Source organism: Bacteroides caecicola (assembly GCF_023337095.1).
Lineage (GTDB): Bacteria > Bacteroidota > Bacteroidia > Bacteroidales > Bacteroidaceae > Phocaeicola > Phocaeicola gallinarum.
Genome location: NZ_JAMBLM010000008.1, coordinates 1 through 57,671 on the forward strand (window position 1 = coordinate 1; position 57,671 = coordinate 57,671).

64 protein-coding genes (1 of these 64 running past the window's edge) are annotated in these 57,671 nt (G+C 43.7%); 14 read left to right on the plus strand and 50 right to left on the minus strand.

Features of this window, described 5'->3' with window-relative positions; genetic code table 11:
* Window positions 1-367: 367 nt before the first annotated feature.
* Genes sppA through thiL form a run of 4 tightly spaced genes read left to right on the plus strand, consistent with a single transcriptional unit; the run spans window position 368 to window position 5,062 of the window.
* Window positions 368-2,134 (plus strand): signal peptide peptidase SppA, encoded by a 1,767-nt coding sequence (gene sppA / locus M3085_RS09030; RefSeq protein WP_249052859.1) that lies wholly within the window; start codon window positions 368-370, stop codon window positions 2,132-2,134.
* A gap of 14 nt (window positions 2,135-2,148) precedes the next feature.
* Window positions 2,149-3,255 carry a tetraacyldisaccharide 4'-kinase gene (gene lpxK, locus M3085_RS09035; RefSeq protein WP_204499484.1) on the plus strand — a complete coding sequence of 369 codons (1,107 nt, stop codon included), beginning with the start codon at window positions 2,149-2,151 and terminating at the stop codon, window positions 3,253-3,255.
* Complete coding sequence (locus tag M3085_RS09040; RefSeq protein ID WP_178256849.1) at window positions 3,212-4,021, plus strand: purine-nucleoside phosphorylase; 810 nt, start codon at window positions 3,212-3,214, stop codon at window positions 4,019-4,021. The genes lpxK and M3085_RS09040 overlap by 44 nt, the downstream gene beginning before the upstream one ends.
* Before the next feature lie 3 nt (window positions 4,022-4,024).
* On the plus strand, window positions 4,025-5,062 hold the full coding sequence (thiL, locus tag M3085_RS09045) for a thiamine-phosphate kinase (RefSeq protein WP_178256850.1): 1,038 nt from the start codon (window positions 4,025-4,027) through the stop codon (window positions 5,060-5,062).
* 52 nt (window positions 5,063-5,114) lie between these two features.
* Here the strand turns inward: thiL and M3085_RS09050 are convergent, their stop codons facing one another.
* From M3085_RS09050 to purB, 4 genes are all read right to left on the minus strand, one after another.
* A complete protein-coding gene (locus M3085_RS09050) occupies window positions 5,115-5,606 on the minus strand; it encodes a DUF4488 domain-containing protein (RefSeq protein ID WP_178256851.1) in 492 nt (163 codons plus the stop codon).
* Window positions 5,607-5,888: 282 nt separating this feature from the next.
* Entirely contained in the window at window positions 5,889-7,292 is a 1,404-nt protein-coding gene (asnS, locus tag M3085_RS09055; protein WP_178256852.1) for an asparagine--tRNA ligase, read from the minus strand.
* Window positions 7,293-7,312: 20 nt separating this feature from the next.
* Entirely contained in the window at window positions 7,313-8,566 is a 1,254-nt protein-coding gene (locus M3085_RS09060) for a pseudouridine synthase (protein WP_249052909.1), read from the minus strand.
* Window positions 8,567-8,620: 54 nt separating this feature from the next.
* Entirely contained in the window at window positions 8,621-9,967 is a 1,347-nt protein-coding gene (purB, locus tag M3085_RS09065) for an adenylosuccinate lyase (protein ID WP_178256869.1), read from the minus strand.
* Between the two features lie 227 nt (window positions 9,968-10,194).
* On the opposite strand from purB, the gene M3085_RS09070 reads away from it, so the two are divergent.
* From M3085_RS09070 to M3085_RS09090, 5 genes are all read left to right on the plus strand, one after another.
* On the plus strand, window positions 10,195-10,371 hold the full coding sequence (locus M3085_RS09070) for a DUF4250 domain-containing protein (protein WP_178256853.1): 177 nt from the start codon (window positions 10,195-10,197) through the stop codon (window positions 10,369-10,371).
* Between the two features lie 163 nt (window positions 10,372-10,534).
* The gene (proC, locus tag M3085_RS09075) at window positions 10,535-11,308 is read left to right on the plus strand and encodes a pyrroline-5-carboxylate reductase (RefSeq protein ID WP_178256854.1); all 774 of its coding nucleotides are present in this window, start codon (window positions 10,535-10,537) and stop codon (window positions 11,306-11,308) included.
* Between the two features lie 18 nt (window positions 11,309-11,326).
* Window positions 11,327-11,554 carry a hypothetical protein gene (locus M3085_RS09080; RefSeq protein ID WP_249052860.1) on the plus strand — a complete coding sequence of 76 codons (228 nt, stop codon included), beginning with the start codon at window positions 11,327-11,329 and terminating at the stop codon, window positions 11,552-11,554.
* A 473-nt stretch (window positions 11,555-12,027) separates the two neighbouring features.
* The gene (locus tag M3085_RS09085; RefSeq protein WP_178256856.1) at window positions 12,028-12,411 is read left to right on the plus strand and encodes a GntR family transcriptional regulator; all 384 of its coding nucleotides are present in this window, start codon (window positions 12,028-12,030) and stop codon (window positions 12,409-12,411) included.
* 2 nt (window positions 12,412-12,413) lie between these two features.
* On the plus strand, window positions 12,414-13,334 hold the full coding sequence (locus M3085_RS09090) for a slipin family protein (protein WP_191710242.1): 921 nt from the start codon (window positions 12,414-12,416) through the stop codon (window positions 13,332-13,334).
* A gap of 81 nt (window positions 13,335-13,415) precedes the next feature.
* Here M3085_RS09090 and M3085_RS09095 read toward each other — a convergent pair whose 3' ends face one another.
* The 3 genes from M3085_RS09095 to M3085_RS09105 form a co-directional block, all read right to left on the minus strand.
* Window positions 13,416-13,937, minus strand: a complete 522-nt coding sequence (locus M3085_RS09095; protein WP_249052861.1) for a hypothetical protein — start codon at window positions 13,935-13,937, stop codon at window positions 13,416-13,418.
* 268 nt (window positions 13,938-14,205) lie between these two features.
* Window positions 14,206-15,555, minus strand: coding sequence for an MATE family efflux transporter (locus tag M3085_RS09100; protein ID WP_178256859.1), 1,350 nt, complete (start codon window positions 15,553-15,555; stop codon window positions 14,206-14,208).
* 192 nt (window positions 15,556-15,747) lie between these two features.
* The gene (locus M3085_RS09105) at window positions 15,748-17,322 is read right to left on the minus strand and encodes a sulfatase (RefSeq protein ID WP_249052862.1); all 1,575 of its coding nucleotides are present in this window, start codon (window positions 17,320-17,322) and stop codon (window positions 15,748-15,750) included.
* 392 nt (window positions 17,323-17,714) lie between these two features.
* On the opposite strand from M3085_RS09105, the gene M3085_RS09110 reads away from it, so the two are divergent.
* The 5 genes from M3085_RS09110 to M3085_RS09130 all read left to right on the plus strand — a co-directional run bounded on the left by M3085_RS09110 (window position 17,715) and on the right by M3085_RS09130 (window position 26,235).
* Window positions 17,715-19,883, plus strand: coding sequence for an alpha-N-acetylglucosaminidase (locus M3085_RS09110; protein WP_249052863.1), 2,169 nt, complete (start codon window positions 17,715-17,717; stop codon window positions 19,881-19,883).
* Window positions 19,884-19,895: 12 nt separating this feature from the next.
* Complete coding sequence (locus M3085_RS09115) at window positions 19,896-20,981, plus strand: acyltransferase family protein (protein ID WP_204499477.1); 1,086 nt, start codon at window positions 19,896-19,898, stop codon at window positions 20,979-20,981.
* 11 nt (window positions 20,982-20,992) lie between these two features.
* Entirely contained in the window at window positions 20,993-23,305 is a 2,313-nt protein-coding gene (locus M3085_RS09120) for a GH92 family glycosyl hydrolase (RefSeq protein WP_249052910.1), read from the plus strand.
* 79 nt (window positions 23,306-23,384) lie between these two features.
* Entirely contained in the window at window positions 23,385-24,746 is a 1,362-nt protein-coding gene (locus M3085_RS09125; protein WP_249052911.1) for a glycoside hydrolase family 28 protein, read from the plus strand.
* A gap of 208 nt (window positions 24,747-24,954) precedes the next feature.
* Window positions 24,955-26,235, plus strand: a complete 1,281-nt coding sequence (locus tag M3085_RS09130; protein WP_249052864.1) for a FimB/Mfa2 family fimbrial subunit — start codon at window positions 24,955-24,957, stop codon at window positions 26,233-26,235.
* A 103-nt stretch (window positions 26,236-26,338) separates the two neighbouring features.
* Here the strand turns inward: M3085_RS09130 and M3085_RS09135 are convergent, their stop codons facing one another.
* From M3085_RS09135 to tatC, 43 genes are all read right to left on the minus strand, one after another.
* Window positions 26,339-26,920 carry a DUF3109 family protein gene (locus M3085_RS09135; RefSeq protein ID WP_191710254.1) on the minus strand — a complete coding sequence of 194 codons (582 nt, stop codon included), beginning with the start codon at window positions 26,918-26,920 and terminating at the stop codon, window positions 26,339-26,341.
* 122 nt (window positions 26,921-27,042) lie between these two features.
* Window positions 27,043-28,557, minus strand: a complete 1,515-nt coding sequence (gpmI, locus tag M3085_RS09140; protein WP_178256865.1) for a 2,3-bisphosphoglycerate-independent phosphoglycerate mutase — start codon at window positions 28,555-28,557, stop codon at window positions 27,043-27,045.
* Window positions 28,558-28,935: 378 nt separating this feature from the next.
* Window positions 28,936-30,549 carry a RagB/SusD family nutrient uptake outer membrane protein gene (locus M3085_RS09145; protein ID WP_178256866.1) on the minus strand — a complete coding sequence of 538 codons (1,614 nt, stop codon included), beginning with the start codon at window positions 30,547-30,549 and terminating at the stop codon, window positions 28,936-28,938.
* A 17-nt stretch (window positions 30,550-30,566) separates the two neighbouring features.
* Window positions 30,567-33,653: a SusC/RagA family TonB-linked outer membrane protein gene (locus tag M3085_RS09150; RefSeq protein ID WP_249052865.1), complete on the minus strand. Its 3,087-nt coding sequence runs from the start codon at window positions 33,651-33,653 to the stop codon at window positions 30,567-30,569.
* 395 nt (window positions 33,654-34,048) lie between these two features.
* On the minus strand, window positions 34,049-34,651 hold the full coding sequence (locus M3085_RS09155; protein WP_249052866.1) for a ribonuclease HII: 603 nt from the start codon (window positions 34,649-34,651) through the stop codon (window positions 34,049-34,051).
* A gap of 98 nt (window positions 34,652-34,749) precedes the next feature.
* Window positions 34,750-35,247 (minus strand): 50S ribosomal protein L17, encoded by a 498-nt coding sequence (gene rplQ / locus M3085_RS09160; protein WP_191710231.1) that lies wholly within the window; start codon window positions 35,245-35,247, stop codon window positions 34,750-34,752.
* A gap of 5 nt (window positions 35,248-35,252) precedes the next feature.
* Window positions 35,253-36,245: a DNA-directed RNA polymerase subunit alpha gene (locus M3085_RS09165; RefSeq protein ID WP_191710230.1), complete on the minus strand. Its 993-nt coding sequence runs from the start codon at window positions 36,243-36,245 to the stop codon at window positions 35,253-35,255.
* Window positions 36,246-36,256: 11 nt separating this feature from the next.
* Window positions 36,257-36,862: a 30S ribosomal protein S4 gene (rpsD, locus tag M3085_RS09170; protein ID WP_191710229.1), complete on the minus strand. Its 606-nt coding sequence runs from the start codon at window positions 36,860-36,862 to the stop codon at window positions 36,257-36,259.
* Between the two features lie 121 nt (window positions 36,863-36,983).
* Entirely contained in the window at window positions 36,984-37,373 is a 390-nt protein-coding gene (gene rpsK / locus M3085_RS09175; protein ID WP_007567382.1) for a 30S ribosomal protein S11, read from the minus strand.
* An 11-nt stretch (window positions 37,374-37,384) separates the two neighbouring features.
* The gene (gene rpsM / locus M3085_RS09180) at window positions 37,385-37,765 is read right to left on the minus strand and encodes a 30S ribosomal protein S13 (RefSeq protein ID WP_191710228.1); all 381 of its coding nucleotides are present in this window, start codon (window positions 37,763-37,765) and stop codon (window positions 37,385-37,387) included.
* Between the two features lie 34 nt (window positions 37,766-37,799).
* A complete protein-coding gene (ykgO, locus tag M3085_RS09185) occupies window positions 37,800-37,916 on the minus strand; it encodes a type B 50S ribosomal protein L36 (protein WP_002558051.1) in 117 nt (38 codons plus the stop codon).
* A 14-nt stretch (window positions 37,917-37,930) separates the two neighbouring features.
* The gene (gene infA, locus M3085_RS09190; RefSeq protein WP_002558052.1) at window positions 37,931-38,149 is read right to left on the minus strand and encodes a translation initiation factor IF-1; all 219 of its coding nucleotides are present in this window, start codon (window positions 38,147-38,149) and stop codon (window positions 37,931-37,933) included.
* Window position 38,150: 1 nt separating this feature from the next.
* Window positions 38,151-38,948 carry a type I methionyl aminopeptidase gene (map, locus tag M3085_RS09195; RefSeq protein ID WP_191710227.1) on the minus strand — a complete coding sequence of 266 codons (798 nt, stop codon included), beginning with the start codon at window positions 38,946-38,948 and terminating at the stop codon, window positions 38,151-38,153.
* 11 nt (window positions 38,949-38,959) lie between these two features.
* Window positions 38,960-40,306 (minus strand): preprotein translocase subunit SecY, encoded by a 1,347-nt coding sequence (gene secY / locus M3085_RS09200; RefSeq protein WP_191710226.1) that lies wholly within the window; start codon window positions 40,304-40,306, stop codon window positions 38,960-38,962.
* Between the two features lie 4 nt (window positions 40,307-40,310).
* Window positions 40,311-40,757, minus strand: a complete 447-nt coding sequence (rplO, locus tag M3085_RS09205) for a 50S ribosomal protein L15 (RefSeq protein ID WP_191710225.1) — start codon at window positions 40,755-40,757, stop codon at window positions 40,311-40,313.
* 24 nt (window positions 40,758-40,781) lie between these two features.
* Window positions 40,782-40,958 carry a 50S ribosomal protein L30 gene (gene rpmD, locus M3085_RS09210; protein WP_191710224.1) on the minus strand — a complete coding sequence of 59 codons (177 nt, stop codon included), beginning with the start codon at window positions 40,956-40,958 and terminating at the stop codon, window positions 40,782-40,784.
* A 13-nt stretch (window positions 40,959-40,971) separates the two neighbouring features.
* Window positions 40,972-41,487, minus strand: coding sequence for a 30S ribosomal protein S5 (gene rpsE / locus M3085_RS09215; protein ID WP_191710223.1), 516 nt, complete (start codon window positions 41,485-41,487; stop codon window positions 40,972-40,974).
* A gap of 6 nt (window positions 41,488-41,493) precedes the next feature.
* The gene (gene rplR / locus M3085_RS09220) at window positions 41,494-41,835 is read right to left on the minus strand and encodes a 50S ribosomal protein L18 (protein ID WP_191710222.1); all 342 of its coding nucleotides are present in this window, start codon (window positions 41,833-41,835) and stop codon (window positions 41,494-41,496) included.
* Between the two features lie 21 nt (window positions 41,836-41,856).
* On the minus strand, window positions 41,857-42,426 hold the full coding sequence (rplF, locus tag M3085_RS09225; RefSeq protein WP_191710221.1) for a 50S ribosomal protein L6: 570 nt from the start codon (window positions 42,424-42,426) through the stop codon (window positions 41,857-41,859).
* Between the two features lie 16 nt (window positions 42,427-42,442).
* A complete protein-coding gene (rpsH, locus tag M3085_RS09230; RefSeq protein ID WP_191710220.1) occupies window positions 42,443-42,838 on the minus strand; it encodes a 30S ribosomal protein S8 in 396 nt (131 codons plus the stop codon).
* Window positions 42,839-42,893: 55 nt separating this feature from the next.
* Complete coding sequence (gene rpsN / locus M3085_RS09235; RefSeq protein WP_191710219.1) at window positions 42,894-43,193, minus strand: 30S ribosomal protein S14; 300 nt, start codon at window positions 43,191-43,193, stop codon at window positions 42,894-42,896.
* Window positions 43,194-43,199: 6 nt separating this feature from the next.
* Entirely contained in the window at window positions 43,200-43,757 is a 558-nt protein-coding gene (rplE, locus tag M3085_RS09240) for a 50S ribosomal protein L5 (RefSeq protein ID WP_007559375.1), read from the minus strand.
* 2 nt (window positions 43,758-43,759) lie between these two features.
* Window positions 43,760-44,080, minus strand: coding sequence for a 50S ribosomal protein L24 (rplX, locus tag M3085_RS09245; protein ID WP_191710218.1), 321 nt, complete (start codon window positions 44,078-44,080; stop codon window positions 43,760-43,762).
* 20 nt (window positions 44,081-44,100) lie between these two features.
* The gene (gene rplN, locus M3085_RS09250; RefSeq protein WP_191710217.1) at window positions 44,101-44,466 is read right to left on the minus strand and encodes a 50S ribosomal protein L14; all 366 of its coding nucleotides are present in this window, start codon (window positions 44,464-44,466) and stop codon (window positions 44,101-44,103) included.
* A 2-nt stretch (window positions 44,467-44,468) separates the two neighbouring features.
* Complete coding sequence (rpsQ, locus tag M3085_RS09255; RefSeq protein ID WP_191710216.1) at window positions 44,469-44,726, minus strand: 30S ribosomal protein S17; 258 nt, start codon at window positions 44,724-44,726, stop codon at window positions 44,469-44,471.
* Window positions 44,727-44,737: 11 nt separating this feature from the next.
* Window positions 44,738-44,932, minus strand: coding sequence for a 50S ribosomal protein L29 (rpmC, locus tag M3085_RS09260; RefSeq protein WP_191710215.1), 195 nt, complete (start codon window positions 44,930-44,932; stop codon window positions 44,738-44,740).
* 6 nt (window positions 44,933-44,938) lie between these two features.
* Window positions 44,939-45,370: a 50S ribosomal protein L16 gene (gene rplP, locus M3085_RS09265; RefSeq protein WP_191710214.1), complete on the minus strand. Its 432-nt coding sequence runs from the start codon at window positions 45,368-45,370 to the stop codon at window positions 44,939-44,941.
* Between the two features lie 21 nt (window positions 45,371-45,391).
* Complete coding sequence (gene rpsC, locus M3085_RS09270) at window positions 45,392-46,123, minus strand: 30S ribosomal protein S3 (protein ID WP_191710213.1); 732 nt, start codon at window positions 46,121-46,123, stop codon at window positions 45,392-45,394.
* A 6-nt stretch (window positions 46,124-46,129) separates the two neighbouring features.
* Window positions 46,130-46,537 (minus strand): 50S ribosomal protein L22, encoded by a 408-nt coding sequence (gene rplV, locus M3085_RS09275; RefSeq protein WP_191710212.1) that lies wholly within the window; start codon window positions 46,535-46,537, stop codon window positions 46,130-46,132.
* Between the two features lie 42 nt (window positions 46,538-46,579).
* On the minus strand, window positions 46,580-46,849 hold the full coding sequence (gene rpsS / locus M3085_RS09280; protein ID WP_013618002.1) for a 30S ribosomal protein S19: 270 nt from the start codon (window positions 46,847-46,849) through the stop codon (window positions 46,580-46,582).
* Window positions 46,850-46,871: 22 nt separating this feature from the next.
* Window positions 46,872-47,693, minus strand: a complete 822-nt coding sequence (gene rplB, locus M3085_RS09285; protein ID WP_191710211.1) for a 50S ribosomal protein L2 — start codon at window positions 47,691-47,693, stop codon at window positions 46,872-46,874.
* 7 nt (window positions 47,694-47,700) lie between these two features.
* A complete protein-coding gene (gene rplW / locus M3085_RS09290) occupies window positions 47,701-47,991 on the minus strand; it encodes a 50S ribosomal protein L23 (protein WP_178255866.1) in 291 nt (96 codons plus the stop codon).
* 17 nt (window positions 47,992-48,008) lie between these two features.
* Window positions 48,009-48,638 (minus strand): 50S ribosomal protein L4, encoded by a 630-nt coding sequence (rplD, locus tag M3085_RS09295; RefSeq protein WP_178255865.1) that lies wholly within the window; start codon window positions 48,636-48,638, stop codon window positions 48,009-48,011.
* On the minus strand, window positions 48,638-49,255 hold the full coding sequence (gene rplC / locus M3085_RS09300; RefSeq protein ID WP_178255864.1) for a 50S ribosomal protein L3: 618 nt from the start codon (window positions 49,253-49,255) through the stop codon (window positions 48,638-48,640). Before rplC ends, rplD begins: the two co-directional genes overlap by 1 nt.
* A gap of 20 nt (window positions 49,256-49,275) precedes the next feature.
* On the minus strand, window positions 49,276-49,581 hold the full coding sequence (gene rpsJ, locus M3085_RS09305) for a 30S ribosomal protein S10 (RefSeq protein WP_002558075.1): 306 nt from the start codon (window positions 49,579-49,581) through the stop codon (window positions 49,276-49,278).
* Between the two features lie 94 nt (window positions 49,582-49,675).
* Window positions 49,676-51,793, minus strand: coding sequence for an elongation factor G (fusA, locus tag M3085_RS09310; protein WP_178255863.1), 2,118 nt, complete (start codon window positions 51,791-51,793; stop codon window positions 49,676-49,678).
* A 38-nt stretch (window positions 51,794-51,831) separates the two neighbouring features.
* Complete coding sequence (rpsG, locus tag M3085_RS09315; RefSeq protein WP_178255862.1) at window positions 51,832-52,308, minus strand: 30S ribosomal protein S7; 477 nt, start codon at window positions 52,306-52,308, stop codon at window positions 51,832-51,834.
* 149 nt (window positions 52,309-52,457) lie between these two features.
* Window positions 52,458-52,865, minus strand: coding sequence for a 30S ribosomal protein S12 (gene rpsL, locus M3085_RS09320; RefSeq protein WP_013618009.1), 408 nt, complete (start codon window positions 52,863-52,865; stop codon window positions 52,458-52,460).
* 180 nt (window positions 52,866-53,045) lie between these two features.
* Window positions 53,046-53,966 carry a sugar phosphate isomerase/epimerase family protein gene (locus M3085_RS09325; protein ID WP_178255861.1) on the minus strand — a complete coding sequence of 307 codons (921 nt, stop codon included), beginning with the start codon at window positions 53,964-53,966 and terminating at the stop codon, window positions 53,046-53,048.
* Between the two features lie 9 nt (window positions 53,967-53,975).
* Window positions 53,976-54,851: a DUF1080 domain-containing protein gene (locus M3085_RS09330; RefSeq protein WP_249052867.1), complete on the minus strand. Its 876-nt coding sequence runs from the start codon at window positions 54,849-54,851 to the stop codon at window positions 53,976-53,978.
* A 42-nt stretch (window positions 54,852-54,893) separates the two neighbouring features.
* Window positions 54,894-56,381: a Gfo/Idh/MocA family oxidoreductase gene (locus M3085_RS09335; protein ID WP_178255859.1), complete on the minus strand. Its 1,488-nt coding sequence runs from the start codon at window positions 56,379-56,381 to the stop codon at window positions 54,894-54,896.
* 77 nt (window positions 56,382-56,458) lie between these two features.
* A complete protein-coding gene (locus M3085_RS09340; protein ID WP_249052868.1) occupies window positions 56,459-57,535 on the minus strand; it encodes a Gfo/Idh/MocA family protein in 1,077 nt (358 codons plus the stop codon).
* An 82-nt stretch (window positions 57,536-57,617) separates the two neighbouring features.
* Window positions 57,618-57,671: the 3' portion of a twin-arginine translocase subunit TatC gene (gene tatC, locus M3085_RS09345; RefSeq protein WP_178255857.1), read on the minus strand. The gene runs 783 nt beyond the window's last position; the window shows 54 of its 837 coding nt (coding positions 784-837); its start codon lies beyond the right edge, outside the window; its stop codon occupies window positions 57,618-57,620.

Consider the following 57,671-nt stretch of genomic DNA (forward strand, 5'->3'; position numbering starts at 1 on the left):
CATCTTTTTTTGATATTCGTGGAAAATATGCTGTAAAACAGGGTTTTACAACGGAAACTTTTTGGAAGGGAGCAAGCGAAGGATGAAAAACCGCACATCTATATATACGGGCGTACGCGATTACATTTATTTATGCGGCACAAACACGGGCAAATTTCTAACCGAAAGGACGAAAATTTCTATTCGGAGCGTTGCCTGTCACATGCGGTAGGAACAGGCAACGCTTCGGCTTGCGTTTTTGGGAGTGAGGAAATAGGGCTAAAACAACATCCGCAACACGGTTTTTTCTATTGAAAATTAGCGTTACTCTTTTGTTTTTTCCGCTGAAAAGCGTATTTTTGCTTAATAACATTTAATATATCAAACGATGAAAGAGTTTTTACGGAGCATGTTGGCTACCATAGCAGGGATTATTGTAGTCGGATTCATTTTTTTTATACTAAGTCTTTTCACGATAACCGGATTTATCGCGATGTCAGAGTCTGAAACGACAGTTCGTGAAAATTCTATATTCTTACTTGACCTGACAGGAAACGTTTCGGAACGTTATCAGCAAAACCCGTTGGACCAAATTTTAGGCGAAAAACAAACGACCTACGGACTGGATGATATTTTATCTTCCATCAAAAAGGCAAAGGAAAACGAAAACATAAAAGGTATTTACCTGAATGCCGGAGCCTATAATTGCTCTACCGCATCGTTACAGGCAATACGTAACGCATTGGTGGATTTTAAAGAAAGCGGGAAATTTATAGTGGCATACAGCGGAATGTATACCCAATCGGCATACTACATTGCCAGTGTTGCCGATAAAATTATAGTAAACCCTTCGGGAAACATTATGTGGCACGGATTATCGGCACAAACCATGTTTTTTACGGATTTGCTGAAAAAAGTAGGCATCGAGATGCAAATATTCAGAGTAGGTACATACAAATCTGCCGTAGAACCTTTTACGGAAACTGCAATGAGCCAAGCAAACCGTGAACAAACGCAGGCTTTTGTATCTTCTTTGTGGGAACAGTTTGTAACAGACGTATCGGCTTCGCGCAACCTGACACCCGAAAGACTCAACGAGCTGGCAGACCTGAACATGGATTTCCAGCCGGCTGAAACTTACATTGAAAACGGACTGGCAGACACGCTCATGTATAAAGACGGTGTATTAACGTATCTGAAAAAATTGACCGACTGTAAAGAAGACCAAGAACTTTCTGTTCTGACTTTAAACGACATGACCAATGTGAAACGCAATACGCCCAAAGACAAAAGCGGGAACATCATAGCCGTATATTACGCCTACGGGGAGATAGACAGCCAAGCAGACATTGCCTACGATGAAGGTATCAACTCGGAGAAAGTAATAAAAGACTTACGCAAACTGCGTGAAAACAAGGATGTCAAGGCGGTGGTACTGCGTGTAAACTCACCCGGAGGAAGCGCATACGCTTCTGAACAAATCTGGCGCGAAGTATCTCTGCTGAAAGAAGAAAAGCCTGTTATTGTTTCGATGGGTGACTATGCGGCTTCGGGCGGTTATTACATCTCATGTGCAGCCACACAGATAGTAGCCGAACCAACAACGCTAACAGGCTCTATCGGTATCTTCGGAATGTTTCCGGACGTATCGAAGTTAGTCAACGACAAACTTGATATACATATTGACGGAGTAAAGACGAACCAACTGTCTGATATAGGCATTATTAACCGCCCCTTCAACCCGGAAGAACAGGCATTGATACAGAACATGGTAAACGAAGGGTATGAACTGTTTACCAAACGCTGTGCCGATGGTCGAAACATTCCGATAGAAGAACTCAAGAAGATAGCAGAGGGACGTGTATGGACCGGAGCCATGGCCAAAGAATTAAACTTGGTGGACGAACTGGGCGGACTGGACAAGGCCATCGCAATAGCAGCAGACACGGCGAATGTAGAGAATTATACCATCCTGTCTTACCCCGCAAAAGAAGATATATTTACCAGTTTGCTGAACATCAACGGCGAGCGTTACATAAAGAGCAAAGTAAAAAATTTGCTCGGCAATTACGGAAACGCTTTCATGTGGATGAATCATGCAGCCGAAGCAGATCGCCTGCAAGCACGTATGCCGTTTGAATATCAAATAAAATAACCGGGACTTCTTTTATGAATCGACAAAAAGTCCGGATATATTATGCTTTGCTGCCTTTTGCTTTCTTATACGGTATCGGGGTAAGAATCAGAAACAAACTTTTCGATTTGGGTATTCTGAAATCGAGAAGTTTTCCCGTTCCGGTTATCTGCATCGGAAATTTGAGTGTGGGGGGTACCGGGAAAACCCCTCATACGGAATACTTAATACGGCTATTGAACGAAAAATTCAAGATAGCCGTACTGAGCCGAGGGTATAAGCGGACATCGAAAGGATTTGTGCTTTACCAAGACCGCACTACGATGGCAGACATTGGAGACGAACCTTTTCAGATGGCGCGCAAGTTTCCGAACATTTATGTGGCGGTAGACCGTAACCGGTGTCATGGCATCGAGCAACTCATGAATATGTCTGCAACCTCCGACGCAGAAGTTATCATTTTAGACGATGCTTACCAACACCGTTACGTCACACCGGGGCTGTCTATCTTGCTGACCGATTATAACCGGCTGATTTTTCGGGATAAACTGCTTCCGGCAGGACGCTTGCGCGAGCCTGTAAAAGAGAAAAAAAGAGCCGATATCATTATCGTAACCAAATGTCCCGACTCTTTAAGTAAAGAAGAAGCCAAAGCGTTGCAAAACCGGATAGCTCCGCTCAGTAACCAAAAGTTGTATTTTACGAAATTCGTTTACGAAGAATTACAACCCTTTGTATCCGGTAAGCCACGGCTACGCATCGAATCGCTGAAAACCGATGAAAGCATCATCGTAGTGACAGGCATTGCCTCCCCTGCCCCGCTTATCCGGAAATTATCGGCTTATACGCCATACGTATATCCGGTTACATTCGGCGATCACCATGCTTTCAGCGCAACCGATATAGCCCGCATCCAACAGGCTTTCGACCGCTGCAAAACAGATAAAAGGATGATTGTTACAACCGAAAAAGACGCAGCGCGCCTTACCAATCATCCCAACTTGACGGAAACTTTAAAAAACAACCTTTACATACTCCCCATAAAAGTGGAGTTTTTAGACGAAGACAAACAATTATTTAACAATCAAATTATCGAGTATGTTAGAAAAAATCCAAGAAACAGCAAATTTCTTAAGAAGTAAGATGCACACCCAGCCCGAAACCGCCATCATCTTAGGTACAGGTTTGGGAAGTTTGGTACACGAAATCACCGACGCTTACGAAATAAGCTACAAAGACATTCCCAATTTTCCTATCTCAACCGTGGAGGGACATAGCGGGAAACTGATCTTCGGGAAATTAGGTAACAAAGATATCATGGCAATGCAAGGACGTTTTCACTTCTACGAGGGTTACTCGATGCAAGAAGTAACTTTCCCCGTCCGCGTAATGCGCGAACTCGGTATCAAAACCTTATTCGTATCGAATGCGGCCGGAGGCATGAACCCTGATTTTTCTATCGGCGACCTGATGATTATTACCGATCATATCAACTTCTTCCCGGAACACCCGCTGCGCGGAAAGAACATCGAATACGGCCCACGATTCCCGGACATGAGCGAAGCCTACTCGAAAGAACTCATCAACAAGGCTCTTCAGATAGCCGAAGAGAAAGGCATCAACGTGCAGCAAGGCATCTATATCGGTACGCAAGGACCCACTTTTGAAACTCCTGCCGAATATAAGATGTTCCACATTTTAGGGGCAGACGCAGTGGGTATGTCTACCGTACCCGAAGTTATCGTTGCCAACCACTGTGGCATCAAGGTATTCGGCATTTCAGTCATCACCGACTTGGGTGTGGAAGGAAAAATAGTAGAGGTATCTCATGAGGAAGTACAAAAAGCCGCTGACGCTGCCCAACCGAAAATGACAACAATCATGCGAGAACTTATCAACAGATCATAAACTATGCACGAAGGAAATAGAACAGAAATCTCAACCTTAGGGGAGTTCGGGCTTATCAAACACCTCACTCAGGATATCACGCTGCAAAACAATGAGAGCAAATACGGGGTAGGTGACGATGCTGCCGTATTGGAATTCGCAGAGAAACAGGTACTGGTAACCACAGACCTGCTGATGGAAGGGGTTCATTTCGACTTGGTATACACTCCGCTGAAACATCTGGGCTATAAGTCGGCAATGGTTAATTTCTCTGATATCTATGCGATGAACGGAACCCCGAAACAGATTACCATATCGCTGGCTGTTTCGAAACGTTTCTGCATTGAAGACTTAGAGGATTTTTACGAAGGAGTAAAGCTCGCCTGCCAGTTGCATCAGGTAGACATTGTAGGCGGAGACACCACTTCTTCGGTTACGGGGCTGGCAATTTCGATAACCTGTATCGGCGAAGCTGACAAAGACAAGGTGGTTTACCGGAACGGAGCTAAAGAGACCGACCTGATTTGCGTAAGCGGAGATTTGGGTGCGGCGTATATGGGGCTTCAGCTCATGGAACGTGAGAAAGCTGTGTTTCAGGGAGAAAAAGATGTTCAGCCGGATTTTGCCGGAAAGGAATACCTGCTGGAACGCTTTTTGAAGCCCGAAGCCCGAAAAGACATCATAGAGGCTTTAGGCAAGGCAGGTATCAAACCTACTGCCATGATGGATATATCGGACGGATTGTCTTCGGAACTGATGCACATTTGTTCACAGAGCCATACGGGATGCCGCATTTACGAAGACCGTATCCCAATAGATTATCAAACGGCTGTGATGGCAGAGGAATTTAACATGAATCTTACGACATGCGCCCTAAACGGCGGCGAAGATTATGAACTTCTGTTTACCGTTCCGCTAACAGACCACGAAAAGGTATCTCAGATAAAGGACGTGAAAGTTATCGGGCACATCACCAAACCGGAGCTGGGCAATGTCTTGGTTACCCGCGACGGCAATGAATTGGAGATTAAAGCGCAGGGCTGGAATCCTTTACAGAAATAATAGCTGTCAAATAAAACGAGGCTACTTCGGGAATGAAGCAGCCTCGCTTTTATTAACGGACAATGTTACTTGGATATGTATCAGGCATTGTTACACGTTTCCAAATTTCATGTTGCCAAGAATCTATTTTATTACCATCCGCATCTTTGGTGAGGTAATACTTGACATACATTAGATCGCCATCATCTTCTAACGTAAAATACATTTCATTAATCTGCCCGTTCAACTGAGGCAGGTGAATGTTTCTCGTCACATACTCGTTATACACTTTACCGTCTTTCACGTCATACGTACCATAACCGATAACAACGGCTCCGGTCTGCATCATGACAACATTAGTAAAGCAACCGTCTTCGGAAAGAATTTTCAAAGAGTTACTGGTCTTTAACTCGCCGGGAATATCGGGAGAAGCAGAACTGTAAAAACACATTTGCCATACGCCGCTCAAATTTATCGGCCTTTTTTCTTGAATATCCTGAGCTGCCAAGCTACCGACAGCAGTAAGCAACATCGCTGCTAACAGGAAAAAATGACGGACTTTCATAATATTGCTTTTTGGTTTACAATCCAATCAAGTTGATATTCAAATATAAGCATTTATTTTGAAAGCCCGCTACTTTTATTACTATTTTTTCAAAGAGCCTGTTTAAATCGTTTTCAAACGCTGCTGTAAGGCATAAAAAATTCTACCCATAGGACACGACTGTTCTATGGGTAGAATTAAGTAACTCATCCGCTTGCGATGCCCTACACTAACGGTAGTGTTTTTCAATGCATACGGAGGGTGAATATCTTCCTTTATCAGGAAACAATAAAGTCCTGAGTATTAAAACTCTGCATTACGCGGGGTACGCGGGAAAGGTATTACGTCGCGGATATTCGCCATACCGGTAACGAACAGCAACAGACGCTCGAATCCCAAGCCGAATCCTGAATGAGGACATGATCCGTACTTACGTGTATCCAGATACCACCACATGTCTTTCATCGGAATATTCAATTCCTGAATGCGAGTCAGCAGTTTGTTGTAGTCTGCCTCACGTTCCGAACCGCCGATGATTTCTCCGATTTTCGGGAACAAGACATCCATGGCGCGTACAGTCTTTCCGTCATCGTTCTGCTTCATGTAGAATGCCTTGATTTCTTTCGGGTAGTCGGTCAGGATTACCGGACGTTTGAAATGGTCTTCTACCAAGTAACGTTCATGTTCCGAAGCCAAATCCACTCCCCAATATACAGGGAATTCAAACTTATGTCCGTTGGCTACGGCTTCTTCCAGTATTTTAATTCCTTCCGTGTAAGGCAGGCGTACAAAGGTCTCTTTCAATACACCTTGCAGGCGTTCAATCAAACCTTTGTCGAACATATCGTTCAGGAATTTCACATCGTCGTAACAGTTGTCTAATGCCCACTGTACACAATATTTAATGAATTCCTCTGCCAAATCCATGTTATCGTTGATGTCGTTAAACGCAACCTCAGGTTCTATCATCCAGAACTCAGCCAAGTGACGGGGCGTGTTCGAGTTTTCGGCGCGGAATGTAGGACCAAATGTATAGATGGCTCCCAATGCCGTTGCTGCCAGCTCTCCTTCCAACTGACCGGATACCGTCAGGCTGGTTTGTTTTCCGAAGAAATCGTCGTCGTAGATAATCGAACCGTTTTCGTTCTTTTTCAAATCGTAAAGGTTCATCGTAGTAACCTGAAACATCTGACCTGCTCCTTCACAGTCCGACGCCGTGATAATCGGTGTGTGGAAATAGAAGAAACCACGGTCATGGAAGAACTTATGGATGGCAATAGCCATGTTATGACGGATACGGAATACGGCTCCGAAGGTGTTGGTACGCGGACGAAGATGTGCTATTTCGCGAAGAAATTCCATAGAATGTCCTTTCTTCTGAAGCGGATACGTGTTGTCACATACTCCGAGCACCTCGATGGCGCGTGCCTGAATTTCGCAAGCCTGCCCTGCTCCTACTGATTCTACCAACTCGCCGTTCACGCTCAGACACGAACCGGTAGTAATCTGTTTCAACAGTTCCTCATCAAAGTTTGCAAGATCTACTACAACCTGCACATTATTTATAGTAGAACCGTCATTCAGGGCAATAAAGTTTACTTGTTTGCTGCCACGGCGGGTACGAACCCATCCTTTTACGTTGACCATGCTGCCGAAGTCGCGGCGTTTCAGCAGGTCAACAATTTTTGTTCTACGAATTGTTTCCATTTCAAGTTTATTTTTATCAATTATTCAAAAGACCCCATGCGGAGTATGTTGACTTCTTTTTCGGTGAGGTAACGCCAGTCGCCCCGACGCAATCCCTTTTTGGTAAGTCCGGCAAAATAAACGCGGTCGAGCTTCACCACACGATATCCCAGCGATTCAAAGATACGGCGGACGATACGGTTCTTACCTGAGTGAATCTCGATACCTACTTGTGATTTGTCTGTATCCGAAGCATAGCTTACGGCATCGGCATGGATTTCGCCATCGTCGAGCGTAATTCCGGCAACAATCTTATCAAGGTCTGCCTTCGTTACGTCTTTATCACAATATACATGATAGATTTTCTTTTTCAAGAACTTCGGGTGAGTCAGCTTAGAAGCCAAATCGCCATCGTTTGTGAGCAGCAGCACACCGGTAGTATTGCGGTCGAGACGGCCTACCGGGTAGATGCGTTCCTTACAAGCTCCTTTTACCAAATCCATCACGGTTTTACGTTCTTGCGGGTCATCGGAGGTAGTCACACAGTCTTTAGGCTTATTAAGCAGCACATACACCTTACGTTCGATAGATACAGGCTGATCGTGGAACTTCACTTCGTCGGTACGTTTGATTTTGGTTCCCAGTTCTGTTACCACTTCACCGTTTACCGATACCACACCTGCGGTGATATATTCGTCTGCTTCACGACGCGAACAGATACCTGCGTTAGCCAAAAACTTGTTCAAACGTATCGGTTCGTTCGGGTCGGTCAGTATATCTTTATATTCTATCTGTTTCTTCTTGCTGTACTTGGCATTCGGGTTATAATCGGCAGTACGCGGACGATATCCTCCCCCTTGCGGGCGACCATAACCTCCTTGATTTTCATTGTTGAACCGCGGACGATACTGCGGACGATAGCCGTTATCGTTTTGCTGTCCACTGTTATAACGCGGGCGATACGGGCGTTGTTCTCCACCTTCCGCATTGTTAAAGCGCGGACGGTACGGACGTTGCTCTCCACCTTCCGCATTATTATAACGCGGACGATACGGGCGTTCGCCGTAATTGCGCTGCTGACGGTTTTCGCCGTCGTTGTTGTTAAAGCGCGGATTATACGAAGAACGATACGGACGCTCATTTCTGTCGTTGTTGTAATTCGGGCGACGTCCGTAGCTCCCGCCTTCATAACGATTGTTTCTGTTATAACCTTCTCTGTTGTTGTAAGACTTGTAACCATCACGGTTAGAACGGCTGTATCCGCCTTCCTGTCTGTTCTCTTTTTCTTCCATAATCTTTTTACTGTTTAGTTTTTATTTATCATCCCCCTCTCGGGGTAAATCATTTTATTACATGCCTGTATAGTTATGCGGCGTAATCGCACGCAGTTCTTTTTTTATTTCTTCGCTAACGTTCAGTGTTTCGATAAATTCTTTGATAGATGCTTCGTTGATGGCTTGGTTAGTCCGAGTAAGCGCTTTCAGTGCTTCATACGGATGCGGGTAAGCCTCGCGGCGCAGAATGGTTTGAATGGCCTCTGCCACCACGCTCCAGCAGTTGTCCAAGTCTTCGTAAATCTTATGCTCGTTCAGCAACAGTTTGCCCAGCCCTTTCAGCGAACTCTGAATGGCAATCAAGGTATGCCCGAACGGAACGCCTACATTGCGCAATACAGTCGAGTCGGTCAAATCGCGCTGCAAACGAGACACCGGCAGCTTGGTTGACAAGTGTTCAAGAATGGCATTTGCCACACCCAAGTTTCCTTCAGCATTTTCAAAGTCGATAGGATTTACTTTATGAGGCATTGCGCTTGAGCCTACTTCACCTGCTTTAATCTTCTGTTTGAAATATTCCATCGAAATATATTGCCAGAAGTCGCGGTTCATGTCTATCATGATGGTATTGATACGCTTCATGGCATCGAATATGGCTCCCAAATTGTCGTAATTCGAAATCTGAGTGGTATATTCTTCGCGTTCCAAGCCCAATTTCTCGGCTACAAATTTATTACCGAATGCTTTCCAGTCGTATGCCGGATAAGCCACATGATGGGCGTTGTAGTTACCCGTTGCCCCACCGAATTTTGCGGTAATCGGACAAGCTTTCAACACTGCCAACTGGCGGTTCAAGCGGTATGCGAACACCATGATTTCTTTTCCCAAGCGAGTGGGAGAAGCCGGCTGTCCGTGAGTTTTAGCCAACATAGGAATATCTTTCCACTCTTCGGCATAAGCCGTAAGCTGGTCTATCAGCTTCTGAAGCTGCGGATAATACACTTCTTCCAACGCATCTTTTATCGACAAGGGTACAGAAGTATTATTGATATCCTGCGAAGTGAGTCCGAAATGGATAAACTCTTTATAAGCCTCCAGTCCGCCCAACTTGTCGAACTGCTCTTTTATGAAATACTCCACAGCCTTTACGTCGTGGTTCGTCACGCTCTCTATTTCTTTGATGCGCGCTGCATCGGCTTCCGAGAAATTGCGGTAAATGTCGCGCAACTGCTCAAAGCGAGCGCAATCCAACCCTTGCAGTTGCGGCAACGGCAACTCGCAAAGTGCGATAAAATATTCTATTTCTACTCGCACGCGGTATTTAATCAGTGCATATTCTGAAAAATAGGCAGCCAAAGCTCCCGCTTTGCCCCTGTATCGTCCGTCGATGGGAGATACGGCAGTGAGTAAATCAAGTTCCATCATATTTTTAAGATTTGATATCTGTATAACCTCGTAAATTTTAGGTTACAAAGGTAATGCTTTTTCCTGATTTGACAGGACTTGCGGCCGAAACTTTAGTATTTATTTCATGAATATTCCCTATTTTCCAATCCGTGTGGCGCACTGTCGAAAAATTCGCGCCGAAGCGAATAACGGAACGGGATATTTTGTAATTTTGCCCCCGAAACAATTAACTGAGAAAGAATATGGAATTACCGAAAGACCCCATGATGTTGTTCAGCGTGGTAAACATGAAGCTGCGCGACTTTTATCCTTCGCTCGACGCGCTGTGTGAAGACCTCCATGTGAGTAAAGACGACATTGTCAGCCGCCTGAAAGAAGCTGGTTTTGAGTATAACCCCGAACAAAACAAGTTCTGGTAAACGGACGTCGGCCCTACCCACACTCTCCCCTCACCGCCCTTGCCGTCAGACACTGCGGACTTCATTTGAAAAAATCTTTCCTCCGGCGAAAAAATCGGCTCAAAGCGCCCAACCTATTTCTTTTCCGATTATATTTGTAACAAACATAAAAAGCGGAAACATCATGAAAGTAGCGATTATAGGAGCAGGCAACATGGGCGGAGCCATCGCACGCGGACTGGCTAACGGCCATTACATCAAGGCGGAAGAAATCACTGTATCTAACCCCAGCCAGCCTAAGCTGGACCAACTGAAAGCAGAGCATCCCCATATTCATATTACAAACAGCAACAAGGAAGCTGCCGAAGGAGCAGACATTGTAATTATTGCCGTAAAACCGTGGAAAGTGGAAGAAGTATTGAAGCCTCTGCGCCTGCGCCAGCCGCAAATACTGGTATCGGTGGCAGCAGGACTTACATTCGAAAACCTTGCCCACTTCGTCGACCCCGAAATGCCGATATTCCGCGTTATCCCTAACACGGCAATAGCTGAGTGTGCAAGCATGACGCCCATCGCGGCACGTAACGCATCAGACGAACAGATAAAAATGATGATTGACCTGTTCAACGAAATGGGACTTGCCATTCTGATTGAAGAAAAACAATTTGCTGCAGCCACGGCACTTACTTCTTGCGGTATCGCTTACGTATTAAAATATGTACAGGCAGCCATGCAAGCGGGTGTGGAAATGGGGATTCGCCCTAACGACGCAATGAAAATGGTAGCCCAAACCGTAGAAGGGGCTGCACAGTTATTGCTGAAAAACGAACATACACACCCCGTACTGGAAATCGAGAAAGTAACTACACCGGGCGGAATTACCATCAAAGGAGTAAACGCGCTGGAGCATGAAGGCTTTACTTCTGCCGTCATCAAGGCACTGAAAGCAAGCGTATAACTTTATTAACCGTCGACTATGAAACGAAATATTCTCATAACAATGGGCATCCTCATCTTGGTAGGATTTGCCGTACAAGGAATTTTCGGAGCTGTGGCAGGAATATTTGTCGCTTCTATCATCGGAGTCGTATACGGAGCGATGAAACGAGATAAACTACTCGTAAAGTGGTCTTCCATAGCACTGGTTATCACAATTCTCTGTGTTATCCTTTTCTATGTAGGGCTGATAAATTCTGATATGTGAAATATACCCAAAAAACGCTACCGTTAGCGTTATGCATTTCATGCGGATGCGTTGACCATTTCTATGGGTAGAGTTGACCGGTTCTACCCATAGAATTTTTCATGCTTCCGCCCTATCTGTAAAACGCTTAAAACAAGAACATTATAAATTTACGGCCACTCCCTGCATTCTTAGAAGTTGTTTTGAATTTATCGTGCGATGATTTGGGATGAGTTTTTGAGGCATTTTCGCTTCTGTGATGAGGAAGATAGCGGGCTATCTGACGAAGAACAGGAGCGAAAAGGACCAAAAAATCGCCCAAAGCACACACGAAAACGAACACATCAAGCCAAGAAAAACTTTTTGGAGAAATTCAAAACAGCTTCTTAGCATAGGAAAAGCAAGTTTTTATCTGAAAGAAACAAAAAAACGGATAAAGACTTGCTTTTTTCAATGCTATAATATATATTTGTAATATTCAAATAATACAATATATGATTAAATTTATATTAGATTACTCAAACGGAACTCCCATCTATCGCCAAATCATCGACCAGATACGGTTTGGGATAGCTTCCGGTCAGTTGAAAGTAGGTGAACAACTCCCTACTGTAAGAGCCCTTGCCGTCGAACTGAAGGTTAATCTGAACACGGTGTCTAAAGCCTACAAGGAACTGGAGATTAAAAACATCCTCACTACCCAACAAGGTTCGGGGACGTTTATCAATCAAGCAGACCATGTAATTCAAGAAGGAGAGCGCGAAAACAAATTGAAAGAAATCTGCTCTCAGTTCTCATCTGTGGCGTTAAGCTACGGATTCAGCATCGAAGAAATTATCCGTGAACTAAAAAGCATCAAGAACTTTAAAACCTTATAACTATGAATGTGAATGTAAAAAACAAAGGATGGGCCAACCCCATCTCCATTTCCGTATTGGTAATTCCCGCCCTCATCCTGTTTGCCCTGCACAGCCTGATGGTTATCAACTCGATTGTGGCACTGTCCGGAATCTTGGTATTCGGTTTGCTGTCTGCGTCTATCCGCGTAGCCGACCAATGGGAACGCGCTGTAGTGCTCCGCATGGGTAAATTCAATGGACTGAAAGGACCCGGCCCGTTTTTCATCGTGCCGATTATCGACCAAATATCAGCATACATCGACCAGCGTGTAAGAGTCAGCGCGTTTAAAGCCGAACAAACATTGACTAAAGACACCGTACCGGTCAACGTGGATGCCGTAGTATACTGGACGGTCTGGGATGTGGAAAAAGCAGCCTTAGAGGTACAAGAGTACCAGAAGGCTATTGAGCACATCGCCCAAACCGGACTGAGAGACACGATAGGCAAACACGAACTCGCCACCCTGCTGCAAGAGCGTGACAAAATAGCGGAAGACTTGCAACAGGTTTTAGACAACAATACCAATCCGTGGGGCATTACCTGCCAGACAGTAGGTATTAAAGATATCGCCATCCCTGAAGACTTGGCAGAGGCTATGAGTAAAGAGGCACAGGCGGAACGCGAACGCAGAGCCCGTGTGATTTTGGGTACTGCCGAAACAGAGATTGCCGAGAAGTTTGCACAAGCCAGTAAAGAATATACCGACAATCCGGTGGCGCTCCATCTGCGAGGCATGAATATGTTGTTCGAAGGACTCAAGGAAAAAGGTTCGATGGTTATCGTACCCAGCTCGGCGTTAGACACCATGAACTTGGGAGCAATGGGCGGATTGGTTTCACTCGCCAAGATAAATGAAAAGACGACTGAAAAGCCTGCCGAACCTGTGCAAGCCAGCGAGTAAGCACGATTGACTTTACAGCGCCGTTCTGCCGCCCCTTACGGCAGAACGGATATGCTTTCACCTGAATATACGGAACGGCTCTTAAAATGAATAACCAAAACCAAAGTAAGGGAATATATCAGGAGATCGGTCTATGGCGTGCCGCCCTTTAAAGCTGAAAGATGGGTTCAAGCCCACTCTGAACAGGAATCCGCCTGCCGACTGGTATCTGTAACCGATGTCCGAAAAAAAGTAGTACGCAAATCTCTTTTGCGAAAATGATCGGATTTCCATGTCTCCCGACGGAGTGTCCCACATATAGACTTCTTCCCATTTATAGAATCCGGGACTCACTCCCAGGCCCAACTCGAATTTATGTTTTTTCTTTCCGATAAGGTAGTTCACCCCTACGGGGAAAAATACACCCTTGTTCAAAGCTCCGTCAGAGAACAATGATTCTAAGGATTGATAGTATGCCACTCCTACCCTATATCCCCAGTTAGAACCGGACTTCACCCTCGAATCGTAAGAAACTCCGATTGTAGTGGAAGCTCCCAGCAGTTCAAGATAAATACTTTTATTCTTTTTTTGGGCTACCGAATCACTCTTTTGAGCAAACCCCACTGAAACACACAGTGCCAATAAAACAAATAAACATCCTTTTTTATCATAATTATAGTCGATTTAAACGTTATAAAGTTACGCCAAATAGCTGACAACGCCATTGGTAAAACCTGTTTAACATCTTGTAAACCGACTATATAATATTCTGATTATCAGGCTATGAAAGAAAGAAAAACTTGTAACATGATATTTATGCCTTGTAACCGACTATCATACCACGCGACTTGCCCGTATCCCGACCTGTATTTCCGGGTGATGCTTACAAATGTTACTTCACAAATCCTTTCTTCGCCCACTTCAAACTATTCCAACGCTTCACGAAGATAATGGCACGGATATTTTCATCCAACAGAAAAGCACACCACATACCTACCAATCCCCATCCCATGTGGATGCCGAACAGATAGCTGAACCCGACCGATACCGTCCACTGAACAATCAGCCCGACATAGAAAGGATAATTCACATCACCTGCCGAGCGCAACGCATTAGTGGCATAAATATTTACGGCACGCCCGATTTCCACTACTACATCCACAATCAAGATTGTGACGCCAAGTCGGATGATTTCTTCGTTATCAGTCAGCCAACTGAAGATAGCATGGCCGCATATCGCCCAAATGCAAGACAGAATTAATGACACAAGGATAGAAAGCCTCATCACGTATTTGCCCAAGAGATAAGCAGCGCGAATTTTTTTCTGCCCTACCAGATGTCCGATGCTGATTGCTCCACCCTGAGCCATCGCAATGGCAAACAAATACACAAACATCGTCGTGTTGACAGTATACGTACGTGTAGCAAGCGCACTGTTTCCAAGTATGTTTATCAGATAAGTAATGACCACCTGCGAAAAGCTGTACGACATATTCTCCCCAGCCGAAGGAAGTCCTACCTTTAACAGATTCTTCAATTCAATCCACGGGAAAGGACGGAAATAGGCACGAGGGAAAGAAGGTATATGCTTACGGAAAAGAATCACAAACAAAACGACCATGCTTACCCCGCGGGCGAATGCCGTAGAGATAGCTGCCCCCTCTGCTCCCAAAGCGGGGAAGCCGAATTTACCGAAAATCAGCGAATAGTTTCCAACAATATTCATAATGTTTACCAACACCGTAACAAGCATCGGATAAATCGCCTTGTTTGCACTACGCAACGAAGCAGAGATAGTAAGCGATATGGCTTGAAAGAAAGCAAACGCTCCCACGATTTCCATATAACCGATACCATATTTCAACAACTCCGGACGCAATCCCATCCATCCAAGCAAGGTGGGCGCACCAAAATACAGGATACCGCTCACTATCAATCCTACAACCAGATTAAGCAAAAGTGATACACCCACTACCTGCACCATCTTTTCACGCATCTTTGCACCCAAATATTGCGAACAAAGCACAGATGTACCAATGTTTATCACCTCGAATACGAGGAAAGCAAACATAACAATCTGGTTTACCACACCCACTGCCGCTACACTCTCATCAGAATATTGGCTCAGCATAATCGTGTCAACTGCGCCGAGCATCATAATCAGCAATGTTTCAATGAATATCGGTACGACTAATTTTGTCAATCCTTTGCGGACATTTGCTTGTTGAATAACCTGTTCCACTTCTTTTACCTTTTTTCGGGGTGCAAAATTACTACTTTTTTTCGTCCCCGATTCTATCTGCAAGACGCAATTCTACAAAAAAACAAGAGCCTGTTCAAATTTTCCGAGAAGGTAAATTCAACAAGCCCTAAAGGTTCTGCGGTAAAAGAATTTGTACAAAAGCATTCCCCCGCACGGAGCAGCCTGCCACAGTTAAAAGTAAGTTTCCATTATCTGCCTCATCTCCGGATATTTTTCGTCTGTATCACCAAATTCCTTTCTGAGGCGGAGCAAATCCTGCTTCATCTGCTTAATAATCGGTGCATACTCTCTATCATTGTATGCATTATGATTTTCCTTCGGATCTTTCTGCAAATCATAGAAATCCCAGCAGGGAACAAAAGAGAAATCTTCTGTATCTGTCATATCCAGATTCCGTCCGTAATAGAAAATCAGCTTATAACGGTCGGAACGAATGCCGAAATGTGCCGGACGGATGGCGTGATTAGTCCAATAACGATAGTAAATCTCCTTACGCCAATCTTTCGGCGTATTACCACATAAATTATCAGCAAAGCTGCGCCCTTGTACATTGGTCATCTCCACTCCTACAAACTGCGCCAAAGTAGGAGCAAAGTCAATGTTCAACACCAAATCTTTCAGTCGTTTTCCGGCAGGGATTTTCTTCGGATAACGAATAACGAAAGACATACGAGCCGATTCTTCGTAAAACATCCGCTTGTCAAAAAAACCGTGTTCGCCCAAGAAATATCCCTGATCAGACACATACACCACTATCGTATTATCAGCGATGCCCATCTCGTCTAAGGCTTTCAGAAGTTTCCCTATATTATCGTCAACAGTCGCTCCACAGCGCAGGTAGTCGCGGATAAACTTCTGATAAGCAGCCTTGCGTGCCGCCGTTTTATGCAATCCTTTAATACTGAATGGCAATTCCGGATAACGACACCACCATTTGTCAGGGCCTTTAGAGGCAATCTCCCAGCGGCGCGCCAACTCCTCAACCGTTTGCCCCACAAACGAACGCCCGTTTGTTTCAGGTCCCCAATCCAACAGATTTTCCGGTTCGGGGAATGTCACCCCGTCATACAAATGCTCCATCCGTATGGGAAAATCATACGGTTCGTGAGTAGCCTTAAAGTGACAACACATCAGGAAAGGCGTATCCTTGTCTTGTTCTTTCATCCATTTTATAGCCTTTTCCGTAACCAAGTCGGTAGAAAAGCCCAATATCTTCTCACCGAAGCGTCGGTTTCCCGGCCACGGGTCTTTACTGTCTATAAAAACAGGGTCACGATATTCTCCTTGGTCATAGAACACAGAATAGTAGTCAAATCCCTGAGGCTGCGACTGGATATGCCACTTTCCTACCAGTCCGGTATGATAACCTGCCTGCTGTAAGGCAGTAGCCAATGTAGGGATGGAAGTAGCCAACGAATCATTTAGAGTGTACAGACCATTCCGGTGACTGTACATTCCTGTCAGAATACTTGCCCGGCTGGGAGCCGAAATAGAGTTAGTACAAAAACAATTATCCAGCACCACCCCTTCAGACGCCAGACGTTTGATGTTGTCATTCTTCGCATAATCAGCCAGCACACCTCCGTAAATGCCCCACGCCTGCGAGGTATGGTCGTCGCTCAAAATAAAAAGGATATTAGGACGTTGTCCAGACGATTCTGCCGCACTTTGCTGCTGTTGTGCCGCAATATATCCAACCGGAAGAAGCGTCAATACATTTAATACTGATAAAGATTTAAGATTCATATTACCCTCTGTCTTTATTACATAACTTTGAAACTGTTTCTGGCTGCTTAAATTCTACCACAAGCCCAATCTATTTACATCACAAATGTAGCAAATTAAAAACAAATACACCCTCCGTTATTCTATGTCTGATAACAGTCAAAATTTCTATTCGGAAGACAGGGCAATCCTATGGGTAGAACTGCATGATTCATCCGCATGAAACACTTAAAACTAACGGTTGCGTTTTACGACGAAAAACACGGCTGTGTTTCAGACAGATACACGAGGGGATAAACCGCATAATTTAAAGCGGGTTAAAACTTCTGCACTATATTCCTCTTTTTCTTTACTATTTTCACCCTGCTTAATATTTCTATCTGCTACTTTTGTAAAAACCTAATTTCACTACCATGAGAATAAAACATTTTCTACTGATAGGGATTGTTGCATGTTTCCCTTTTATGCTGTCGGCTAACCCGATAAAAGATTTATTGGAACGCATCGAACCGGGTGCGTCAGGCAGATTTATCGTTCAACTTGAAAAAAACGAGGGAAAAGATTTCTTTGAACTTGACCAAAAGGGAGACAAAGTGGTTATACGCGGAAATACTTACGTCAATATTGCTACGGGACTGAACTGGTATCTGAAGTATTATGTCGGTATTCATCTTTCGTGGAACAACATGCAGGCTCACCTGCCTGCCTCATTGCCAAAGGTTGCCCGCCCTGAACGGCACGAAACGGACCTGACGCTGCGTTACGACTTCAATTATTGCACATACTCGTATACGATGGCTTTCTGGGACTGGAACCGCTGGGAAAAGGAAATAGACTGGATGGCGTTACACGGTATCAACCTGCCACTTGCAGCCGTAGGTCAGGAATGCGTGTGGCGCAATATGCTGATTAAATTAGGATATACGAAAGAAGAAATAAACCGCTTCATTGCCGGTCCGGCGTTTTTAGCATGGTGGGCAATGAATAACCTTGAGGGATGGGGAGGTCCGAATCCCGACAGTTGGTACACACAGCAAGAAGCGCTACAAAAGAAAATATTAAAACGTATGCGCGAATACGGCATCGAACCCGTTCTGCCGGGCTATTCGGGCATGGTTCCCCACGATGCCAATAAGAAGTTGGGACTGAACGTTACCGAACCGGAATTATGGAATGGGTTTACCCGCCCGGCGTTCCTGCTTCCTACCGACTCGCGGTTTGCTGAAATTGCTGCGCTGTATTACGACGAACAGAAAAAGCTATTCGGCAAAGCGAATTATTATTCCATGGACCCATTCCACGAATGTGAAAACGCCGGAAGTATTGACTTCGACGCTGCCGGGAAAGCTGTATTAAAAGCCATGCACGAAGTTAATCCGAAAGCTGTATGGGTGGTTCAGGGATGGACGGAAAACCCGCGCCCCGAAATGATTAAGAACCTAAAAAACGGCGACTTACTTATACTCGACTTATTCAGTGAATGTCGACCCATGTGGGGAATACCTTCTATATGGAAACGTGAAAAAGGGTATGAACAACACGACTGGCTGTTCTGCTTATTGGAAAACTTCGGAGGAAACGTGGGCCTGCACGGACGTTTCGACCAACTGCTGAATAATTTTTATCTGACGAAGGATAATCCGTTGGCTGCTCATCTGAAAGGTATCGGGCTGACGATGGAAGGCAGTGAGAATAATCCCGTTATGTTTGAACTGATGTGTGAACTGCCGTGGCGTCCGGAAAAGATTACCAAAGAAGCATGGCTGAAAGACTATCTTTTCGCCCGATACGGCACAAGAGACGAAAAGATAGAACAGGCATGGACGATTCTTGCCAACGGCATCTACAACTGTCCGTTTGGTAACAACCAGCAGGGTCCTCACGAATCCATCTTCTGCGGACGTCCGGGGCTGAATAACTTCCAAGTGTCGAGCTGGTCGAAAATGGAAAATTACTACGACCCGACTTCCACGGAAGCCGCAGCGCGCCTGATGTTGGAGGTAGCCGACAAATACCGGGGGAACAATAACTTTGAGTATGACTTGGTAGACATCGTGCGCCAATCGCTGTCTGACCGCGGGCGCATCGTATATAACCAGACGATTGCCGACTTCAAGAGCTTCGACAAGCGCAGTTTCGCACGCCATTCGCAAGAGTTCCTCAACCTGCTTCTGGCACAAGACCGCCTGCTGGCAACCCGCAGCGAGTTCCGCGTAGGGCGATGGATTAATCAGGCACGCAGTCTGGGCACCACAAACGAAGAAAAAGACCTGTACGAATGGAATGCCCGCGTACAAATTACCACATGGGGAAACCGTACCTGTGCCGATGAAGGCGGATTGCGCGATTATGCCCACAAAGAATGGAATGGCATCCTGAAAGATTTTTATTACAAGCGTTGGGCTGCCTACTGGAACGTGCTGCAAGATGTACTCGACGGTAAACCGATGGTGGATTTGGATTACTACGCGATGGAAGAACCGTGGACGCTGATGCACAACACGTATGCAAGTCAGGCGGAGGGCGACTGTATCGACACGGCTCGCTCGGTATTCAACAGTGCATTTCCTCTAAACCAATAACTTCAGTAAAGTATGACGACTACAACCCCATCCAAACGACTCTTATCTTTAGACGTACTGCGCGGAATGACAGTTTTCGGGATGATTCTGGTAAACAATGCCGGAGGTAAATTGTCCTACGACACCTTGCGTCATTCCGTCTGGAACGGGTTGACTCCTTGCGATTTGGTTTTTCCTTTCTTTCTGTTTATCATGGGAATATCTACCTACATCGCGTTGCGTAAATTTAATTTCCGCCCGTCGGCAAGCGTCATCCGCAAAATTCTGAAACGTACCGTAATTATCTTCTTCATCGGATGGGGAATCTATTGGTTCGAATTTGCTTGTGAAGGCGACTTCTTCCCCTTCGATCACATACGTTTCTTGGGCGTACTGCCGCGCATTGCACTATGTTATGGCATCGTGTCTCTGTTGTCGTTATACGTCGGCCACAATTATTTGAAATGGATTGCCGGAGCCCTGCTGTTGGGATATGCTTTCTTGCTTCAGTTCGGGAACGGATATGCCGCAGACGGTACTAATATCTTGAGCATCATTGATACAAAGATATTGGGTTATGAACATCTGTATCACAAAAGTCCTGTCGATCCGGAAGGATTGGTCAGCACCCTTCCTGCCATCGCTCATACCATTATCGGTTTCCTTTGCGGACGGCTTATTTTAGAGACAAAAGACTTAGAGCAAAAAATAATCAAGCTGTTCGTTGCCGGATTCCTTTTGGCATCATGCGGCTTTTTATTGGTAGAATGGCTACCTTTAAACAAACGTATATGGTCTCCCAGTTACGCATTGGTAACCTGCGGACTGGCAGCCATGTTACAAGCTACGTTACTTTATTTCATCGATGAGAAACAAAAGAAATCATGGTGCAAAACATTCGAAATATTCGGTGTCAATCCATTATTTCTCTATGTGTTGAGCGAACTCACTACCGTAACGCTAAATGTTACGGAACTGAAAACGGTTATCTATGAAGGAATCCACGCCAGTATCAGTGACCCTTATGCCGCCTCAGCCATTTACTCGTTGCTGTTTGTAGGCGTGATGGGGCTTATCGGTTATCCTTTATACAAAAGGAAAATCTACATTAAAATATAACAAAAGCGATGATGAAGAAGCCTACTACATACCTGTTGTTTTTATTGCCGGTTATCGTCTTTACAGCCTGCACGCATCCTGCAACATCCACCGTATCGCTGTTAAGCTACATTGATACGAGGGTGGGCACAGCAGCGAGTGTTACGAAAACCGCAGGCATGTTTGGCAAGCATACCGAAGAATACGGACAGACCATACCGGCTGTTCTCGAACCGAACGGCATGAACTTCTGGACACCTCAAACACAAGATACGGAACTGAAATGCATCGCCCCTTATTACTATCGGGATTCTTTGTTTCAGGGATTCAGAAATTCGCATTGGATCAGTGGAGGTTGTACACAAGACTACGGTTCAATGACCTTGATGCCGCTGGCTGGCAAGTTAAGTTGTACACCTGAAAAACGAGCCACGCTATTTACTCACGACAGCGAAGAAGCCACACCTGCTTACTATTCGGTTTACCTTCCCCACGAACAGATACAAGCAGAAATGACCGGACGTTCACGCTCAGCTATCTTCCGCTTCACATACGGGAAAGAAGGAGATGCTTATCTCGTAGTCAATCCGAACAGCGATGAAGGAGAAGGATATATCGAAGTAGATACGATACATAAGCGAATCTATGGATACAACCCCGTACACCGCATTTATCAGGGATGGGGAGAACCTGCGGGATATAGCGGACATTTTATCATCGAATATCAAAAGAGCATCAGCGATTTCGGTATGTTCCGGAATGACAGTTTATATCCTCAACAAACCAACATACGGTTAGGGAAAGGCATTGGGGCTTACATCCGATTCCACGTAGAAGCCAATGAACAGGTAATGGTCAAAGCAGCCTCATCATTTACCGACAAGGAAGGAGCGATACGGAATCTTACTGACGAAATACCGCATTGGGACTTTGACCTTACCCGCAAAGAACTGACTGAAATATGGGAGCATCATCTTGCCGGTATAGAGATAGAGACTACAGATACCGTTGCCAAACAAAAGTTTTACGGGGCATTATACCGTGCATCTTTTCTTCCGCGCACGTTCAACGATACTGACGGGCGTTACCCGTCGTTCGCTTCGGGAAGCCCGATCCGGCAACTTGCTCAAGGGAAAACCTACTACGAGGATTATAGCATGTGGGATACGTACCGCGCCTTGCACCCGCTCATAAACCTGCTTCATCCTTCTAAGGGAGGAGATATGATGCAGTCATTGGTTTATAAATACGAAGAGGGAGGATGGCTTCCTATTTTCCCATGCTGGAACAGCTATACGGCTGCGATGATTGGCGACCATTGCATTGCGGCGTTAGGAGATGCTTATATAAAAGGAATACGCAATTTCGATATTCAGAAAGCCTACGAAGCCATGAGAAAGAATGCGTTCGAACATCCGGCATCGGAAGAAGATTATAAAAACGGAATGGGACGCCGTGCGTTGGATTCTTACCTGAAATACGGATATATTCCGTTGGAAGACAGCGTACCCGATGCTTTTCATACCAATGAGCAAGTTTCGCGCACGCTGGAATATGCTTATGACGACTTTGTACTTGCACAAGTGGCCCGACTATTGGATAAGACAAAGGACTACGAACAGCTTTCCTCACGTGCGAAAAATTATCGGAACGTCATTGACCCGCGTACGGGATATGCGCAAGGCAGACATGCTGACGGAACTTTTCTGAATGAAACAAATGCGTTCAGCTTTAACCGTTTTATTACCGAAGGTGCCCCTTGTCACTATACATGGTATGTTCCGCAAGACCCGTACGGACTGATGGAATGTATGGGCGGACCAGACAGGTATATAGCCAAATTGGATTCGATGTTCAGCCAACACCGTTATTGGCACGGCAATGAACCTTGCCATCAGGTGGCTTTTATGTTCAACTACGCCGGACAACCGTGGAAAACTCAAAAAGCGGTCCGTCATATCATGGAAACCGAATATGTAAATGCGCCCGGCGGACTTTCAGGGAACGATGACGCAGGACAAATGTCGGCATGGTACGTTTTTGCTGCTTTGGGCTTTTATCCCGTATGTCCGGGAACACCGTATTACGCTTTGGCAAGCCCATCGTTTGAAACGGCTGTCCTTCATCTTGAAAACGGCAATACATTCCGCCTTGTTGCACACCACGCTTCGAAAGAGAACATTTACATACAAGATGCCGTACTGAACGGAAAGCCTTACACACGAAATTACATTACGCACGAAGATATTATAAAAGGAGGAACAATGGTATTTATCATGGGCGACAAACCGAATAAGAAATGGGGTGCAGCCGCCAGTGATTGTCCGCCTCGCATTTTAGAATAACAAGGATTTATTAAAACTTACAAGAAGTCATTGATATATGAAAACAACAAAACTGATATTTTTTCTTCTCAGTGTTTTCATGTTTGCCGCATGTCAACATCACGAAACGCATGTATACAATATCATGGATTACGGTGCTACAGGAGACGGAAAGACTGACGATGCACAAGCGATACAGAAAGCCATAGAAGCCTGTGCGAGCAAAGGAGGAGGTACGGTTCTTGTTCCGGCTGGTCATACGTTTCTGTGCAGTCCGTTCAAACTGTCATCGTATGTAAACTTGCATCTTGAACCGAACTCGCGCCTGCTGGCTCATCCTGACGAAAGTCTTTATACCGAAAGCGCATTCGGAGAAAACCGGGGAGAAGGCATGATGTGGATAAGCGGGAAAGACCTGACGAATGTATCCATCACCGGAACGGGAATAATTGATGGGAACGGAGTTTCGTTTATGGGCAAAGAATTAGACGATTCGTATGAACTGAAACCGATTACCGATTTCGACCCGCGCCCGCATGTATTGACGCTGACCAACGTAGAGAAACTAATTATCCGCGACGTTACGTTCCGGAACAGCGCATACTGGACGGTGCATCTCATTGGTTGCCGGGACGCGCTGATCGACGGTATCTGCATCCGGAACAATTTAAAAATACGAAACGGGGACGGCATTGACGTTGACCATTCAAAAGATGTACGCATATCTAATTGCTTCATCGAATCGGGCGACGACTGTATCTGTTTGAAAAACCGACGGGAGTTTGAACAATACGGGAGTTGTGAAAATATTGTAGTAACAAACTGTACTATGACCTCCCGCTCGTGTGCCATCAAGATTGGTTCAGAGAACATGGATAAAATAAATAACGTTTTGTTTACTAATTGCATCATCAAAGACAGTAACCGGGGTATCGGAATCCAGAATCGTGATGAAGGAACAGTGACAAACGTCGCTTTTACAAACATGATAGTAGACTGCCGCTTATTCTCCGATGTATGGTGGGGAAAAGCAGAACCGATTTACGTCACTTCTTATCCGCGCGCGGTAGGCAACCACAAGGATGCAGGCTGGCGTTTTCCTAAAGGGGCGACACACGGAGCTTGCGGAGAAGTAAGTCAGATTTATTTTAAAAACATTTTGTGTACAAGCGAGAACGGTATCTTCGTGGGAGGAGATACTCCGGAAAAGGTTAACCGTATCTACTTCGACCAAGTTTCGCTCAACTTGCACAAGCGGACGAATTTTGAAGGAGGAACCTACGACAAACGTCCTTGCGAAGGCGAAGATTTTCTGAAAGGAAACACTTACGGTTTTTACTTGCATACTGCTTCAAACATCAAGTTAAGTTCCTGTAACGTTGAATGGGGAGACACACGCCCCGACCATGCCGCAGACAACATAAAAACAATCAATACCTTACAAATAACCGTTACTCCTTAACGCGGAGTGACAGATACCGTTGTGAAACGGACTCATTTCTAAATTCCTTTTTTGCGTGCCGGAAGTTGACAAAAGCTTGTCACTTCCGGCATTTTTCTATTGCGAATCATGTAATTCCTACCCGACAGATTTTTATTTCTATGGGAAAGAATATCTATCCGAAGCGTATACATTTTCCGGCAACCTACGTTTACTGTAAATAAAAACAATGAAGAAAATAATCCTCATTCTGTTGCTTGCCGTACTTGCTTCCTGTGGCAAATACCCGATAAGCGAAACCGAAGACGATAAAGAAAGCCATCCGGTTACTTTCAGTTTGTCTAATGAAAAAGATTTGCTTATCACTTATCCGCTTTCGCTATTCATCTTCAACCATGAAACACAAGAAACCGAGCAAAAAGAAATCGCAGAAAACGATTTGCCAATCCAACTCTTCTTACAACAGGCGGACTATACACTAACACTGTGCTCAGGACTTGCAGAAAGTGTATATGAAGTGTCTGCCAACTCTATAAATCTCCGACAAACCGGTTGTGCCACAACTCCGCTTTTTATAGGAAACACAGCCATTCATCCCGACAAAGAAACAGAAGTAAACCTGACACTTAACCCGGCGGTCGCCTCACTTTATTTTACTTTCCTTTCTCTGCCCGAAACCACAGAATCTGTCATTCTGCATGTTTCGCCCGTCAGTTCGTCTGTTTCGTTCAATGGAGATTATGAAAACGACAATCGGATGTGTACCGTCGAATGCCAAAAGGACGGCAACACATGGACGGCTGGAGAAATCTACGTCTTTCCTTCTGAAAGCACACGGACACGCCTTTCTGTCGAAGTCAAAACAGGCACCGACACGAAAGTCTATAACTACACCTACAAAAAAGCATTACAAGAAGGGCAGCCGTATCGGTTTACCGGAAGTTTTCAGGACGGGATATCACTGGAAGGTGAATTTGAAATAACAGGATGGCAACCCGCCATTGACGTGGAGTTTACATTGGATGAAACAACCGAAGGGGGAGGCAACCAATTACCCGGAACAGACGAAGAAGAAGATTTAGAAACATTCTATGCCGTACAACTCCCCGAAAGCGAATGTATTTGGGGAAGATTTTATGTCTGGAAAACCGATACCGTCATCGCTGACGAAGAAGTTATCGCCACGCTCATCAGTCCCGACCAGTGGTATGTATACGCCGAAGATGCATCTGCCACACTTGCCGGTTATCAAGAAGATGTGTTCGACAACTGGCGCACATTTACTTCCGAAGAAGCCCGCACCTTTCGGGACCAATACGGAGGAGATGTAAACGGATTCAATGAGTTTGTAGAGCCATACGGAATTTACGGATTGAAAAAAGACGGACGTTATCTATGCTGCAACTCCGATTCGACGTTCAGCTTCAGTAACAACCGGATTATAAAGGCAGGAAAAACTGTAAAATACTACCTGCGAGGAGTAAAAAGAGTGAGAATCATTCAAAAGTAATTGCTAAAATTGTCTGTTACATACACAAAAGAGGAAGAATCCTATCAACCTGCGTACAGACTGATAAACGGATTCTTCCTCTCCTCTATCGGAAACAAGCCAATCAAATCAGCTTTTGTTTTTGCAATTCGGCTGCCACCGTTTCAAGTTCATCGTACCAAGCCTGACCAAACTTCCTGACAAGCGGTTCTTTCAGAAACTTATAAACCGGCAGGTTTTCTTTCTTACCCAGCAGAACTGCTGCCTTACAGACGTCCCAGCGGTGGTAATTCACCGCCTTAAACGTACCGTAATCGTCAATACGGATGGGGTAAAGATGACAGGAAACGGGCTTATAGAAATCACAACGTCCTTCGCGGAAAGCCTTCTCAATGGCACAATAACAATATCCGCGCTCGTCATAGCAAGTAAAAACGCAGTCTTTCCCATTTACAATCGAAGTAACCAAATCGCCTTCTTCATCGGTATAAACCACTCCCTGTTTTTCAATAACCGCACGGGCTTCGGGCGACAATTCTTCCCAAATTACCGGAAGCACTTCCTTCAGTTTGTCTACTTCATCCGCTTCTACCGGCGCTCCGGCATCTCCTTCAATACAGCATTTCCCTTTGCAGGCATCCAAATCGCAAAGAAACTTTTCTCTGAACACATCGAAACTTACTACTACATCGCCTATCTGTACCATAGCCAATAAAAAAGTCATTCCGGACAAAGTGAAGAATCTGCCTAAAAACATCTCGCAGATGTATATAAGGCTCTCTGCTTTGCCCGGAATGACAAGTAATAATTTAAATCGTTATCTGATTATTATTTTATCAAATCCTTTCCTGTCATGTCTGCCGGCTGAGGCATTCCCATGATGTGCAGAATAGACGGAGCAACATCGGCAAGCACTCCGTTTTCTACTTTCGCATCCTTGTTCTCAGTTACATACACAAACGGAACCGGATTCAGTGAGTGAGCCGTGTTCGGAGTACCGTCTTCGTTCAAAGCATGGTCGGCATTTCCGTGATCGGCAATGATAATCACTTCGTAGTCGTTAGCTTTGGCAGCTTCTACCGTGTCGCGTACGCAGTTATCGATGGCAACAACCGCTTTTTCGATGGCTTCGTAAATACCCGTATGGCCTACCATATCGCCGTTTGCATAGTTAACAACGATGAAGTCGTACTTCTGAGTATTGATAGCCTCAACCAGTTTATCTTTTACTTCGTAAGCGCTCATTTCCGGTTTCAAATCGTAAGTGGCAACCTTCGGAGAAGGAACCAGAATACGGTCTTCGTTATCGTACGGAGTTTCGCGACCGCCGTTGAAGAAGAACGTTACGTGAGCATATTTTTCTGTTTCTGCGATATGAAGCTGAGTCTTGCCGTTCTTTGACAGGTATTCGCCCAACGTATTTTCCACGTTTTCTTTCGGGAACAAAATATGTACGCCTTTAAACGAAGCATCATACGGAGTCATGCAGTAATACTGCAAGCCCGGAATAGTTTTCATGCCTTCTTCCGGCATGTCTTGCTGCGTAAGTACGATGGTCAACTCTTTGGCACGGTCGTTACGGTAGTTGAAGAAGATAACTACATCGCCTTCCTTGATAGTACCATCGAAGTTGGCATTGTTAATCGGTTTGATAAATTCATCGGTTACACCTTCATCGTATGATTCCTGCATAGCCTGTACCATGTCGGTAGCCTGTTTTCCTTTGCCTTCTACCAGCAAGTCGTAAGCCTCTTTTACACGGTTCCAGCGTTTGTCACGGTCCATAGCATAGAAACGTCCTACGATAGAAGCGATTTTGCCTGCCGATTGTGCACAGTGAGCAGTCAGCTGTTCGATGAATCCCTTACCACTCTTCGGGTCGGTATCACGTCCGTCCATGAAACAGTGGATGAAAGTATTTTCCAATCCGTATTCTTTCGCGATATCACACAGTTTAAACAAATGGTCCAAAGAAGAGTGAACACCGCCGTTTGAAGTCAATCCCATGAAGTGAATACTCTTTCCATGCTCTTTCGCATACGAGAAAGCAGAAACGATTTCCTTGTTATTCAAGATACTGCCGTCTGCACAAGCACGGTTAATCTTCACCAAGTCTTGATAAACGATACGTCCGGCACCGATATTCAGGTGACCTACTTCAGAGTTACCCATTTGTCCGTCGGGCAAACCTACGTTTTCACCGCTTGCCTGAAGTTCAGAATGCGGATAAGTAGCCAGCAGAGAGTCCCAGTAAGGAGTCGGAGTGTTGAAGATTACATCGTCTTTCTTGTGGTCGCCACATCCCCAACCATCAAGAATCATTAAAAGAGCTTTCTTAGCCATAGTTATATTGTTTTTAAAAGTTATACTTAGCTGTATGTTTTCCAACATGCAAAAATACAAAATATCCCGCTGAGCGCGAAACTTTTTACTATTTTTAGTAGGCAGGAACAGGCGATGATGCAAAAAATGCAAAAGTCTCGCCTCAACAAGCGCCATGAACCACACGGCGATGTGAAGAGCGAGACTTCTGCATTCTTTCTATACCCGATATTGTGATTTATCCCACAACAATTAGCCGCGCAAAACGCTTCGGTTAGTGTTTGTTGTTCCATGCGGATAAGTTACCTAACTCTACCCATAGAATTCCTCTGTTCTACGGGTAGAATTTTCAGGCAGATAAGCATCTGTTTATCAAACAAATGCAATTACACTTTCAACTTAATACCCCGGATTCTGCTCCCAGTTGGTATTGGTATTCATAACGCCCGTAGGTATCGGGAAGATACGGCGGTAGAGCTGTGTTTTGGCAGCCGGATTGATGATGTGTTTCCATCCCCAGTCGTCTTCAAACTTACCGAAACGAATCAGGTCGTTGCGTCGCCAGCTTTCATCGGCAAACTCACGTCCGCGTTCGTCGAGAAGGTCATCGAGCGTTACCGAATCCGTTACTTTTTCTTCTGCTCCCACATAGTCGCGAATCTGGTTTATCAACGACATCGGGGTATCCCCGTTTGTGGCAGTAGCTCCGCGCAGGATGGCTTCCGCCTTCATCAGCAACACGTCGGCATAGCGGAAGATAGGCACGTCGTTACTCTGGCTACGCGATTGGGCTGCCGTGGTCTGCAAGTCCATGTAGAATTTGATGGAACGGTAACCCACAGAACGTCCGCCGTGAGGCGTATTGTCTACCCCCATGATTTCGTCTACCGGATTCAAAGGTATGTCGCGCGTCAGAACCACCTGCTGTCCGTCTACCATCCACGGTGTGTCGGTTGCTTCGTAAGTGTACGGGTCGCGCACGTAAAGCGGTCCGCCGATAATGGTTTCATTACGCTCATCGTTAGTCAGACAGAACAGGTCGAGAAAATCCGGAGTAACACCGAAGATACCTCCCACGCTGCTGGGCAAATCCACACCGTAGAAACCGATGTTACCCGAACGGTGTGTCCACCAGCGGGCATAAGTCATACCTTGCTGGGTTTCACGGTCGAAAGGCATGGCGTAAATGAAGTCGCGAATCTGATAACCGTTATCAGGATAAAACTTAGAACGGTAATCGTCGCTCAAGTCAAACCGCCCCGAAGCAATAATCTCGTCGCATACTGCCACAAGGTCGTTCAGCTTCTCGTTCGGCAGGTCGGGTGTATATTGGGTTACATCGCCACAAGTATAAACCGCCCAGTTCAGGTACAGTTTGGCAAGCAAGGCATCCGCCATCCAGCGCGTCGGCATTCCGTAGGTAGAAGCATTCACCTCTTCGCTGAGCTGGTCTCTTACCTCCAGCAACTCTTTTTCAATGAAGCGGGCTATGTCTGCACGCGGAGAACGGTCTATCCTTTCATCGTCTGCCAGCTTATGGTCTAACAGCGGAACATCGCCGTAGCTATCCATCAGCACGAAGAAATAGTAAGCACGCACGGCGCGCAACGATGCGATGGTAGGCGCAACGTTTTCCGCATCTCCGAACTCTGCTATCAGATTGTTACAAGTGGTTATACCTCCCGCCACTGTTTCCCAATAGCCGATGCAGGGGTCGTCCGGCGTCCATGAGTGAAGGAACATGTGGGTATAACGTCCGTTGTCGTAATAATCGTTCGCACCGTATGAGTGTGGAGTTACTTCATCAGACGACAGTGACTGGGCATGGTTATAGTCGCGCGACAACGGGCCACGCATTGCATAATACGCATTGGCAGCTCTTGCCTCACTTGCCAGCTCCGAGTCGGGGAACTCTGTGTATTGTGACTGAATATCCACATCAAGGTCGGTACAGCTTGCGGCGAACGTCAGCAAAGCTGCCGGTAATATTGATTTTAAGTATTTAGTTTTCATAAGACTCTGTTATTTTATTAGAAGTTGATATTAACACCAAACATGAAAGTACGTGTGCGAGGATAAGTCTGGCGGTTGTCGATACCCGGTTCGATACCTCCCAAGTTTACTTCGGGGTCAAGTCCGTCGTAACCGGTTATAGTAAAGACATTATTACAAGTAGCATACAGGCGAAGCCCCTTTACCCATTCATTGATTCTACCAAAGTCATAACCCAATGAAAGGCTTGATAAACGCAGGTAACTGCCGTTTTCCAAATAACGGTCGGAAGGAGCATGTGCGCCACCGTCGGTGATAGGAATATCTGTGAGGTTAGAAGCCAATACGTTCTTTCCGGAAACCACATTACCCACATTGGTCAGATAAGCGCGTGAGGCATTCAAGATTTTGTTTCCGAACACACCTTGAAAGAAAGCTGTCAGAGTCCATTTCTTCCACGTAAACGTATTGTTCCATCCGAGGTTGAGCTTCGGCTGTGCCGAACCCGTAGCTACACGGTCTTTATCTCCCGGAGTGGTTGTGGTTACGTATTCTCCGGTATTCTTGTCTATCCAGCGTCCATTTTCCTGCTGAACGGCGTTGGCATCGGCACCTCCCGCATCAGCGTAAACCGTTTCTACCGTTGATTTATCGTAGGCGTAGAAGTGAGAACGTCCGTCTTTCACTCCTGCCCACTGCCATGTGTAGAACTGTCCGATGGGATAACCTTCCATGATACGCTGGTTGCAGGCGGTTGAATATCCGGCAGCATCTACATTACCTTTATCCATATATTCGGTAGAATACATTTCGTTTGACAGTTTTACCACCTTATTCTTGTTATGCGACAGGTTCAGAGAGGTACTCCACGTAAAATCTTTCGTCTGTACCGGTACGGCATTGATGGTAATTTCGATACCCTTGTTGCTGATTTCGCCCACATTAGCCGTCAGCCAGTTATATTGATAGCGGCTTGTAGATACGGCATAATCGGCAATCAGGTCTTTGGTACGCTTGTCATAATATTCGATTGTTCCGCTCAAGCGGTTGTTGAAGAATCCGAAGTCGATACCGACATTCAACATCCCCGTGCGTTCCCACTTCAAATCGGGGTTGGCATTACGGATAGCACCAAGAATGTGGATGTTTTCAATATCGCCCGACGCATTTACATGTTGGAACCAACCCGTTGAGCCATAAAGCTGAGAAGCTGTAAACACATCAAATCCCAATGAGTTTCCGCTGACACCGTAACCCACGCGCAGTTTCAAATCGTCGAACACATTCAAATCTTTAATGAATTTTTCTTCTGAAAGTCGCCATGCAGCAGAGAAAGACGGGAAGGTAGCCCAGCGGTTATTCTTTCCAAAAGCCGAAGAACCGTCGCGACGGACTGTTGCCTGAAGCAAATACTTACTGTTATACGAATAGTTGGCACGGGCGTAGAAAGAAATCATACGCAAGGTAGACAGGTTATAATCGCCAAAGCCATTCAAATCTACTTTATTCGCCATACCCATGTTGTGATAAGTCAGCGCATCGTTATAGAAATCATAGGTAGTCAACTGGAAACCGTCGTTATCATTTCCTTCTTCCCATGAATATCCTGCCATGACTCCCAACTTATGAACATCGTTAAACGTTTTGTCATAATTCAGATAAGTTTCCAGCACTTTTCTGTTATTGGTTACCGAAGCACGCTGGGCTCTACCGTTCATATTATTAGCAATCAGAGAGTTATGCGTATTATACTTATTGTAATTATACTGCTCGTTCTGATAAGCCAAGCTTAAATTATACACCAGACCATCGATTATCTTTAAAGATGCCTTCGCATTTGCCTGAATACGTTTTGACTCGGTCTTGTCGATATTCTCGCTATACAGCGCTACCGGGTTATAGTTTTGAGAGATACCCGGATCTTCGTACCAGCTTCCGTCTTCGTTACGCACCGGAACAAGCGGAGAATAATAGTACATCGCGTCATAGATACTTGAGCCCTGAGCATCGGCAGGATTTCCGCTGGGAACATTATTCTGATTTGTTACACTTGCATTCAAATTGAACGACAGTGTCAAACGGTCTTTCAAGGCTTTCGTTTCAACAAAAGCACGCCCGATTAAACGGTCCATATCCGTACCCCGGATAGTACCTTGCTGATCCATGAAGTTGATGCTGGCGTTATACACCGTATGCTCGTTTCCTCCGCTAATCGAAACATTATGATTATGGCTGAATCCTACACGTTCTACTTCATCGGCCCAGTTCGTATCATAACCTAAATCGTTGGGCAGCGTCGTATTCTCACCCATCGCAGCGTAACTGCGAAGCTGGTCGGCATTCATCATATCATAATTCTTCATAATCTTATCTATAGCAACATAGCCATTGTAGCTCACTTGGGCGCGTCCAGCCTTGCCTCTCTTGGTTGTAACGATGATAACACCGTTGGCAGCCTTCGAACCGTAGATGGCTGTGGCAGAGGCATCGCGAAGCACATCAATGCTCTCAATGTCATCGGGCGATACCAGCGACAGCGACATGCCCGGAACACCGTCTATCACGTAGTAAGGTTCTTGGGCAGCTCCCTCACGGATGGTAGACGCACCGCGCAGCGTAATAGAAGGAGTAGCATTCGGGTCACTGCTTTGGGTAATGGTTAATCCCGGCACCTTTCCTTGAAGCAACTGAGCCGGATTTGAATAAACACCGATGTTCAAATCTTCCGACTTCACTGTGGTAATAGAGCTTGTAACGTCTTTACGCTGCATACTACCGTAACCCACTACTACGACTTCATCCAGCGTCTGTGTATCTTCGCTCATTACAACGTTGATTACCCGCTGCGTTACTTTCACTTCTTGCGGCGTAAAGCCAATGAACGAGAATACAAGCGTTTTGCCATTCTGTACGTCGATAGAATACTTTCCGTCGACATCGGTAATGTTACCATTCGTAGTACCTTTTTCTACCACGTTGACACCTATCAACGGCATTCCCGACTTATCGGTCACAACTCCAGTCACCTTGTTTTGCGCGAAAATCAAGGTACTGCTCAGCAGAAACATTACGAAGAACAGTTTCCTCATAATTTTCCCCTCCTGTAATAAATGTACATTCAGCATAGAATTCAGTTTTCGTTAATTAATAATAAGGATTTGATTATCTAATTCGGTTACTTTGGTTTCAAACAGAGGTTTTTAAACTTCTTTTTTGGAAGCCCTTAACGCAAATTTGGAATTTTTTATTGATGATAAGGGAGAAAATAGTTCAAAATAAGGGGAAAATAGTAAAGCCCCGCTGTATAGAACTCCTGTGGGGAAGAAATCTGTTACAATATTATTACATGTAATGGAATTGAAATATCCGGGATGGAAGAATGTTTTTCTCCATCAAAACAATAAAGACAACGGCAAGATTACGGCACTTTCTGTCTTTTTTCCAACGCATAAAAACAGAAAGGTTGCCGCAAGAATATGCAACAACCTTAAACAAAAGAAATGTCTTTACCAACGGGGTATTAGAAATCGAAAGAGAGCTGACCGTCACCCAACAAGTTGAAACTCATCCGATGATAAGGAGTGACACCGTAACGGTGAATGGCATCGCGGTGTTTCTTTGTAGGATATCCCTTGTTGTCCTTCCAGTCGTACATGGGATATTCTTCATGAAGCCGATTCATATAATCATCACGATAGGTCTTGGCGAGAACCGATGCCGCAGCTATGGAGAGATACTTGCCATCGCCTTTAACAACCGTGGTGTGTGGGATATCCGGATAGGGATTAAATCGGTTTCCGTCAATTAACAAGTGTTGGGGACGCAAAACAAGCCGATCTATCGCACGGTGCATAGCTAAAAAAGAGGCATTCAGGATATTAATCTTATCTATCTCCTCCGGCAAGACAACACCTACCGCCCAAGCTAAAGCATCACGCTTAATAACCTCACGGAGTTTATAACGCTGATTCTCTGTCAGCTTTTTCGAATCGTTTAACAATTCATTCTTATAGTCGGCAGGCAAAATAACAGAAGCCGCATATACAGCACCTGCCAAACATCCTCGTCCGGCTTCATCACATCCGGCTTCAATCAACCCTTTATGCAAATACGGTAATAACATCTCACACTCTTTTACCGGCAAAGATACGACAGTTTAAGCAATAAAAAAACCGAAGCCCGTTTCGAGCTTCGGTTTTTATCATATAGTGTTTTACAGAATTATTCAGCTTTAGGGGCTTCCTCTGTAACAGTAGCTTCTGCAACAGGTGCTTCAGTAGCTTCAGCAGCAACAGCAGATGCAGATTTCTTAGAACGACGGGTGCGAGTTGCTTTCTTAGCAGCAGTCTTAGCCATGTTCTCATTATAGTCAACCAATTCGATGAAACACATTTCAGCGTTGTCTCCCAAACGGTGACCGGTCTTGATAATACGAGTGTAACCACCCGGACGATCTGCAACCTTTACAGAGATTTCTTTGAACAGTTCAGTAACAACAAACTTGTCTTGCAAGTAGCTGAATACAACACGGCGTGAGTTCGTGGTATCATCCTTCGATTTTGTAATCAGCGGTTCAACGAACTTTTTCAAAGCTTTAGCCTTCGCAACAGTCGTAGTGATTCTTTTGTGCTTAATCAAAGAACATGCCATGTTTGACAGCATTGCATTTCTGTGAGAAGCAGTACGACCTAAATGGTTAAATTTCTTATTATGTCTCATTAGTTTTATTCTTTATCTAATTTATACTTAGAAATATCTGTTCCAAACGACAGATTCAGACTCTCGAGCAAATCATCAAGCTCCGTGAGCGATTTCTTACCGAAGTTACGGAATTTCAACAGGTCGGTCTTATTGAACTGAACCAAATCGCCAAGTGTTTCCACATCGGCAGCCTTCAAACAGTTCAACGCACGCACTGACAAATCCATATCAACCAATTTGGTCTTCAGCAACTGGCGCATGTGCAATACCTCTTCATCGAATTCTTCATTGCCGTCTGCATCTGCAGTTTCCAACGTAATCTTTTCGTCAGAGAAGAGCATGAAGTGATAAATCAATATCTTAGCAGCTTCTTTCAGTGCTTCCTTCGGGTGAATGGAACCATCCGTCGTAATTTCAAGTACCAACTTTTCATAGTCAGTCTTTTGCTCTACACGGTAATTTTCTACCGCATATTTCACGTTACGAATCGGAGTGTAAATAGAATCAATAGGAATTACATTCACATCGGTGCAGAATTCACGGTTTTCATCAGCCGGAACATATCCGCGACCTTTGTTAATTGTAACATCCATTTGAAGAGTTGTTTTTGAATCTAAATGGCAAATAACTAATTCAGGATTTAACACTTCAAATCCGGTCAAATATTTACCAATATCACCTGCCTTAAATTCAGTAGAATTTTCAACGGTAATGCTTACTTTTTCGTTTTCAAATTCTTCAACTACTTGCTTGAAGCGTACTTGCTTCAGGTTCAAGATAATGTTAGTAACATCTTCTTTTACTCCCGGAATGGTAGCAAACTCATGTTCTACACCATCGATACGAATCGTATTGATAGCATAACCTTCCAATGAAGAAAGAAGAATACGGCGCAAAGCATTACCTACGGTAATACCGAAACCGGGCTCCAGCGGACGAAATTCAAATTTACCGAATTTGGAATCCGCTTCCAACATTAATACTTTATCAGGTTTTTGAAATGCTAATATCGCCATGAAATTAATTATTATTTAGAGTACAATTCAACGATCAAGTGTTCTTTAATGTTTTCAGGAATGTCGGCTCTTTCAGGAACATGCAACATTTTACCCGTCTTAGAGTTTTCATCCCATTCCAACCAAGGATATTTGCTGTGATTGAAACCAGCCAATGAGTTTGCGATAACTTCCAAAGACTTTGATCTCTCACGAACACCTATCAACTGTCCCGGTTTTACTGCGTATGAAGGAATATTAACCACTTTACCATCTACAGTAATGTGCTTATGTCCGACCAATTGACGGGCAGCAGCACGTGTCGGAGCAATACCCAAACGGAACACAACGTTGTCTAAACGAGATTCAAGGCCCTGCAACAAAAGTTCACCGGTAATACCGTTCATTCTTGCAGCCTTTTCAAACATGTTACGGAATTGTTTTTCCAATACTCCGTAAGTATATTTTGCTTTCTGCTTTTCAGCCAGCATGACACCGTATTCAGAAGTTTTTCTACGGCGGTTATTTCCATGCTGTCCGGGAGGATAGTTTTTCTTAGATAAAACTTTATCTGCTCCAAAGATTGCTTCACCAAATTTACGTGCAATTCTTGTTTTTGGTCCAGTATATCTAGCCATTTCTTTTTAATGTTTAATTGTTACTCATGAACTCAATTTGTTGCAGCCGCGATTACAGAAAGGAAATGCAATCCATTATTAACAAAATCAAGTTACATCTAATTAAAATAGGTTACCTTTATTATACTCTTCTTCTCTTCGGAGGACGACAACCATTGTGCGGCAACGGAGTTACATCAATAATTTCAGTAACTTCAATTCCTGCACCGTGCACAGTTCTGATAGCAGACTCACGTCCGTTACCCGGTCCTTTTACGTAAGCCTTCACCTTTCTCAGGCCAAGATCATACGCTACTTTTGCACAATCCTGAGCGGCCATTTGCGCTGCATAAGGAGTATTCTTCTTAGAACCTCTAAATCCCATCTTACCTGCTGAAGACCATGAGATAATCTGACCTTCACTGTTTGCTAAAGAAACGATGATGTTATTGAATGAAGAATGAACGTGCAACTGTCCATTAGCATCAACCTTCACATTTCTTTTTTTAGCTGCGACTGTTTTTTTTGCCATATTAACAATTATTATTTAGTAGCTTTTTTCTTATTTGCAACGGTTTTCTTTCTTCCCTTACGTGTACGAGCATTATTCTTGGTGCTCTGACCTCTAACGGGCAGACCCAAACGGTGGCGTATGCCACGATAACAGCCAATATCCATCAAACGTTTGATGTTCAATTGGATTTCTGAACGAAGATCACCTTCCACTTTATATTCAGCACCAATGATTTCACGGATTTTAGCTGCCTGATCATCAGTCCATTCCATAACTTTCAGGCTACGGTCAACACCTGCTTTATCCAAAATTTTTGCTGAACTACTGCGTCCGATACCATAAATGTATGTCAACGCAATCTCGCCTCTCTTATTCTGAGGCAAATCTACACCAACTATTCTTATAGCCATATACTAAGATTATTTTTTTTGCAAAAATAATAAATTATCCTTGACGTTGTTTATACTTAGGATTTTTCTTGTTAATAACATACAAACGGCCATTACGTCTAACGATTTTGCATTCCGGCGTACGTTTCTTTAATGATGCTCTTACTTTCATATCTTATATTTCTTTTATTTATATCTAAAAACAATTCGTCCCTTTGACAAATCATAGGGAGACATCTCTACCCTCACCTTATCTCCGGGTAATATTTTAATGTAATGCATTCTCATTTTGCCAGAAATATGAGCGGTAATCTCATGTCCGTTTTCCAGCTCAACACGAAACATTGCATTCGACAATGCTTCAACGATAACTCCATCTTGTTCTATTGCAGATTGCTTTGCCATATTAAATTGCTTTATCTCCTAATACTTGTTCTATAAATTCAAATGATGACAATATATCAGCTTTATCCAAACCAATAGCCACCGTATGTTCAAAATGGGCAGCCCACTTACGGTCACGTGTACGTACCGTCCAATTATCACTTTCCATTACAATTTGACGATTACCTTGTGTAATCATCGGCTCAATGGCGATGCACATTCCTTTTTTCAACATCGTTCCTGTTCCTCGCTTTCCATAGTTAGGCACTTGAGGGTCTTCATGCATTTCTTTACCAATACCATGACCGACAAATTCACGTACCACACCATAAGAATGAGCTTCACAATGCTGCTGAACGGCATACCCAATATCACCTAAACGCTTGCCATGGACAGCTTGTTCAATTCCCTTATAAAGAGCTTCTTTGGTTGTTTTCAACAGTTCCAATATCTCCGGAGCAACCTCTCCTACACAAAAAGTATAGGCGGAATCACCACAGAAACCATTCATATACGTGCCACAATCAACAGAGATAATATCACCCTCCTTTAAAGGAATATCATTGGGGATTCCGTGAACAACTTGTTCATTAACCGAAGCACAAATCGAACCCGGAAAAGGACCGCCATAAGGATTAGGAAATCCCTTGAAAGTAGGAACAGCACCATGATCGCGAATAAATTCTTCCGCTACCTTATCCAGCTGTTTCGTTGTTACACCCGGCTTTATCATTTTAGCCACTTCGGCCAAAGTTCTCCCCACGAGGAGATTACTTTGGCGAAGCAACTCTATTTCATCATCTGTCTTAAGAAATATCATTCGATATTATTTTAATATGCACCTATATTTCCTGAACGTCCTCTTATTCTTCCCGAACTCAAGAGACCGTCATAGTGACGCATCAACAAGTGGCTTTCAACTTGCTGCAGCGTATCAAGAACAACACCTACAAGAATCAGCAACGATGTTCCGCCGAAGAATTGAGCAAACTCGGCCTGAACTCCGAAGACTCCTGCAAATGCAGGTAAAATAGCAATAATAGCCAAGAAGATAGATCCCGGTAACGTAATGCGTGACATGATCGTATCGATGTAATCGGCAGTACTTTTACCCGGCTTTATCCCCGGAATGAAACCGTTATTTCTCTTCATATCTTCCGCCATCTGATTAGGATTAATCGTAATAGCTGTGTAGAAATAGGTAAATACAATAATAAGAATTGCAAAAATCAGATTATACCAAAAGCTGGTATGGTCAATCAAAGCACGAGCCACACCCGTTGCACTTTCCATGTTAGAAAATCCAACAATCGTAATAGGAATAAACATAATTGCCTGAGCAAAAATGATAGGCATTACGTTTGCAGCATTTACTTTCAGCGGAATGTACTGGCGAGCACCTCCATATTGTTTATTACCTACAATTCTTTTTGCGTACTGTACAGGAATCTTGCGAACTCCCTGAACCAATAAAATTGCAGCAGCTATTACAGCAAGCAAGCAAACAAGTTCAATCAAGAACATGATGATACCACCCGCTCCCGGAGAAGCTAAGCGTGATACAAATTCACCGGAAAATGATTGAGGCAAACGAGCAATGATACCCACCATAATTATCAATGAAATACCATTACCAATTCCTTTATCCGTGATTCGCTCACCAAGCCACAAGATGAACATACTACCTGCTGCCAAAATGATGGTAGAAGTAATAATAAAGAATGTCCAATCTAATGAAGCATTAAGGGCAGGACCTGCTTGCATTTTCAAATTTATCAAATAAGAAGGAGCCTGGAAAATCAGAATAATAATCGTCAAGATACGTGTATACTGATTAATCTTACGACGTCCACTTTCTCCTTCACGCTGAAGTTTCTGGAAATAAGGAACAGCAATAGCCAGCAACTGAATCACAATAGACGCAGAAATATAAGGCATAATTCCCAATGCAAAGATGGAAGCATTAGAGAAAGCTCCACCGGAAAACATATTCAGCAAAGCAAGAAGGCCTTCACTCGTTTGTTCATGCAATCTTGTTAACATAGTAGGATCAATACCGGGCAAAACCACGTACGAACCAAACCTGTAGATTGCAACAAACAATATAGTAATGAGGATCCGCTTTCTCAGATCCTCAATATTCCATATATTCTTTAATGTTTCAATAGATTTTCTCATTGAATCAGAGTTTTACTGCATTACCACCAACGGCTTCGATTGCAGCTACCGCACTTTTAGAGAAAGCGTTTGCTTCCACTTCAAGTTTGGCAGTTAAACTACCGTTACCAAGAACTTTCACTAATTGATTAGAAGAAATGAAACCAGCTTCAATAAAGTCTTTCAATCCGACCTTAGACAGATTTTTAGCTTCTGCTAACTTCTGTACCACATCAAGATTAATGGCTTTGTATTCAACACGGTTAATATTCTTGAAACCAAACTTCGGAACACGACGCTGAAGAGGCATCTGACCACCTTCAAAACCGATTTTCTTAGAATAACCCGATCTTGACTTTGCGCCTTTATGACCTCTCGTAGAAGTACCGCCTAAACCAGAACCAGCACCACGACCAATTCTTTTTCTTGTTTTGACAGCACCTTTTGCAGGACGTAAACTATTTAAATTCATATTGCAAAATTCTTTAAATAACTATTACTTAACGATGGTAACCAAGTGTCTCACCTTTTCAACCATACCTAAAATTGAAGGATTCTCTTCGTGTTCAACCACACGATTCATCTTACGAAGTCCCAATGCATCCAAAGTCTTCTTCTGATCTTTCGGAGCACCAATTCTACTTTTTATCTGTTTGATCTTAATAGTTGACATGTGTTTATCCTCCTTATCCTCTAAATACTTTTTCTAAACTTACACCTCTATTTTGAGCAATCATGCGAGCATCTCTCATTTCACTCAAAGCCAAGATGGTAGCTTTAACAAGATTATGCGGGTTTGACGAACCTTTTGATTTTGCCAAAACGTCAGTAATACCTACACTTTCCAAAACGGCACGCATTGCACCACCAGCAACAACTCCAGTACCGGTAGAAGCCGGTTTAATGAAAACCTTTGCACCACCGAATTTTGCAGATTGTTCATGAGGAACAGTTCCTTTCAAAACCGGAACACGAGTCAGATTTTTCTTTGCAGATTCTACACCCTTTGCAATAGCTGCTGTAACTTCACCTGCCTTACCAAGTCCCCAACCAATGATACCATCTTCATTACCAACTACTACAATAGCAGAGAAACTGAAAGTTCTACCACCTTTAGTAACTTTAGTAACACGGTTGATTGCAACCAATCTATCCTTTAATTCTATATCATTAGTGATCTTAACTCTATTATAAACTGCCATAATTCATTAAAATTTAAGTCCACCGTTACGAGCGGCATCAGCCACTTCTTTTACTCTCCCATGATACAAGTAACCGTTACGGTCGAATACGACAGTCGTAATACCGGCTTCCTGAGCTTTTTTTGCGATCAGTTCGCCAACTTTAGCAGCTTGTTCTTTTTTCGGCATAACTTCCATGCCCAAAGAAGATGCAGCAGCCAACGTTCTACCGCTCAAATCGTCAATAAGCTGAACATAAATCTGCTTATTACTTCTAAACACACTCATACGCGGACGTTCAGACGTTCCTGAAATCTTATTGCGTACTCTATATTTAATCTTGATTCGTCTTTCTATTTTTGTTGTCATAATTATACGATTTTATGTGAATTACTTAGCGCCAGCTGATTTACCAGACTTTCTACGAATCTCTTCACCAACAAATTTAATACCTTTTCCTTTATAAGGTTCCGGCTTACGGAAAGAACGTATTTTTGCACAAACCTGACCAAGCAACTGTTTGTCACAAGATTCCAATATAATAAGTGGGTTTTTGTTTCTTTCTGATTTTGTTTCGACCTTGATTTCAGGCGGTAACTGCATAAAGATATTATGCGTATAACCCAATGCGAAATCAATAACATTACCATTATTTGAAGCACGGTAACCAACACCTACCAACTCCAATTCTTTCTTGTAACCTTCAGAAACACCTACTACCATGTTGTGAATCAAAGCACGATACAAACCATGATAAGCATGACGCTGTTTCGGGTTATCAAGCATTGCATTTTCATCTTCTTTCAACACCACATGACCGTCTGCAACCTCTACTGATATCGCGGGATTTACAAACTGGCTCAATTCACCTTTAGGGCCTTTAACGTTTACTACGTTATCCTTCAGAGTAACTGTTACTCCAGCAGGAATACTAATGGGTAATTTACCTATTCTTGACATTGCTTATCCTCCTACATTAATATACATAGCAAAGAACTTCACCACCTATCTTCAAAGCTGAAGCCTCTTTGTCTGTCATCACACCTTTGGAAGTAGATATAATAGCAATACCTAATCCATTAATAACTCTCGGCATGTCTTTGTAGCCGGTATACTTACGCATACCCGGAGTAGATACTCTTTCAAGTTTCTTGATAGCGTTAACTTTATTAACGGCATCATACTTCAAAGCAACTTTGATAGTACCCTGAGGACCATCTTCTACAAATTTGTAGTTCAGAATATAACCTTTTTCAAACAAGATTTTAGTGATCTCCTTTTTCAAGTTTGAAGCAGGTACTTCCACTACTCTGTGCTTAGCACTAATTGCATTTCTCAATCTAGTGAGATAATCTGCGATTGGATCTGTCATATATTTAACTGTTAAATTAATCAGGACTACCCTGACAATATTTAATAATAAAAAATTACCAGCTTGCTTTCTTTACCCCCGGAATCAAACCATTAGAGGCCATTTCACGGAACTGAATACGTGAAATTCCGAACTGACGCATATAACCTTTCGGACGTCCAGTCAACTTACAACGGTTATGCAAGCGAATCGGATTAGCGTTCTTAGGAATAGACTGCAATTTCTGAGCAGCTTCAAAAGCTTCTGCAGGATCCCCTGTCCGTACAATCTTCTTCAGCGCAGCACGTTTTTCAGCATATTTGGCTACCAGCTTAGCTCTCTTGACTTCGCGAGCTTTCATTGATTCTTTTGCCATATCTTATCAATCTTTTTTAGCGTTTTTAAACGGTAAACCGAACTCTTTCAACAAAGCATAACCTTCTTCGTCTGTTTGCGCAGAAGTTACAAAGGTAATGTTCATTCCGAGAATCTTCGTAATGCTATCAATATTGATTTCAGGGAAAATTATTTGCTCCTGAATACCCAACGTATAATTACCTCTTCCGTCGAATTTGCTTTCGATACCTTTGAAGTCACGAATACGCGGCAAAGCTACACGAACCAATTTTTCAAGGAATTCGTACATTCTCTCGCGACGCAAAGTTACCATCACGCCGATAGGCATTTTTTTACGCAACTTGAAATTCGCGATATCTTTACGAGATACTGTCGCAACAGCTTTCTGACCCGTGATTGCAGTCAATTCATTGATAGCAACATCTATAATCTTCTTATCAGCCACAGCCATACCCAAACCCTGATTAATAACAATTTTTTTCAAAACAGGGATCTGCATAGATGAAGAGTATTGGAACTGATTCTTCAACGCAGGAGCAATGCGCTCTGCATATTCTTTCTTAAGGCTTGCAGTATTACTCATTATTAAATCTCCTCTCCTGATTTTTTAGCATAACGAACAAATGTTCTTCCATCAGAACTTTCTCTTCTACCTATACGAGTCGGTTTACCCGTTTTCGGATCAACCGGATTCAAGTTGGAAATGTGAATAGGAGCTTCCTGCTTCACAATACCGCCCTGAGGATTTTTAGCATTAGGTTTGGTATGCTTTGATACCATATTAATACCTTCTACCAGAGCACGTCCTTCTTTAACGAGAACTTTCAACACACGGCCAGTTTTCCCCTTGTCTTCACCGGAGTTTACATAAACTGTATCGCCTTTTTTAATATGTAATTTACTCATTACTTAAATCTTTTACAAAATTAAAGTACTTCAGGTGCAAGTGAAACCACTTTCATATTGACAGCACGCAATTCTCTCGCTACCGGGCCAAAGATACGACTTCCCCTAATTTCGCCTGCGTTGTTCAACAGAACACAAGCATTATCATCAAAACGAATATAAGAGCCGTCAGCACGACGAATCTCTTTCTTTGTACGCACGATCAAGGCCTTAGATACCGCACCTTTTTTAATATCACTTGAGGGGATAACGCTTTTTACAGCAACAACAATAACATCCCCAACAGAGGCGTAACGTCTTTTTGTACCGCCCAAAACACGAATACAAAGAGCTTCTTTTGCGCCGCTGTTATCACATACTGTAAGTCTGGATTCTGCTTGTATCATAATTACTTAGCTCTTTCGATAATTTCAACCAATCTCCATCTCTTCATTTTGCTCAAAGGACGAGTTTCCATAATGCGAACGGTATCACCCATCTGACATTCATTCTTTTCGTCATGAGCATAGTATTTCTTCGTTTTAGAAACGAACTTTCCATAAATAGGGTGTTTCTCTTTAAACTTAGCAGCAACAGTAATGGTCTTGTCCATTTTATTGCTAACCACAACACCCGTTCTTTCTTTTCTTAAATTTCTAGCTTCCATGAGGACCATTATTATTTGTTAAGTTCTCTCCGACGCAACTCACCCTTCATACGCGCAATCGTCCGACGCAACTTCGCAATCTGCATAGGATTTTCCAACGGAGAGATCGCATGATTTAAAACCATCTGATTGTAATTGGCGATTTCAGTTTGAACTCTTTCTGCCAATTCGTTGGTAGCTAATTCTCTAATTTCTGCAATCTTCATAATTCATTAAGCATTTTGACTTGCGTCGTAATCACGTCTAACAATAAACTTAGTAGTAACAGGAAGTTTCTGAGCTGCAAGACGCAGAGCTTCTTTTGCTACATCAAAAGATACACCTTCTACTTCGATCAATATACGACCCGGAGTTACAGGAGCCACAAAACCTTCCGGAGCACCTTTACCTTTACCCATACGTACGTCTGCCGGCTTACGAGTAATAGGTTTATCCGGGAATATACGGATCCAAATCTGACCTTGACGTTGCATATATCTTGTTACAGCAATACGAGCTGCTTCAATTTGGCGACCTGTGATCCATTTCGTTTGCAATGACTTAATACCAAATGAACCAAAAGCCAACTGATGACCTCTCTGGGCATTGCCTTTCGCGCTACCTTTCTGCTGTCTTCTGAATTTTGTCTTTTTCGGTTGTAACATAATTCCTAAAATTCAAATTCGTTAGCGATTGTTGTTTTTCTTTCTACGGAAATTCTTTCCGCCATTGTTACCGTTTCCGCCACGGCCATTGTCTTTTGTTTGAGTAAAGTTTGGAGCCAATTCACGTTTTCCATAAACCTCACCACGACAAATCCAAACCTTAATACCTAACAAACCAACTTTAGTCAACGCTTCTGCATGACAATAGTCGATGTCAGCACGGAAAGTGTGCAGCGGAGTACGTCCTTCCTTATACATTTCAGAACGCGCCATTTCTGCTCCGTTCAAACGACCAGAAATAAGCACCTTGATACCCTCAGCACCCATACGCATGGTATTCGCAATAGCCATCTTAATAGCACGACGATAAGCAATCTTGCCTTCAACCTGACGCGCAATATTATTAGCAACAATCACTGCGTCAAGTTCCGGTCTTTTTACTTCGAATATATTAATTTGGATATCCTTATCGGTGATCTTCTTCAACTCTTCTTTCAACTTATCAACTTCTTGACCACCTTTACCAATGATAATTCCCGGGCGAGCAGTACAAACAGTAATTGTCACCAATTTCAGCGTACGTTCAATAACAATTCTTGAAACGCTGGCTTTTGCAAGTCTGGCGCTCAGATACTTACGAATCTTGCTATCTTCAACCAAAGCATCGCCATAATTTTTGCCACCGTACCAGTTAGAATCCCATCCTCTGATAATTCCTAAACGGTTGCTTATCGGATTAACTTTCTGTCCCATCTACTCTTAATTTTTATCATTAGTATTTTTAGAATCAACGAACAAAGTCACATGATTTGAACGTTTGCGAATTCTGTAACCTCTACCCTGCGGAGCCGGTCTCATTCTTTTCAGAGTTGCTCCTCCATCAACAAAAATCTTAGATACAAACAATTCGCCGTCTTCAGCTTTACGTTCGTTTTTCTGTTCCCAATTAGCAATAGCAGAGCGCAACAGTTTTTCCACTCTTGCAGAAGCCTCTTTTGAAGAGAATTTCAAAACGCCAAGTGCACGGTTTACTTCCATACCGCGAATCATGTCAGCCACGAGACGCATTTTACGCGGAGAAGTAGGCACATTTCGCAATTTTGCAAAATACATGGTTTTAAGGGCTTCTTTTCTTTTTTCAGCCGATATTCTTTTTCTTGCTCCCATTATATTTATTACTTTATTATTTCAATTTAAAGTATCCTGCTATTATTTTTTCTTGTTACCAGCATGACCACGGAATGTACGCGTTGGAGCAAACTCACCCAACTTATGTCCAACCATGTTTTCAGTAACGTAAACAGGAATAAATTTGTTTCCGTTATGAACTGCAATAGTATGCCCTACGAAATCAGGCGAAATCATTGAAGCTCGAGCCCAAGTCTTAACAACTGATTTCTTGCCGCTTTCATTCATAGCCAGCACCTTCTTTTCCAGTTTTACATTAATATATGGACCTTTTTTTAATGAACGACTCATAATTTACTCAATTAATCAGTTATTACTTTCTTCTCTCAATAATATACTTAGAAGATTGCTTCTTAGGTGCTCTTGTCTTCAAGCCCTTAGCATACAAACCTTTGCGTGATCTCGGGTGTCCTCCAGAAGCACGTCCTTCACCACCACCCATCGGGTGATCAACAGGGTTCATAACCACACCACGGTTGTGCGGACGACGTCCTAACCAGCGAGAGCGTCCAGCCTTACCTGAAGCCTCCAAAGCATGGTCAGAATTACCAACACTACCGATAGTAGCCTTACAAGAGCTCAAGATTTTTCTTACCTCACCAGAAGGCAATTTAATCACACAATACTGACCTTCACGAGAAGTCAACTGAGCAAAATTTCCAGCCGATCTTACCAAAGCAGCACCTTGTCCCGGACGCAATTCAATATTATGAATCACCGTACCTACAGGGATATTCTCCAAAGGAAGAGCGTTACCAATCTCAGGCGCCGCATCTGCCCCAGACAATATTGTGCTACCTACCTGTAATCCATTAGGAGCAATAATATATCGTTTTTCACCGTCAGCATAAAACAACAAAGCGATACGAGCCGAACGATTCGGATCGTATTCAATTGTTTTAACCACTGCCGGAACACCGTCTTTATTTCTCTTAAAATCAATAACACGATATTTTCTCTTGTGACCGCCACCGATATAGCGCATGGTCATTTTTCCTACATTGTTACGGCCACCCGTAGAACGTTTTCCATATACAAGAGATTTTTCTGGTACCGATGCAGTAATTTCTTCAAAAGTACCAATAATTTTGTGTCTCTGCCCCGGTGTCGTGGGCTTAAATTTACGTACTGCCATCTTCTACTTAAATATTGCTATAAAAATCAATAGTATCACCTTCTTTCAACGTAACAATCGCTTTCTTATAAGCATTTGTACGTCCTTTGATAAGACCCGATTTTGTATAACGAGTCTTATTCTTGCCTGCATAACGCATCGTATTTACAGCAAGAACAGTCACATTATATAAAGCCTCGATTTCACGCTTAATTTCCAATTTGTTAGCGTCAGGACGAACAATAAACCCAAAACGATTGAGTTTATCGGTCAACTTCGTCATTTTCTCCGTAACCAACGGTTTAATAATCATTCCCATATTACTTCTGCCTCCTTTTATTTAACTAAGGTTTCCTCGATAGCTTTCAAAGCACGTTCTGTAACGACAAGAGTTTCCGCATTCAATACAGCGTATGTATTCAGTGCAGAAGCTATCGCCAAATTAGTGCGCTCCAAATTACGAGCCGACAAATATACGTTTTTATTTGCTTCAGGCAAAACCATAAGCAGCTTTTTGCCAGCTACTTTAAGATTATTCACAACATTTACAAAATCTTTTGTTTTAGGAGCTTCAAAAGAGAAGTCTTCAACAACTACGATGTTATTAGCCTGAGCCTTATAAGACAATGCTGACTTACGAGCCAAAACTTTAACTTTCTTGTTAAGTTTGAAGCCATAGTCACGAGGTTTCGGACCAAAAACACGAGCACCGCCTACCAACAACGGAGAATTAATATCACCGCGACGTGCACCGCCGCCACCTTTCTGACGTCCTAATTTACGCGTAGACCCGCTGATTTCGCTTCTTTCTTTAGACTTATGAGTTCCTTGACGTTGGTTAGCCATGTACTGCTTTACGTCCAGATAGATAGCGTGGTCATTCGGAGCGATTCCGAAAACAGCTTCATTCAAAGCCACTTTTCTTCCGGTATCTTCACCCTTGATATTTAATACGTTAACTTCCATTATTTCTCAATTAATACGATTGAACCTTTGCAACCCGGAACAGAACCCTTAATCAACAGCAAGTTATGTTCAGGAATTACTTTTAATACCTGCAAGTTATGAGTTGTTACTCTGTCGCCGCCCATGTGACCTGCCATACGCATTCCTTTGAATACTTTTGCAGGGTATGAACATGCACCGATAGAACCCGGTTTACGGGCACGGTTGTGCTGACCGTGAGTAGTCTGACCCACACCACCGAATCCATGACGTTTTACTACGCCCTGAAAACCTTTACCTTTAGAAGTACCAACAACATCAACATAAGCTGCATCGTTGAACAGTTCTACGGTAATAGTGTCACCTAAATTCAATTCCTCTGAGAAATCTTTGAACTCGGCCAAGTGTCTCTTAGGAGTTACTCCTGCCTTTTTAAAATGACCCATCAACGGTTTGGTAGTATGTTTCTCTTTCATGTCTTGGAAACCTACCTGAACGGCAGCATAGCCATCTTTTTCTACAGTCTTAATCTGAGTAACTACACAAGGACCAGCTTCGATAACAGTGCATGGCACATTTTTGCCATCAGCACTGAAAACGGATGTCATTCCGATTTTCTTTCCTAATAATCCTGGCATTTCAATTAAATTTTAATTCATTAAACTTTAATTTCTACTTCTACTCCACTCGGCAATTCCAATTTCATCAAAGCATCTACTGTTTTTGCAGTTGAGCTATAAATGTCGATCAGCCGTTTGTAAGAAGACAATTCAAACTGTTCACGTGACTTTTTGTTAACGAAAGTCGAACGGTTTACGGTAAAAATACGCTTGTGTGTCGGCAATGGAATCGGACCACTTACAATAGCACCCGTAGCCTTCACAGTTCTTACAATCTTTTCAGCTGACTTGTCTACCAAGTTGTGATCGTAAGATTTCAGTTTAATTCTGATTTTCTGACTCATGTGTTATTTATTAAATAATTAAATGTTATAAATAAATGAAGCATGAGGGTTAAGAGTCATTCGCTAACCCTCATCAGCTTCAAATTTTCTATTGTTATACCAAGTCTACGCGACCTTTAACTTCTTCCAACACAGTCTTAGCGATAGAGCTTGAAACCTGTGAATGATGATCATAAGTCATTGAAGACGTAGCACGACCTGAAGTAATCGTACGCAAAGCTGTTACATAACCGAACATTTCTGCCAGCGGAACCATTGCTTTAACGATACGAGCACCAGAACGGCTGGTTTCCATACCTTCTACCTGACCACGGCGTTTGTTCAAGTCACCGATAACATCACCCATGTTTTCTTCCGGAGTTACAACTTCCAGCTTCATAATGGGCTCCATCAATACCGGTCCTGCCTTCACGCACGCATTCTTGTAGGCTTGGATTGCACAGATTTCGAAAGACAACTGGTCAGAGTCTACCGGGTGGAAAGAACCATCCTTCAACACAACCTTCAATGAATCGAGCGGGAAGCCTGCCAAAACACCATTCTTCATAGCTGTTTGGAAACCTTTCTGTACAGAAGGAATAAATTCCTTAGGCACATTACCACCCTTCACTTCATCAATGAATTGCAGACCACCTTGCTTCCAGTCTTCATCAACCGGACCTACGGTTACAATAATATCGGCGAACTTACCACGACCACCAGACTGCTTCTTATAAACCTCGCGCAGTTCAACAGTCTTCGTAATTGCTTCCTTATAGTTAACCTGCGGGCGACCTTGATTACATTCTACTTTGAACTCACGTTTCAAACGGTCAATGATGATATCCAAGTGAAGCTCACCCATACCAGAGATAACCGTCTGACCTGTCTGTTCGTCGGTACGAACTGTAAATGTCGGGTCTTCTTCTGCCAATTTAGCCAAACCATTAGAAAGTTTATCAAGGTCTTTCTGAGTCTTAGGCTCAACAGCGATACCGATAACCGGTTCAGGGAAGTCCATAGATTCAAGAACGATAGGAGCTGTTTCATCACACAGCGTATCGCCTGTACGGATATCCTTAAATCCAACACCGGCACCAATATCTCCTGCTCCGATTACTTCTACCGGATTCTGTTTGTTTGAGTGCATCTGGAACAAACGAGAAACACGTTCTTTTTTACCAGAGCGAGAGTTGTAGATATAAGAACCAGCTTCAACCTTACCTGAATAAACACGGAAGAATGTCAAACGTCCTACATACGGGTCAGTGGCAATCTTAAATGCCAAAGCCGCAGTTTTTTCGTTTTCATCCGGTTTGCGGTCTTCTTCAGCACCTGTATTCGGATTTGTACCGACAATGTTCGGAGTATCCATCGGCGACGGCAAGAATGCACACACATAATCCAGCAAAGTCTGAACACCCTTGTTCTTGAATGAAGAGCCACACAACATCGGAACGATTTCCATCTTCAAAGTTCCGGCACGCAACGCACGCAAGATTTCTTCTTCGGTAATCGTTTCAGGATCTTCGAAGTATTTTTCCATCAGCGCATCGTCGAACTCGGCAACTTTTTCCAACATTTTGCCTCTCCACTCTTCTGCTTCAGCCAACAGATTTGCCGGGATTTCCTCTACGTCGTAATCAGCACCCATCGTTTCATCGTGCCACAGGATAGCTTTCATCTTAATCAGGTCTACTACCCCTTTGAAGTTTTCTTCTGCACCGATAGGAATTACTACAGGACACGGATTAGCGCCTAACACGTCTTTCATCTGGCGAACCACTTCAAAGAAGTCGGCACCTGAACGGTCCATCTTATTTACATAACCGATACGAGGCACATTATATTTATCAGCCTGACGCCATACGGTTTCTGACTGAGGTTCAACGCCACCTACCGCACAATAAGTTGCCACTGCACCGTCAAGCACGCGCAATGAACGTTCAACTTCTGCAGTAAAGTCCACGTGTCCCGGAGTATCAATCAAGTTGATTTTATACTTATTACCTGCATAGTTCCAATATGTGGTTGTAGCAGCCGAAGTAATGGTAATACCACGCTCTTGTTCCTGCTCCATCCAGTCCATCGTAGCCGCACCATCATGAACTTCACCGATTTTATGAGTCAAACCGGTATAGAACAGAATACGTTCAGAAGTCGTAGTCTTACCGGCGTCGATGTGCGCCATGATACCGATGTTACGGGTCAAATGCAAATCATGTTTAGCCATTTTGTTTCCTTCTTTAATTTATTGTTATACTTGATTGATTAGAATCTGAAGTGAGCGAATGCACGGTTAGCTTCAGCCATACGGTGCATGTCTTCCTTACGTTTAAATGCTCCACCCTGTTCGTTGTAAGCGTCAAGAATTTCAGCACACAATTTGTCTGCCATTGACTTACCGCCACGTTTGCGGGCAAAAGAAATCAAGTTTTTCATTGAAATCGATTCCTTACGTTCAGGACGAATTTCAGTCGGAACTTGGAAAGTTGCACCACCGATACGGCGAGATTTAACTTCCAGTTGCGGAGTTACATTATCCAAAGCTTTTTTCCAAACATCCAAAGCTGATTTTTCTTCACCCGGAAGTTTGTTTTCAATTGCTTTCAGTGCATTGTAGAAGATTTCGTAAGCAGTATTCTTTTTACCGTCATACATCAGATGATTCACGAATTTTGAAACCTTCTGTTCATTGAATACCGGATCCGGCAGGATCACACGTTTTTTAGGTTTTGCTTTTCTCATTTTGTTTGATAATAATGTTTAAGTTTGGGGCTGCATTTTTGTTTTCTTCAACGCTTCCTCCGAAGCATTTACTCAACCTTAAAGCCTTTCCTGCAAACCAAAACGAAATTAATAAAAGTCTTTTCTAAAGGATTGACTCGGCAGGTTTATTATTTCTTACCCTTTCCTGCCGGAGCTGCTTGTCCCGGTTTCGGACGCTTAGCGCCGTATTTTGAACGTCTTTGCGTACGTCCTGCTACACCGGCAGTATCCAATGTACCGCGAACGATGTGATAACGTACACCCGGAAGGTCTTTCACACGACCACCGCGTACCAATACGATTGAGTGCTCCTGCAAGTTGTGACCTTCTCCCGGAATATAAGAGTTCACTTCCTTAGAGTTTGTCAGACGTACACGGGCAACTTTACGCATTGCTGAGTTCGGTTTTTTCGGAGTTGTAGTGTAAACACGCACGCACACACCACGTCTCTGCGGACATGAATCCAGCGCCGGAGATTTACTCTTGTCAACCAAAACCTTTCTTCCTTTTCTTACTAACTGTTGAATAGTAGGCATTTTGTTTGATTTTTAATTATTATTATATTGTTTATTGTTTTTCCAATCCTTGTCGAAACTATACATTTCGGGCTGCAAAATTACAAATAACTTTTTAATTGACAAACAGTTTTCTAACAAAAAAGTCCATCATCCCATTTTTTGGAATGATGGACTTCTTTTTATAGAGCTTTTATGAGGTTATTTGCGATAAGATGCCTTTACAAACGGAGCTTCCAGCAAATAATCCAAACTTTCTTTAACACTTTTCAGGACATCAGAAGTGCTGTAATTTTCTATTTCGGCTACAAGATCTTGTGTTCCTGCCACATCGGTATTCCCGAATATGGCATCATAACCTACCATGCCGCTCTGCCCGATTTCCCGATGGTCTTTGATGTGGAGCATCTTAAAGCGTCCGGGATATTGATGGAAATAATCTACCGGACTGTTTTGCCCACGCACGGTCCAATACACATCCATTTGAAAGAATACGTATTCGGGATTGGTGTGTTGAAGCATGTAGTCGTACATCACCTCTTTATCTTCTACTTTCTGAAACTCATGTGCGTGGTTATGATACCCGAAAAGGATTCCTGCCTCTTTACAACGCTTGCCAATTTCATCAAAATAACGACAATACAGAGCCAAGTCTTTTACTGTCTCAGGTACACCGAGCCACGGAAACACGATGTACTTCATTCCTGCGGTTTTATGGTCAGCAATGCATGTATCCCACCATTTCAAGGCTTCGGTCAAGTCTCCGGAAGTCAGTTCTTCGGCTGTCAACATACGACTGCAATGAGAAGACAAGACTTCCATTCCGGTACTTTCAACATCTTTCCGGAAATTTTCCGGACTTCTCCCGTAAAACTTTCCGTCAGCATAATTGGCTGCCTCCACGCTGGTATATCCCATTTGAGCCAATTTGTTCAGCACGTCCATGTATTCAGATGAAGGTTGCCCATCCTTATTCACCCCATCCAACAGACTTCTGACTGAATAAAGTTGGATGGACACTTCCTTTTTAGTCACTTTTTCACTTTGTTCTACCTTTGTACATTGAGAGCATATCACTCCCAAAGCAACAAACAGGCATAGATAAAGAAGACGACTTTTCATAGGCTATGATTAATCCAAGATTTTCACACGAATGTTACGATACCAAACATCATCGCCGTGGTCTTGCAATCCGATGAAACCTTCATGATTTTCACCGCCGCAATTATTCAGCAATTCGAATGCCAACGGCCATTTTTCTTTACTGAACTTACTGTTTTCAAGCATCTCCGTCCATTGCGGAGTCCACAAATGGTATTCCAAAACGTTTTCTCCATTTTGTCCGTGCACTACCGTACCTTTATATACCATGATTTTAGCTGTGTTCCATTCTCCGAAAGGTTTTGCGTTTTGCGGAACAGCCGGAATCATGTCGTATAATGAAGCTGCCTGACGGTTATTATCCTTACCTAATTTCGCATCAGGATGGTTTGCATTATCCAATACCTGAAACTCCGGAGCTGAAATGTAAATCGGTTCCAAAACTTCCTTTCCGTCTTTATCTGTGGATGTGACTTCCTGAGCCAAATACAAGATACCGGAATTACCGCCCTTAGAGATTTTCCATTCCAATTCCAACTCAAAGTTTTTGAACTTGTGAGCGAAAATCAAGTCGCCACCTTCCGCAGTCTGAGCTTCACCGCCTCCGCTGCCGTTAAATTTGATGCAACCATCTTCGATAACCCAGCGAGAAGGCACATTGTCTTTTCCATAGCCTCTCCATCCGTTGAAAGTCTTACCATCGAAAATCGTGATATACCCGTCTTTATCTACCGGCAGTGACAAGCTGTCTGTTTCAGCAGCTTTCATTGATTTAGAGTAAGACAACATTTGAGTTGTGGGTGCTTCTTCTGCAGTTGTTTCAGCAGCTTTCTTGTTTCCTCCGCCACATGCGGTCAATGCACCTGTAATAACCAAACAGGTCAATGTGTAAAATACTTTTTTCATGATATTATTATTTTTAATGATGAATTATACTTCTGTGTTATTTTATCGGGGCATATCCGGCAAATTCCAACCGGTACGATACTGATGCTTAATCAATTCTTCAGCGAAAGCACGCGCATTAACCGGCTCTGTCCATGTTTTGTTGAATGAAGGATGCCCATCGTGAATCGTAAAGCCGTCTTTAATGCAAGTCTTTATGGTTTCATCATCACCGATATTCGTGAATCTCATATTCTCGCCGTCCCATTCCAACGTGCGGTTCAATGCCTGAAGACGTACAGCCAATACACCCATTACTACCATTTCATTCAACGGACCTGCTTCCGAGAAGTCGGATTTGGTCTTTACACGCGATTCGGGACTTTCTTTACATGCACGCACCCAATCTTTTTCATGACCACCCGACATCGCATTCGGTACACGACGGCATACTTTCGGCGCATTCGGAACACGACCGGAAAGCAAGAACGGATGTTCACCGTAGCAACCGCATATCAGCGTGTCTTTGGTTCCGTGGAAAATAGTCAGACCGCCACCGCTTTGCATCAGCTGCATGGTAGCCGGGAAACCTTTCGGACGTTCGGGCATCATGCCTCCATCGTACCAATGTATTTCTACTTCCGGCATGGCTACTTTCGGCATATTGTCACGAGCCGGGAAAATCATTTTCACATGTTGTGCCTGTGGAGCACAAGCGTTCAGCAACAAGGTGGAAGACGCTTCTACCTTTGTCGGGTATTTCAAATGCAAGGCTTTAAACGGTTGGTGCAGAATATGACACGCCATGTCGCCCAGCGCACCGGTTCCGTAATCCCACCATCCACGCCAGTTCCACGGTGTATAAATCGAACTATACGGATTCATCTTTGCAGGGCCGGTAAACAAATCCCAGTTCAGGGTTTTGGGGATACGCTCTTCTTTTTCGGGGGCATTCAACCCCTGCGGCCAAATCGGACGGTCGGTAGCACATTCTACTTTCGTCACCTCACCTATTTCTCCGTTCCAAATCCATTCGCAAACCAAATCGGTTCCTTCATCCGATGAGCCTTGATTACCCATTTGCGTAGCCACACCCGTAGAAGCCGCGAGCTTGGTCAGCAAACGTGATTCGTATACCGAGTGTGTCAGCGGTTTCTGGCAATATACGTGTTTACCCATCGTCATAGCATCAGCGGTAATGATGGCATGTGTATGGTCGGCCGTTGCTACGATAACCGCATCAATCGACTTGCCCATTTCGTCGTACATCTTCCGGTAGTCCCAATATCTTTTTGCATTCGGAAATTCATCAAATACACCTTTGGCATACTTCCAGTCAACGTCACACAACGCTACGATATTTTCCGTATCTTTCACATGCAAAATGTTGGCATGACCCATTCCACCGATACCGACAGCCGCAATGTTCAGCTTGTCTGAAGGTGCTACATGCCCGAAACTCTTACCTAAAATAGAACTGGGAGCAATGGTTATGCCGGCAAGCGCCGCAGCTCCCGTTTTCAGAAAATCTCTTCTTGAAACGTTTGACATAATCTTACATTTAAAGTTAATATAAAAAGTTAATGATTGCCTATATCTTTATTTTATGTGTTCCCCGATTGATTCATCTATCTGTTTGGCAACAGGCCATAGCCGTTTTTCATCGTACGCCTGCGTTCGCGAATTTCTTCTAAGGTTTCCAAAGTGCCAATGGCAGGCAGGTCGTGCGATTTGGCGTCTGCCAAGAACTTCCATGCATATTCCGATGCAAGTGCAGAATCACGCATCTTGGGAAGCAGCGGAGACGCTTCGCCTGCCAAAATGCTATCGGCAAACCGATTACACAGCACATCGATGTTTTTCCCACCAAAGGGTTTCTCTATCCGCAAAGTCTGATTAACCCCATGAAGTTCAACAACCGCCGTCTTAAAATCGTGCGTCATACGGGCGATTCCTTTCGTCCCTATCAAGTCAACGTATGAATTATGAGTCTGGTCTTTAGAAAGTTGTCCGTAGACGAAACCTTGCGTGATATCGAACACAATGCCATTCTGGAACGTGCCGTGGCATTGCAGCCACCACGGTTCCTTGTAGCTCCACATGTCGATAGCCTGTGCGTGCCATGTCTTATAATCGCATCCGGCATACCAGCGGGCGATGTCTACATAGTGCATACCGCAATCGTGGAAAGCAGGTCCTTCGTACTCGTGTCCTTCGCCGGGAGCCAAACCGGGTGTCATGTGACAAACACGAATAATAGCCAGCTCACCCAATTCGCCTGCCTCGACAAATGCTTTCAACTGCTGATGATACCATGAATTACGGAGATACAAGTTAACCGTAGCTATTCGGTCTGAATGTTCAGTCATGCCGACAACTTCCCATTCGCGTTCAATGGTGTCAGCTATCGGTTTCTCCGACAAAATGTGTTTCCCGTAACGGAGTGCCTTTTCTATCTGCTCTTTCCGGTTATTAGCCAGCGTAAACAGTCCCACTGCCTGAACGCTTTCATCCTCGAACACAATATTTTCATCGTCTACTATCCGAGATTCGGGCGAAAGTTCCTTCGCCACTTCACGTGAACGGGGACTGATGTCGCAAATGTATGCCACATCCCATCTGCCGCTCTTTTTCATTTCGTCCAGATAAAACCTGCCCATTCTGCCGAGGCCTATAAGCCCTACCCTGATTTTTGTATTTTTCATAATTTAACAAAGAAGATTGTTTGTGCCTCAGAGCCCATTTAAACGAAATTACTTTATCAGAAAATTCAAACAGGCTCTTATATTAATTTTCGGTTTTTACTTCTGGCTTGACCAGAAACGCGCTTATTTCCCATAA

Excerpts from the sequence above, each read along its gene's own strand:
- M3085_RS09325 (WP_178255861.1), bottom strand. The coding sequence starts at position 53,966 with ATGAAAAGTCGTCTTCTTTATCTATGCCTGTTTGTTGCTTTGGGAGTG.
- rpmD (WP_191710224.1), bottom strand. The coding sequence starts at position 40,958 with ATGTCAACTATTAAGATCAAACAGATAAAAAGTAGAATTGGTGCTCCG.
- M3085_RS09120 (WP_249052910.1), top strand. The coding sequence starts at position 20,993 with ATGAAGAAGCCTACTACATACCTGTTGTTTTTATTGCCGGTTATCGTC.
- rplF (WP_191710221.1), bottom strand. The coding sequence starts at position 42,426 with ATGTCAAGAATAGGTAAATTACCCATTAGTATTCCTGCTGGAGTAACA.
- rpsH (WP_191710220.1), bottom strand. The coding sequence starts at position 42,838 with ATGACAGATCCAATCGCAGATTATCTCACTAGATTGAGAAATGCAATT.
- M3085_RS09130 (WP_249052864.1), top strand. The coding sequence starts at position 24,955 with ATGAAGAAAATAATCCTCATTCTGTTGCTTGCCGTACTTGCTTCCTGT.
- rplX (WP_191710218.1), bottom strand. The coding sequence starts at position 44,080 with ATGAGTAAATTACATATTAAAAAAGGCGATACAGTTTATGTAAACTCC.
- rplB (WP_191710211.1), bottom strand. The coding sequence starts at position 47,693 with ATGGCAGTACGTAAATTTAAGCCCACGACACCGGGGCAGAGACACAAA.
- M3085_RS09050 (WP_178256851.1), bottom strand. The coding sequence starts at position 5,606 with ATGAAAGTCCGTCATTTTTTCCTGTTAGCAGCGATGTTGCTTACTGCT.
- thiL (WP_178256850.1), top strand. The coding sequence starts at position 4,025 with ATGCACGAAGGAAATAGAACAGAAATCTCAACCTTAGGGGAGTTCGGG.
- M3085_RS09110 (WP_249052863.1), top strand. The coding sequence starts at position 17,715 with ATGAGAATAAAACATTTTCTACTGATAGGGATTGTTGCATGTTTCCCT.
- rplW (WP_178255866.1), bottom strand. The coding sequence starts at position 47,991 with ATGGGAATGATTATTAAACCGTTGGTTACGGAGAAAATGACGAAGTTG.
- rpsC (WP_191710213.1), bottom strand. The coding sequence starts at position 46,123 with ATGGGACAGAAAGTTAATCCGATAAGCAACCGTTTAGGAATTATCAGA.
- M3085_RS09150 (WP_249052865.1), bottom strand. The coding sequence starts at position 33,653 with ATGCTGAATGTACATTTATTACAGGAGGGGAAAATTATGAGGAAACTG.
- M3085_RS09090 (WP_191710242.1), top strand. The coding sequence starts at position 12,414 with ATGAATGTGAATGTAAAAAACAAAGGATGGGCCAACCCCATCTCCATT.
- map (WP_191710227.1), bottom strand. The coding sequence starts at position 38,948 with ATGATATTTCTTAAGACAGATGATGAAATAGAGTTGCTTCGCCAAAGT.
- M3085_RS09085 (WP_178256856.1), top strand. The coding sequence starts at position 12,028 with ATGATTAAATTTATATTAGATTACTCAAACGGAACTCCCATCTATCGC.
- rplN (WP_191710217.1), bottom strand. The coding sequence starts at position 44,466 with ATGATACAAGCAGAATCCAGACTTACAGTATGTGATAACAGCGGCGCA.
- M3085_RS09125 (WP_249052911.1), top strand. The coding sequence starts at position 23,385 with ATGTTTGCCGCATGTCAACATCACGAAACGCATGTATACAATATCATG.
- rpsM (WP_191710228.1), bottom strand. The coding sequence starts at position 37,765 with ATGGCTATAAGAATAGTTGGTGTAGATTTGCCTCAGAATAAGAGAGGC.
- fusA (WP_178255863.1), bottom strand. The coding sequence starts at position 51,793 with ATGGCTAAACATGATTTGCATTTGACCCGTAACATCGGTATCATGGCG.
- secY (WP_191710226.1), bottom strand. The coding sequence starts at position 40,306 with ATGAGAAAATCTATTGAAACATTAAAGAATATATGGAATATTGAGGAT.
- M3085_RS09165 (WP_191710230.1), bottom strand. The coding sequence starts at position 36,245 with ATGGCGATATTAGCATTTCAAAAACCTGATAAAGTATTAATGTTGGAA.
- rplE (WP_007559375.1), bottom strand. The coding sequence starts at position 43,757 with ATGAGTAATACTGCAAGCCTTAAGAAAGAATATGCAGAGCGCATTGCT.
- rpsG (WP_178255862.1), bottom strand. The coding sequence starts at position 52,308 with ATGAGAAAAGCAAAACCTAAAAAACGTGTGATCCTGCCGGATCCGGTA.
- rplO (WP_191710225.1), bottom strand. The coding sequence starts at position 40,757 with ATGAATTTAAATAGTTTACGTCCTGCAAAAGGTGCTGTCAAAACAAGA.
- M3085_RS09105 (WP_249052862.1), bottom strand. The coding sequence starts at position 17,322 with ATGAATCTTAAATCTTTATCAGTATTAAATGTATTGACGCTTCTTCCG.
- rplQ (WP_191710231.1), bottom strand. The coding sequence starts at position 35,247 with ATGAGACATAATAAGAAATTTAACCATTTAGGTCGTACTGCTTCTCAC.
- rpsN (WP_191710219.1), bottom strand. The coding sequence starts at position 43,193 with ATGGCAAAAGAATCAATGAAAGCTCGCGAAGTCAAGAGAGCTAAGCTG.
- rplV (WP_191710212.1), bottom strand. The coding sequence starts at position 46,537 with ATGGGAGCAAGAAAAAGAATATCGGCTGAAAAAAGAAAAGAAGCCCTT.
- M3085_RS09145 (WP_178256866.1), bottom strand. The coding sequence starts at position 30,549 with ATGAAAACTAAATACTTAAAATCAATATTACCGGCAGCTTTGCTGACG.
- rpsE (WP_191710223.1), bottom strand. The coding sequence starts at position 41,487 with ATGGCAGTTTATAATAGAGTTAAGATCACTAATGATATAGAATTAAAG.
- rpsL (WP_013618009.1), bottom strand. The coding sequence starts at position 52,865 with ATGCCTACTATTCAACAGTTAGTAAGAAAAGGAAGAAAGGTTTTGGTT.
- M3085_RS09330 (WP_249052867.1), bottom strand. The coding sequence starts at position 54,851 with ATGAAAAAAGTATTTTACACATTGACCTGTTTGGTTATTACAGGTGCA.
- rpsD (WP_191710229.1), bottom strand. The coding sequence starts at position 36,862 with ATGGCTAGATATACTGGACCAAAAACAAGAATTGCACGTAAATTTGGT.
- gpmI (WP_178256865.1), bottom strand. The coding sequence starts at position 28,557 with ATGGCTAAGAAAGCTCTTTTAATGATTCTTGATGGTTGGGGATGTGGC.
- rplR (WP_191710222.1), bottom strand. The coding sequence starts at position 41,835 with ATGACAACAAAAATAGAAAGACGAATCAAGATTAAATATAGAGTACGC.
- rplD (WP_178255865.1), bottom strand. The coding sequence starts at position 48,638 with ATGGAAGTTAACGTATTAAATATCAAGGGTGAAGATACCGGAAGAAAA.
- M3085_RS09080 (WP_249052860.1), top strand. The coding sequence starts at position 11,327 with ATGAAACGAAATATTCTCATAACAATGGGCATCCTCATCTTGGTAGGA.
- sppA (WP_249052859.1), top strand. The coding sequence starts at position 368 with ATGAAAGAGTTTTTACGGAGCATGTTGGCTACCATAGCAGGGATTATT.
- rpsS (WP_013618002.1), bottom strand. The coding sequence starts at position 46,849 with ATGAGTCGTTCATTAAAAAAAGGTCCATATATTAATGTAAAACTGGAA.
- rplP (WP_191710214.1), bottom strand. The coding sequence starts at position 45,370 with ATGTTACAACCGAAAAAGACAAAATTCAGAAGACAGCAGAAAGGTAGC.
- ykgO (WP_002558051.1), bottom strand. The coding sequence starts at position 37,916 with ATGAAAGTAAGAGCATCATTAAAGAAACGTACGCCGGAATGCAAAATC.
- M3085_RS09340 (WP_249052868.1), bottom strand. The coding sequence starts at position 57,535 with ATGAAAAATACAAAAATCAGGGTAGGGCTTATAGGCCTCGGCAGAATG.
- M3085_RS09135 (WP_191710254.1), bottom strand. The coding sequence starts at position 26,920 with ATGGTACAGATAGGCGATGTAGTAGTAAGTTTCGATGTGTTCAGAGAA.
- M3085_RS09115 (WP_204499477.1), top strand. The coding sequence starts at position 19,896 with ATGACGACTACAACCCCATCCAAACGACTCTTATCTTTAGACGTACTG.
- proC (WP_178256854.1), top strand. The coding sequence starts at position 10,535 with ATGAAAGTAGCGATTATAGGAGCAGGCAACATGGGCGGAGCCATCGCA.
- infA (WP_002558052.1), bottom strand. The coding sequence starts at position 38,149 with ATGGCAAAGCAATCTGCAATAGAACAAGATGGAGTTATCGTTGAAGCA.
- asnS (WP_178256852.1), bottom strand. The coding sequence starts at position 7,292 with ATGGAAACAATTCGTAGAACAAAAATTGTTGACCTGCTGAAACGCCGC.
- M3085_RS09335 (WP_178255859.1), bottom strand. The coding sequence starts at position 56,381 with ATGTCAAACGTTTCAAGAAGAGATTTTCTGAAAACGGGAGCTGCGGCG.
- M3085_RS09040 (WP_178256849.1), top strand. The coding sequence starts at position 3,212 with ATGTTAGAAAAAATCCAAGAAACAGCAAATTTCTTAAGAAGTAAGATG.
- rplC (WP_178255864.1), bottom strand. The coding sequence starts at position 49,255 with ATGCCAGGATTATTAGGAAAGAAAATCGGAATGACATCCGTTTTCAGT.
- rpsK (WP_007567382.1), bottom strand. The coding sequence starts at position 37,373 with ATGGCAAAAAAAACAGTCGCAGCTAAAAAAAGAAATGTGAAGGTTGAT.
- rpsQ (WP_191710216.1), bottom strand. The coding sequence starts at position 44,726 with ATGGAAGCTAGAAATTTAAGAAAAGAAAGAACGGGTGTTGTGGTTAGC.
- rpsJ (WP_002558075.1), bottom strand. The coding sequence starts at position 49,581 with ATGAGTCAGAAAATCAGAATTAAACTGAAATCTTACGATCACAACTTG.
- rpmC (WP_191710215.1), bottom strand. The coding sequence starts at position 44,932 with ATGAAGATTGCAGAAATTAGAGAATTAGCTACCAACGAATTGGCAGAA.
- M3085_RS09155 (WP_249052866.1), bottom strand. The coding sequence starts at position 34,651 with ATGTTATTACCGTATTTGCATAAAGGGTTGATTGAAGCCGGATGTGAT.
- lpxK (WP_204499484.1), top strand. The coding sequence starts at position 2,149 with ATGAATCGACAAAAAGTCCGGATATATTATGCTTTGCTGCCTTTTGCT.
- M3085_RS09070 (WP_178256853.1), top strand. The coding sequence starts at position 10,195 with ATGGAATTACCGAAAGACCCCATGATGTTGTTCAGCGTGGTAAACATG.
- purB (WP_178256869.1), bottom strand. The coding sequence starts at position 9,967 with ATGGAACTTGATTTACTCACTGCCGTATCTCCCATCGACGGACGATAC.